The 57671-nt window shown below is 64.7% G+C and carries 50 protein-coding genes and 3 pseudogenes (1 of these 53 running past the window's edge); 34 read left to right on the forward strand and 19 right to left on the reverse strand.

Translation table 11 applies throughout. The features are described 5' to 3' along the window. Nucleotides 1–1113: 1113 nt before the first annotated feature. The 3 genes from PV772_RS17170 to PV772_RS17180 all read right to left on the reverse strand — a co-directional run bounded on the left by PV772_RS17170 (nucleotide 1114) and on the right by PV772_RS17180 (nucleotide 4201). Nucleotides 1114–2199 (reverse strand): ATP-binding protein, encoded by a 1086-nt coding sequence (locus tag PV772_RS17170; RefSeq protein ID WP_321214885.1) that lies wholly within the window; start codon nucleotides 2197–2199, stop codon nucleotides 1114–1116. Between the two features lie 774 nt (nucleotides 2200–2973). Further along, nucleotides 2974–3264, reverse strand: a complete 291-nt coding sequence (locus tag PV772_RS17175) for a hypothetical protein (RefSeq protein ID WP_347886927.1) — start codon at nucleotides 3262–3264, stop codon at nucleotides 2974–2976. A 52-nt stretch (nucleotides 3265–3316) separates the two neighbouring features. After that, complete coding sequence (locus PV772_RS17180) at nucleotides 3317–4201, reverse strand: sugar phosphate isomerase/epimerase family protein (RefSeq protein ID WP_347886928.1); 885 nt, start codon at nucleotides 4199–4201, stop codon at nucleotides 3317–3319. 248 nt (nucleotides 4202–4449) lie between these two features. Here PV772_RS17180 and PV772_RS17185 point away from each other — a divergent pair, with 248 nt between their 5' ends. From PV772_RS17185 to PV772_RS17275, 19 genes are all read left to right on the forward strand, one after another. Continuing rightward, the gene (locus PV772_RS17185; RefSeq protein WP_347886929.1) at nucleotides 4450–5448 is read left to right on the forward strand and encodes a substrate-binding domain-containing protein; all 999 of its coding nucleotides are present in this window, start codon (nucleotides 4450–4452) and stop codon (nucleotides 5446–5448) included. Nucleotides 5449–5515: 67 nt separating this feature from the next. Next, nucleotides 5516–6565 (forward strand): ABC transporter permease, encoded by a 1050-nt coding sequence (locus PV772_RS17190; RefSeq protein WP_347886930.1) that lies wholly within the window; start codon nucleotides 5516–5518, stop codon nucleotides 6563–6565. Nucleotides 6566–6577: 12 nt separating this feature from the next. Further along, nucleotides 6578–7501 carry an ATP-binding cassette domain-containing protein gene (locus PV772_RS17195; RefSeq protein ID WP_347886931.1) on the forward strand — a complete coding sequence of 308 codons (924 nt, stop codon included), beginning with the start codon at nucleotides 6578–6580 and terminating at the stop codon, nucleotides 7499–7501. Nucleotides 7502–7614: 113 nt separating this feature from the next. Next, nucleotides 7615–9045 (forward strand): aldehyde dehydrogenase family protein, encoded by a 1431-nt coding sequence (locus PV772_RS17200; RefSeq protein WP_347886932.1) that lies wholly within the window; start codon nucleotides 7615–7617, stop codon nucleotides 9043–9045. A gap of 24 nt (nucleotides 9046–9069) precedes the next feature. Then, nucleotides 9070–11016, forward strand: a complete 1947-nt coding sequence (iolD, locus tag PV772_RS17205; protein WP_347886933.1) for a 3D-(3,5/4)-trihydroxycyclohexane-1,2-dione acylhydrolase (decyclizing) — start codon at nucleotides 9070–9072, stop codon at nucleotides 11014–11016. Beyond that, nucleotides 11013–11786: an aldolase/citrate lyase family protein gene (locus PV772_RS17210; RefSeq protein WP_347886934.1), complete on the forward strand. Its 774-nt coding sequence runs from the start codon at nucleotides 11013–11015 to the stop codon at nucleotides 11784–11786. The genes iolD and PV772_RS17210 overlap by 4 nt, the downstream gene beginning before the upstream one ends. Before the next feature lie 26 nt (nucleotides 11787–11812). Next, nucleotides 11813–13024 (forward strand): Gfo/Idh/MocA family oxidoreductase, encoded by a 1212-nt coding sequence (locus PV772_RS17215; RefSeq protein WP_347886935.1) that lies wholly within the window; start codon nucleotides 11813–11815, stop codon nucleotides 13022–13024. 2 nt (nucleotides 13025–13026) lie between these two features. Then, entirely contained in the window at nucleotides 13027–14043 is a 1017-nt protein-coding gene (locus PV772_RS17220) for a LacI family DNA-binding transcriptional regulator (protein WP_347886936.1), read from the forward strand. Between the two features lie 76 nt (nucleotides 14044–14119). Further along, on the forward strand, nucleotides 14120–15052 hold the full coding sequence (locus tag PV772_RS17225; RefSeq protein ID WP_347886937.1) for an NAD(P)-dependent oxidoreductase: 933 nt from the start codon (nucleotides 14120–14122) through the stop codon (nucleotides 15050–15052). Next, complete coding sequence (locus PV772_RS17230; protein WP_347886938.1) at nucleotides 15049–16101, forward strand: Gfo/Idh/MocA family oxidoreductase; 1053 nt, start codon at nucleotides 15049–15051, stop codon at nucleotides 16099–16101. The genes PV772_RS17225 and PV772_RS17230 overlap by 4 nt, the downstream gene beginning before the upstream one ends. After that, a complete protein-coding gene (iolG, locus tag PV772_RS17235) occupies nucleotides 16091–17104 on the forward strand; it encodes an inositol 2-dehydrogenase (RefSeq protein ID WP_347886939.1) in 1014 nt (337 codons plus the stop codon). The genes PV772_RS17230 and iolG overlap by 11 nt, the downstream gene beginning before the upstream one ends. A gap of 2 nt (nucleotides 17105–17106) precedes the next feature. Then, nucleotides 17107–17892 carry an SDR family oxidoreductase gene (locus PV772_RS17240; RefSeq protein WP_347886940.1) on the forward strand — a complete coding sequence of 262 codons (786 nt, stop codon included), beginning with the start codon at nucleotides 17107–17109 and terminating at the stop codon, nucleotides 17890–17892. After that, on the forward strand, nucleotides 17889–18776 hold the full coding sequence (locus PV772_RS17245) for a sugar phosphate isomerase/epimerase (protein ID WP_347886941.1): 888 nt from the start codon (nucleotides 17889–17891) through the stop codon (nucleotides 18774–18776). The genes PV772_RS17240 and PV772_RS17245 overlap by 4 nt, the downstream gene beginning before the upstream one ends. Continuing rightward, on the forward strand, nucleotides 18773–19801 hold the full coding sequence (locus tag PV772_RS17250; protein WP_347886942.1) for a Gfo/Idh/MocA family oxidoreductase: 1029 nt from the start codon (nucleotides 18773–18775) through the stop codon (nucleotides 19799–19801). Before PV772_RS17245 ends, PV772_RS17250 begins: the two co-directional genes overlap by 4 nt. A gap of 2 nt (nucleotides 19802–19803) precedes the next feature. Continuing rightward, complete coding sequence (locus PV772_RS17255) at nucleotides 19804–21297, forward strand: CoA-acylating methylmalonate-semialdehyde dehydrogenase (RefSeq protein WP_347886943.1); 1494 nt, start codon at nucleotides 19804–19806, stop codon at nucleotides 21295–21297. 678 nt (nucleotides 21298–21975) lie between these two features. Beyond that, complete coding sequence (locus PV772_RS17260; RefSeq protein WP_347886944.1) at nucleotides 21976–23457, forward strand: sugar porter family MFS transporter; 1482 nt, start codon at nucleotides 21976–21978, stop codon at nucleotides 23455–23457. Between the two features lie 521 nt (nucleotides 23458–23978). Beyond that, nucleotides 23979–26366: a phosphoenolpyruvate synthase gene (ppsA, locus tag PV772_RS17265; protein ID WP_347886968.1), complete on the forward strand. Its 2388-nt coding sequence runs from the start codon at nucleotides 23979–23981 to the stop codon at nucleotides 26364–26366. 79 nt (nucleotides 26367–26445) lie between these two features. Beyond that, the gene (locus tag PV772_RS17270; protein ID WP_347886945.1) at nucleotides 26446–26625 is read left to right on the forward strand and encodes a hypothetical protein; all 180 of its coding nucleotides are present in this window, start codon (nucleotides 26446–26448) and stop codon (nucleotides 26623–26625) included. A gap of 78 nt (nucleotides 26626–26703) precedes the next feature. Continuing rightward, nucleotides 26704–27108, forward strand: coding sequence for a tautomerase family protein (locus tag PV772_RS17275; protein ID WP_347886946.1), 405 nt, complete (start codon nucleotides 26704–26706; stop codon nucleotides 27106–27108). A gap of 487 nt (nucleotides 27109–27595) precedes the next feature. On the opposite strand, the pseudogene PV772_RS17280 reads toward PV772_RS17275, so the two are convergent. The 5 genes and pseudogenes from PV772_RS17280 to PV772_RS17300 form a co-directional block, all read right to left on the reverse strand. Further along, nucleotides 27596–28339, reverse strand: a pseudogene (locus PV772_RS17280) (IS256 family transposase); the annotation flags it as partial. Between the two features lie 18 nt (nucleotides 28340–28357). Next, entirely contained in the window at nucleotides 28358–29527 is a 1170-nt protein-coding gene (locus PV772_RS17285; RefSeq protein WP_347886947.1) for an IS30 family transposase, read from the reverse strand. Between the two features lie 50 nt (nucleotides 29528–29577). Then, a pseudogene (locus PV772_RS17290) lies at nucleotides 29578–30090 on the reverse strand (transposase); the annotation flags it as partial. Between the two features lie 143 nt (nucleotides 30091–30233). Next, nucleotides 30234–30890 carry a flavin reductase family protein gene (locus PV772_RS17295; protein ID WP_141158698.1) on the reverse strand — a complete coding sequence of 219 codons (657 nt, stop codon included), beginning with the start codon at nucleotides 30888–30890 and terminating at the stop codon, nucleotides 30234–30236. After that, nucleotides 30887–32329, reverse strand: coding sequence for a cytosine permease (locus PV772_RS17300; protein ID WP_141158697.1), 1443 nt, complete (start codon nucleotides 32327–32329; stop codon nucleotides 30887–30889). Before PV772_RS17300 ends, PV772_RS17295 begins: the two co-directional genes overlap by 4 nt. A gap of 104 nt (nucleotides 32330–32433) precedes the next feature. On the opposite strand from PV772_RS17300, the gene PV772_RS17305 reads away from it, so the two are divergent. Then, nucleotides 32434–33087, forward strand: a complete 654-nt coding sequence (locus tag PV772_RS17305; RefSeq protein WP_141158696.1) for a GntR family transcriptional regulator — start codon at nucleotides 32434–32436, stop codon at nucleotides 33085–33087. Here the strand turns inward: PV772_RS17305 and PV772_RS17310 are convergent. Genes PV772_RS17310 through PV772_RS17325 form a run of 4 tightly spaced genes read right to left on the reverse strand, consistent with a single transcriptional unit; the run spans nucleotide 33026 to nucleotide 36796 of the window. Beyond that, nucleotides 33026–33595 (reverse strand): rhodanese-like domain-containing protein, encoded by a 570-nt coding sequence (locus PV772_RS17310; RefSeq protein ID WP_347886948.1) that lies wholly within the window; start codon nucleotides 33593–33595, stop codon nucleotides 33026–33028. The two genes, PV772_RS17305 and PV772_RS17310, sit on opposite strands and share 62 nt — an antisense overlap. Nucleotides 33596–33620: 25 nt before the next feature. Beyond that, nucleotides 33621–34598 (reverse strand): hypothetical protein, encoded by a 978-nt coding sequence (locus tag PV772_RS17315; RefSeq protein WP_246839883.1) that lies wholly within the window; start codon nucleotides 34596–34598, stop codon nucleotides 33621–33623. 7 nt (nucleotides 34599–34605) lie between these two features. Further along, nucleotides 34606–35712, reverse strand: a complete 1107-nt coding sequence (locus PV772_RS17320; RefSeq protein WP_141158694.1) for a RelA/SpoT domain-containing protein — start codon at nucleotides 35710–35712, stop codon at nucleotides 34606–34608. 34 nt (nucleotides 35713–35746) lie between these two features. After that, a complete protein-coding gene (locus PV772_RS17325) occupies nucleotides 35747–36796 on the reverse strand; it encodes a LacI family DNA-binding transcriptional regulator (RefSeq protein ID WP_347886949.1) in 1050 nt (349 codons plus the stop codon). A 209-nt stretch (nucleotides 36797–37005) separates the two neighbouring features. On the opposite strand from PV772_RS17325, the gene PV772_RS17330 reads away from it, so the two are divergent. The 3 genes from PV772_RS17330 to PV772_RS17340 are packed head-to-tail and all read left to right on the forward strand — an operon-like array spanning nucleotide 37006 to nucleotide 40526. Continuing rightward, nucleotides 37006–38127 (forward strand): nucleoside hydrolase, encoded by a 1122-nt coding sequence (locus tag PV772_RS17330; protein ID WP_347886950.1) that lies wholly within the window; start codon nucleotides 37006–37008, stop codon nucleotides 38125–38127. Between the two features lie 15 nt (nucleotides 38128–38142). Then, complete coding sequence (locus PV772_RS17335; RefSeq protein ID WP_307358478.1) at nucleotides 38143–39558, forward strand: MFS transporter; 1416 nt, start codon at nucleotides 38143–38145, stop codon at nucleotides 39556–39558. After that, a complete protein-coding gene (locus tag PV772_RS17340) occupies nucleotides 39555–40526 on the forward strand; it encodes a ribokinase (protein WP_141158691.1) in 972 nt (323 codons plus the stop codon). Before PV772_RS17335 ends, PV772_RS17340 begins: the two co-directional genes overlap by 4 nt. Nucleotides 40527–40586: 60 nt before the next feature. Here the strand turns inward: PV772_RS17340 and PV772_RS17345 are convergent, their stop codons facing one another. From PV772_RS17345 to PV772_RS17360, 4 genes and pseudogenes are all read right to left on the reverse strand, one after another. After that, nucleotides 40587–41669: a LacI family DNA-binding transcriptional regulator gene (locus PV772_RS17345; RefSeq protein WP_141182929.1), complete on the reverse strand. Its 1083-nt coding sequence runs from the start codon at nucleotides 41667–41669 to the stop codon at nucleotides 40587–40589. After that, nucleotides 41666–42402: pseudogene (locus tag PV772_RS17350) on the reverse strand (SDR family NAD(P)-dependent oxidoreductase). The gene PV772_RS17345 and the pseudogene PV772_RS17350 overlap by 4 nt, the downstream one beginning before the upstream one ends. A 49-nt stretch (nucleotides 42403–42451) precedes the next feature. Then, nucleotides 42452–42763: a hypothetical protein gene (locus tag PV772_RS17355; protein ID WP_347886951.1), complete on the reverse strand. Its 312-nt coding sequence runs from the start codon at nucleotides 42761–42763 to the stop codon at nucleotides 42452–42454. Between the two features lie 82 nt (nucleotides 42764–42845). Next, a complete protein-coding gene (locus PV772_RS17360) occupies nucleotides 42846–43442 on the reverse strand; it encodes a hypothetical protein (protein WP_347886973.1) in 597 nt (198 codons plus the stop codon). Here PV772_RS17360 and PV772_RS17365 point away from each other — a divergent pair. The 3 genes from PV772_RS17365 (at nucleotide 43364) to PV772_RS17375 (ending at nucleotide 46110) form a co-directional block, all read left to right on the forward strand. Then, on the forward strand, nucleotides 43364–44209 hold the full coding sequence (locus tag PV772_RS17365; protein WP_347886969.1) for an aldolase/citrate lyase family protein: 846 nt from the start codon (nucleotides 43364–43366) through the stop codon (nucleotides 44207–44209). The genes PV772_RS17360 and PV772_RS17365 overlap by 79 nt on opposite strands. 243 nt (nucleotides 44210–44452) lie before the next feature. Then, nucleotides 44453–44803, forward strand: a complete 351-nt coding sequence (locus tag PV772_RS17370) for a S24 family peptidase (protein WP_347886970.1) — start codon at nucleotides 44453–44455, stop codon at nucleotides 44801–44803. Nucleotides 44804–44829: 26 nt separating this feature from the next. Continuing rightward, a complete protein-coding gene (locus PV772_RS17375) occupies nucleotides 44830–46110 on the forward strand; it encodes a Y-family DNA polymerase (protein WP_347886971.1) in 1281 nt (426 codons plus the stop codon). Between the two features lie 52 nt (nucleotides 46111–46162). On the opposite strand, the gene PV772_RS17380 is transcribed toward PV772_RS17375, so the two are convergent. Continuing rightward, nucleotides 46163–46309 carry a lmo0937 family membrane protein gene (locus PV772_RS17380; RefSeq protein ID WP_141158652.1) on the reverse strand — a complete coding sequence of 49 codons (147 nt, stop codon included), beginning with the start codon at nucleotides 46307–46309 and terminating at the stop codon, nucleotides 46163–46165. 385 nt (nucleotides 46310–46694) lie between these two features. Between PV772_RS17380 and PV772_RS17385 the strand changes: the two genes are divergently transcribed. Together PV772_RS17385 and PV772_RS17390 are read left to right on the forward strand one after the other, a co-directional pair. Further along, nucleotides 46695–47873, forward strand: a complete 1179-nt coding sequence (locus PV772_RS17385; RefSeq protein WP_347886952.1) for an ABC transporter substrate-binding protein — start codon at nucleotides 46695–46697, stop codon at nucleotides 47871–47873. A gap of 389 nt (nucleotides 47874–48262) precedes the next feature. After that, nucleotides 48263–49045 carry a matrixin family metalloprotease gene (locus tag PV772_RS17390; RefSeq protein ID WP_347886953.1) on the forward strand — a complete coding sequence of 261 codons (783 nt, stop codon included), beginning with the start codon at nucleotides 48263–48265 and terminating at the stop codon, nucleotides 49043–49045. A gap of 5 nt (nucleotides 49046–49050) precedes the next feature. Here PV772_RS17390 and PV772_RS17395 read toward each other — a convergent pair whose 3' ends face one another. Then, nucleotides 49051–50001 carry a carbohydrate kinase gene (locus tag PV772_RS17395; protein ID WP_347886954.1) on the reverse strand — a complete coding sequence of 317 codons (951 nt, stop codon included), beginning with the start codon at nucleotides 49999–50001 and terminating at the stop codon, nucleotides 49051–49053. Nucleotides 50002–50037: 36 nt separating this feature from the next. Then, nucleotides 50038–50829, reverse strand: a complete 792-nt coding sequence (locus PV772_RS17400) for an alpha/beta hydrolase (protein WP_347886955.1) — start codon at nucleotides 50827–50829, stop codon at nucleotides 50038–50040. 135 nt (nucleotides 50830–50964) lie between these two features. Here PV772_RS17400 and PV772_RS17405 point away from each other — a divergent pair, with 135 nt between their 5' ends. The 6 genes from PV772_RS17405 to PV772_RS17430 form a co-directional block, all read left to right on the forward strand. Next, on the forward strand, nucleotides 50965–51618 hold the full coding sequence (locus tag PV772_RS17405; RefSeq protein WP_347886972.1) for a cyclodeaminase/cyclohydrolase family protein: 654 nt from the start codon (nucleotides 50965–50967) through the stop codon (nucleotides 51616–51618). A 78-nt stretch (nucleotides 51619–51696) separates the two neighbouring features. Further along, a complete protein-coding gene (locus PV772_RS17410) occupies nucleotides 51697–52077 on the forward strand; it encodes a hypothetical protein (RefSeq protein WP_347886956.1) in 381 nt (126 codons plus the stop codon). A gap of 156 nt (nucleotides 52078–52233) precedes the next feature. Continuing rightward, nucleotides 52234–53457 carry an ATP-grasp domain-containing protein gene (locus PV772_RS17415; RefSeq protein WP_347886957.1) on the forward strand — a complete coding sequence of 408 codons (1224 nt, stop codon included), beginning with the start codon at nucleotides 52234–52236 and terminating at the stop codon, nucleotides 53455–53457. Continuing rightward, entirely contained in the window at nucleotides 53454–55292 is a 1839-nt protein-coding gene (locus PV772_RS17420; protein WP_347886958.1) for an IucA/IucC family protein, read from the forward strand. Before PV772_RS17415 ends, PV772_RS17420 begins: the two co-directional genes overlap by 4 nt. Then, nucleotides 55289–56539 (forward strand): MFS transporter, encoded by a 1251-nt coding sequence (locus PV772_RS17425; protein WP_347886959.1) that lies wholly within the window; start codon nucleotides 55289–55291, stop codon nucleotides 56537–56539. Before PV772_RS17420 ends, PV772_RS17425 begins: the two co-directional genes overlap by 4 nt. Beyond that, a protein-coding gene (locus PV772_RS17430) for an IucA/IucC family protein (protein WP_347886960.1) crosses the window boundary here: on the forward strand, nucleotides 56536–57671 show its 5' portion. The gene runs 646 nt beyond the window's last position; only the first 1136 of its 1782 coding nucleotides appear in the window; it begins with the start codon at nucleotides 56536–56538; the stop codon falls past the right edge of the window. Before PV772_RS17425 ends, PV772_RS17430 begins: the two co-directional genes overlap by 4 nt.

Raw genomic sequence — 57671 nt, forward strand, 5'->3', positions numbered from 1 at the left:
GCCGTCATTAGGTTCGGCATGTCCGGCTGGTGGGTACCGTTCGGGCCGTCCTAGTGGGCTCCGATCAGACTGTCATATTCAGCCGGATCGCCGATATTCCTAAGGAGGCATGAGGCACACCCATGAACAGAGTGAAAAGCCTCGTCAACAGAGGGGAATGGAGTCAAGGAATTCAGCAAACAAGACGCCGAGCGGAGAAAACGCCTCTCACCCCGACCATAGCCAGGATGCGTCAAGTAGAAGCAGAACATCGCCACGGCATTGCTATACGAGCGCAGCGTCTTCAGACTGATCGGCTTCTCACCAGACCCAATTCGGCCAAGAAATCATCACTATCTACCGGACGCCATGGCCACGGAAACTCAGCTGTGAACTCCTGGAACCGTTCCAGCAGCTGCGTGCGCTGCCTGATTGTCTGCGTCGTGAGGCTACGGCCAGCATCTGCGAACGGCAGCCATCCAACATGGCCATAAAAACGGTTCGTCGGCCCTAAACAGCCCAGCATCCGGGGCCACCAGCATTATGGGGACGAAATCCGGGAAGCACAACATTGCAATCCATAACCATGGAAACATGCATTAGATGCAGGAAACCTACAGCGGCGGGGCGATGCAAGGCAAATTCGTGGCTCGGCCAACCGAATGCTGTCGGGCACCACAAAGGTTGTCTGAGCTGCGGAAAGCCGAATTCGTCGCGGGACGGGATGTGGCTTGTCAGGATAGATGGCGAAATTGCCAGTCAGATGGCGAGCTGAGGAGCTTGGCTAGCAGGGAAATCGCACTGTCCCTTGCTGGCAACGGTGCAGGCGAACGGACCGAAGTATGCGCCCGTACGAACAGAGCGCCGCCGGCTCGCGTTGCCATCGGAGTTGGCGAAAGGCTCGGCTTCAGGGTCGTTCGGGCTTGGTCTCCGGCGCCTATGCCAAGCGACGACCCGATCCAGAGCTGACAATGTGCAAGTTTTCGGGCGATCTCACCAGCGCTCCGCCAACTCGCTGCAAGGATTCGCCAGATCGTTTGGCAATTCGCCAACAAGGCTGGCAAGCCACGCGGGAGTTTCCGCATCCACCGCTCCTCCCACCGTTCAAACGCCGATAATGGCGATTCCGTCAACCTACTCGCGGAGGTATTGGCGGAGTCCCGGGATTGCGAAGTCCACTTTGCCGTAGCCGGCGGACTCGATCAGGCCCGCAGAGATGAGCCTGTTCCGGTATTTGGAAATGACGTTGGGCTTGGCTTTGAGGATGGCGCCGATCTGGCCGGCGGCAGAGGGTCCGTCTTGGGCGGCCATGGCGTCGAGGAACTCGCGGTCTCTGTCCGAGATGTCCGACAGTGCTGACTCGACGACTACTAAGGTGTTCCGTCGTTGGGCGGCAGCGATTCCACGCTGAACGTTGGTCTGGTCCAGTTTCCATCCTGCCTTGTCGGCTTCGAGCCAGAGGTAGTAGCCCACCAGTTGGATCAGGAAGGGATACCCCTCCGTGGCTTCGGCGGCCTTTTGGATGAGGTCGGGGGAGATGCTGATGCCTCCCTGGTTGAAGAGCTCGCTGTACGATGCGGTGACTTCGGCGATGGCTGCTTCGTGGAGATTGATCCTGTCGGCCCGCCGAAGGAAGGTGGCCACTCCTTCGTTAAGGAGGTCGGACACGGCTGATGGCAAGCCGGCGAAAATCAGGCCGATCGGCAGCCCGTCGCGGATGAAGTGCTGGACGTCGGCAGCCAGTTGGGCAATTTCTGTCCTGTCGACGGCATGGATCTCGTCGATGGTGATGATCAGTCCTGTGCCTTGGGCGTCCAGCAGGCGCAGCAGTTCGTTCCCGGTCCGGCGCCAGTCCACGGACCGTTCCGGAGGGAGCTGGGTTGTCAGTCCGAACCCGGCTGCGGAGAAGGCGGTGATCTTCCGGGACGGAGGCCCGTCCCCGAGTTCGTCAAGGAGGCGGAGCATGTCGTCGCCAACTCCGGCGAGGAAACCTGGGGTGGCTGTCCGGGAGATCACGGCCCACCCCTGATTTCGGGCGATACCTTCGGCTTCGCTCAACATGACCGTCTTGCCGATGCCTCTGGAGCCAGTGATGATGGTCAAGAGCCCAGGGGCTCCGGAACCCTGCTGCAGGCCATACTCGAACTCGTCGAGCAGCCCGGCCCGCCCGACCAGCTCGGGAGGCGTAGCTCCGGCCGTCGGCTTGAAGGGATTCTGCACCGCACCCTCCTCGGGTGAAACTGGGTGAAACTGGTGAAAGTGGTGAAACTCCTGCCACGATAACCAGCCTCTCGACCAGAAGCAAGACGGTCCAGGGGAGGCGGTAGTATCGGGGCCATTCAGGTCGTCCCACCGGCCGGGGAACCTGCCATCGGTTGCCCACTCCCAACCGCTCCATGCCTGAGGGGCGCACGGATTGGCGGCTGCTGGCCGCCAAGTCATGCATCAATCGCTCTGGCCCTACGTCCTCCGGTTTTCATCCCGGCACCGCCGCTCCGTGTGTGGCGTCAGAATAGTGCGAAATTCCGTTTTATTGACGGTGGCTCATGATGTTCTTAGATCCCACCCTGACAGTCGGAAGGGAAGGAAACGGGGTGGGGTAGTTCGAGAAGAGTCAAATAGTCCAAAGAATCTGGACTTGATGACGTCCCGTTTGGGGCAGGGGGTGGAGATGTCACATGTCGTGGCTGGACGGGCCCCTGAGAACAAGCAGGAACTCCGCCCACAGGCCTAACCCCTCCCTGCTCAGGCGGTTTTGACATCAGGTTGGGGTGTGATCCACTCCTACACGAAAAGGGGATTGGCTTCGGCTGAGCACTCGCTTCCCCATGGCCGATACACGCCACTGAGAAATCGAAATGGGCACAGAGTGTGCCTACGTCGGTGTCTCCGACAGCGTTTGTCCTGGGTTGTTCGAATGGAATCAGGGGTCCATGTGGGTGCCGACGGCACTAATGGGAGCGTGACCGGGAGCTCAGCGCTGCTGGACTTGCGTTAAGCAGAGCGTGGGAGCGTTTCCCACTTGTATTCGATCCAGACGGTGTAGCCCTGGGCTCGCTCATAGAGGGCCCGGCTTTCCCCTCCATTGGCGGCGATCCATAGGATTCCGTCGTCGGCAGTCACCGCCTCTACAACACCGGAACGGACGACACGCTCTCCCAGCCTGACTTGGACGTATTCTCCTACCACCTGATACCAGTCGTACTGAAGGTACAGTTTGTCTTTCACCGGCTCTCTTCCTTCCTTTCCCGGCATATCGAAGCCGCAAGCTGCTACCAGATTCACTCTTGCCGGCCTCGAAGTTTCGTGAGGTGCTGTTGTTTACGCTCGCGACCGCTCATACCGGCTGGGCATGGGCAACTTGCGCTGGAAAGCAAGCCAGAGCGGTCGAGTAGGCGGCTTTGAGGGCGTCACGTACGGGAAGCTTCCGGTGCTCGTTGGAAAGAATTTCCACACCCCAAGGACCCTCGTAACCGAGCTCCTGCAGTGTACGAATGAAGCCGGTCACGTCCTGGTCGCCCTCGCCACACAGCCGCCTGTTATCACGGGTATCTTCAAAAAGCGTTCCCCTGATCTCGTCATCGGCGTCGTTGAGCTCAACTCCGAAAATCTGGTCCGCGGTCACGCTGGCAGCAACCTCCTCCAGAGTCGTCCCGGCCCTGTAAACATGCCAGTAGTCAACAACCAGCCCACACTCAGGCATGCCCACTAACCGCATCAGGTCGGCAGCTGCAGGTATGGACGAAACAGCGGTGAAAGGAATGGGCTCGAGCGCGATCCGGGTGCCTCGTGCTTTTGCTTCCGCAGTCAGCCGCCTGAGTGGATCAACGAACACGCTCAGGTCCGCTGCCGGCTCCCCGAAAGCTGTGCCGACTTTAATGAAACGGGCCCCGAGTGTCTCGGCAGCATCAAGGAGCAAATCAAACCTTGGCCGCCAGTTGTAAAGAAGTTCCTCGTCCCACCAGTCACTGAGAAGTTCCACCTCGATGTACCGGAACCCTGCTTCATCGATAAGTTTGCGGAGCGCACGAAAACCCATGGTCGCCTTTGCTTCGACCAGGTCGTCGTACACGAGACCGAACCCGGCCCATCCTGTCGATGCCAGGGCCTCAAGCCGGTCGGCGATCGGAACAGGACTTGTTTCAGGTTTCCGCATGGGAGCAGCATCCCCTGCGCTGGTCCAGCAGGAAGCCACGAGCTCTGGGACAGAGGCGTCGTTCATCGTTCTCCTTTGAAGCAAATGTGGGGGGAGGGGGAGGCGCGAATGTGCGCTAAATCATGTAACCACAGATCGTTGGAACGGTCCATTGACAATTTTTTCTGCCCGACATACTGTTGGACCGTTCCACTTTGCGAGGTGGATCACACAACATCCGTTCACATCGAACCTACGGCTTCTATTCCCGCCATGCTGCGGCATCGTGCAGGAGTGCTAAGAGCAGCCGAAAGCACGAATCAAAGGAGATTTACGTGACGAAGTTCAGTTGGCGCCGGGGCCTTTCAGTCCTGGCCGTCGTCCCGTTGCTGGCATTGGGGGCATGCTCCAGCAACGGTGGTAAGGCCGAGACTTCGGGCGGGGGAGCAGCTGCGGCTGGTCAGGTCGCAAACACGCCCCACCTGAAAATTGCAATGATCACCCACGCGGAGGCGGGCGACACGTTCTGGGACATCGTCCGCAAGGGCGCCGAGGAAGCGGCGGCCAAGGACAACGTTGAGATCCTCTACACCAACGACTCCGACGCTGGCCGCCAGGCACAGCTTGTGCAGCAGGCCATCGACCAGAAGGTCGACGGCATTGCGGTCACCATCGCCAATCCAGGCGCCATGAAGGACGTAATGAAGAAGGCTGCTGACGCGGGCATCCCGTTGGTCAGCTTCAACGCCGGTGGGGACGTTTCCAAGCAGCTCGGAGCATTTACCCACTTTGGCTCCAACGAGACGCTGGCTGGCGAAGCTGTTGGTGCCAAGCTTGCCGCCGACGGTTACAAGCACCCCATCTGCGTCATCATGGCCCAGGGACAGGTCCAGCTCGAACAGCGCTGCGCCGGCGTCAAGGAAAAGGAACCTGCCACGGAGATTCTCTACGTGGACGGCAAGGACATGACCGCCGTGCAGTCCACGGCAACGGCCAAGCTGCAGGCCTCCAAGGACGCTGACGTCATCATCGGCCTCGGCGCCCCGTACACCGTCACCATCCTCAAGGCGGTAGCTGACGCCAACAGCTCGATCAAGGTCGCGAGCTTTGACCTCAACCCGGCTCTGGCCCAGGCAATCAACGACGACAAGGTTCTCTTCACCGTGGACCAGCAGCCCTACCTGCAGGGTTACCTCGCAGTAGATGCCGTGTGGCAGAACAAGCGTGGCGGCTTCAAGGTCGGCGGCGGCCAGGCCGTCCTGACCGGCCCGACCATCGTCGACAAGTCCACCATCGCTGACGTCCTGAAGAACGTCCAGCAGGGCATCCGCTAACCGAAGAGTTCGGGCTGCGCGACGCGCAGGCGTCGCGCAGCCCCGATCATCAAGGAGTTCATACCTCATGGCTACTACAACTGCCCCGGCATCGGCGCCGGTTATTGATGAGCGGATCGGACGCCGGAGCCCCCTCCAAAAGCTCCTGACCCGCCCCGAGGTCGGTGCCCTGGTGGGCGCGATCGTGCTGTTTGTATTCTTCTCTGTTGTCGCCCCCACGTTCCTGCAGCCCAACTCGTTCGCGACGGTGCTGTACGGTTCCTCGACCATCGGCATCATGGCCGTCGGTGTTTCACTGCTGATGATCGGCGGCGAGTTTGACCTCTCGGCCGGCGTGGCAGTGATCTCCTCGGCCCTCACAGCTTCCCTGTTTTCCTGGTTCTTCTCCACAAACATCTGGGTCGGCGTCCTTCTTGCCCTCCTTACCTCGCTCGCCATCGGCTTCGTCAACGGGTGGATCCTGGTTCGGACCAAGCTGCCGAGCTTTATCGTGACCCTCGCGACGTTCCTCATGCTCACCGGCCTGAACCTCGCCCTCACCCGCCTCATCGGTGGTTCCGTGTCCTCCCCGTCAATCGCAACCATGGACGGTTTCACCGCCGCGAAGGCAGTCTTCGCATCATCGGTGACCATCGCCGGGGTCGAAGTAAAAATCACCGTCTTTTACTGGATCGTCCTTGTGCTCATCGCCTCCTGGATCCTCCTGCGCACCCGGGTCGGCAACTGGATCTTCTCCGCAGGCGGCGACGCAAACGCCGCCCGCGCCGTCGGCGTCCCCGTCACCAAGACCAAGATCGGCCTCTTCATGGGCGTTGGATTCTGCGGCTGGATCCTGGGCATGCACAACCTGTTCGCATTCGACGCCGTTCAGTCCGGCGAAGGCGTGGGCAACGAATTCCTCTACATCATCGCTGCCGTTATCGGCGGCTGCCTCCTCACCGGCGGCTACGGGTCTGCCATCGGCGGTGCCATCGGCGCCTTCATCTTCGGCATGGCCAACAAGGGCATCGTCTACGCACAGTGGAACCCGGACTGGTTCAAGTTCTTCCTCGGCCTCATGCTGCTCCTGGCCACGATCGTGAACCTCATCGTCAAGCGCCGAGCAGAAAGCAGATAGAGGGCCGGAACAATGAATGCACAACAGATTGACCAGCAGCAGCTCCTGAAGGATGAAAAGGACCCGCTGACGCACACTCCCGTGCACCTGCTCTCGCTGGACGGCATCGGCAAGCACTACGGCAATGTCGTCGCCTTGCGGGATGTGACCATGGCGGTCGATAACGGCCGCGTCACCTGTGTCCTCGGGGACAACGGCGCGGGTAAGTCCACCCTGATCAAGATCATCGCCGGCCTGCACCAGCACGACCAGGGCACCCTGAAGGTTCAGGGCGCGGAGCGGAAGTTCTCGTCCCCGCGTGATGCTCTCGATGCCGGTATCGCCACCGTGTATCAGGACCTTGCAGTGGTGTCCCTGATGCCTATCTGGCGCAACTTCTTCCTCGGCTCCGAACTCACCGTCGGGTTCAGCCCCTTCAAGCGCCTCGACGTGGCAAAGATGAAGGAGATCACCAAGAAGGAACTCGCCGACATGGGCATCGACCTGCGGGACGTCGAACAGCCCATTGGCCAGCTCTCCGGTGGTGAACGTCAATGTGTGGCCATTGCCCGCGCCGTCTACTTCGGCGCCAAAGTCCTCATCCTGGACGAACCCACCGCCGCCCTGGGCGTGAAGCAGTCCGGCGTCGTGCTGCGCTACATCCTGCAGGCCCGCGACCGGGGGCTGGGAGTCATTTTCATCACCCACAACCCCCACCACGCGTACCCGGTAGGTGACCGCTTCCTGCTGCTCAAACGCGGCAAGTCCATCGGCTACTACAACAAAAAAGACATCACCCTTGATGAGCTGACGGCGCAGATGGCCGGCGGAGCCGAACTTGCTGAACTGGCCCACGAACTCGAACAGCTCGGTGGCCACGGCGACATCGTCAGGGAAGTCCAGGCCGAAGTCGCCGACGTGGCACAGGACGGCCACAGCCTGCGCCGGCCCCGCTAGGGCGCCACACCGAGCCCGCCCCGCGCATACAGATAAGACCGAATAAATCCGGGAAGCGACCGCCATTCCCCAAGGGAAAAGCGAACCGCTTCTCAACCCAGATGGAGCAACCAATGGAAATGTTAGTAGCCGGAAATTGGCGAGGTGCCGCAGACGGCCGGGTCGAGGAAGTCCGCTCGCCATTTGATGGCCGGGTCATCGACACCGTACCGGTGGCGACCGTAGAGGATGCCCAGGCTGCCCTGGACCGCGCGGAAATCGGTGCCCACCTGCAGCGAGTCACCCCCGCACACGCAAGGGTGGACATTCTCTTGCGGGCTGCTGCATTGGCCGACGAACGCGCAGAAGACATCGCACAGACGATCAGCGCCGAAACCGGGAAGCCCATCACGGAAGCGCGGGGCGAGGCCGGCCGGTCCGGCAACATCATCCGGCTGGCCGCATACGAAGGCAGCCAACTGTACGGGTCCACCCTTCCCCTGGACGCCAACGCAGGGACCGGCCTGGACAAGATCGGCTTCACCCTCCGCCAGCCGGTCGGCATCGTCGTGGCGATCACACCCTTCAACTACCCGGCACTGCTGGTACTGCACAAGATCGCACCGGCACTGGCAGCCGGCAACTCAGTCGTCCTGAAGCCGGCACGCTCAACCCCGCTGACGGCTCTGAAACTCGCCCAGTGCTTCGTCGACGCAGGCCTGGCACCCGAAGCCCTCTCCGTCCTGACCGGGCCGGGCAGCAGCCTCGGCGACGTGCTTGTCACCGACCCCCGCGTCCGCAAGGTCTCCTTCACCGGATCCACCGCCACCGGGACACGGATCAGCTCCATCGCCGGGGTCAAGAAGCTCTCCCTGGAGCTTGGCGCTTCCTGCCCCGTGATCATCCTGCCCGACGCCGACCTCGAGCTGGCCGCTTCGGCCGTGGCCGCAGGCGGATACATCAACGCCGGACAGGTCTGCATCTCCGTGCAGCGGGTCATCGTTGACAAACGGGTTGAAACGGACTTCCTGGATGCGCTCGTCCCCAAGGTCGAAGCCATCGCAATGGGCAACCCCAAGGAAGAAGACACACGCCTCGGCTCGCTGATCTCAGAAGCAGAGGCCACACGCGTCCAGGCATCAATCACCGAAGCCCGCCACGCAGGAGCCAAGGTTCTCACCGGTGGTGAGCGTGAGGGAGCAGTCGTGACTCCTGCCGTCGTTGCAGGTGTGGACCCCCGCTCAAACCTGAGCCGCAACGAGCTGTTCGGACCCGCCGTCGCAGTTTCCTCCGCCCAGGACATCGAATCTGCCATCGCCCTGGCCAACGACAACGACTACGGCCTCGGCGCAGGCATCTTCACCAACGATGTCGCCGGAACGGTCCAGGCCATGCGCCAGATCGACGCGGGCAACATCCACATCAACTGGTCCCCGCTCTGGCGCGCCGACCTGATGCCGTACGGCGGGCTCAAGGGCAGCGGAATCGGCAAAGAAGGCGTCCGATCCGCTGTCCAGGAAATGACCGAAGAAAAAACGGTAGTTCTCCACGGGCGTCCCTGGTAGACCACTCACTCTGGAAATAAGGCAATGACTAACACCGAAACCATCCGACTCACCACGGCCCAGGCCTTGATCAAGTACCTGTCCGTTCAGCACTCCGTCACTGACGGCGTCCGCCGCCGCCTCGTCCCCGCAGCACTGGGAATCTTTGGCCACGGCAACGTCGCCGGACTCAGCCAGGCCTTCGACGAGATGTCCGAGGACATGCCCTTCATCCAAGGCCGCCACGAGCAGTACATGGCCCACATCTCCACCGCATACGGCAAGGCAACCCGCCGCCAGTCGGTCCTGGCCGTCACCGCATCCATCGGCCCTGGAGCACTGAACCTCGTCACCGCCGCAGGGCTGGCAACGGTAAACCGACTGCCGCTGCTGCTGCTGCCCGGTGACACCTACGCCACCCGCCATCAGGGACCGGTCCTGCAGCAGCTGGAACACCCCACCGAAGCTGACGCCACGGTCAATGACGCATTCCGCCCGGTCTCCCGGTTCTTTGACCGGATCACCCGGCCCGAGCAGTTGCTGACCGCCCTGCCGCAGGCCATGCGGGTGCTGACCAGCCCCACCGACACCGGCGCAGTCGTCATCTCCCTGCCCCAGGACGTCCAGTCCCACGCCTACGACTTCCCGGCCGCGTTTTTTGAGCCCCGGGACTGGAAGATCCGACGGCCCCTGCCGGACCCTGCAGAGGTTGAAGAAGTCGCCGCACTCATCCGCGCAGCAAAGCAGCCGGTCATCATTGCAGGTGGCGGCATCCATTACTCCGACGCCCACGCCGCCCTCGAAGGGCTCGCCGGCCAGGCCGGCATCCCTGTTGTCGAAACCTTCGGCGGCAAGGGCGCCGTTACCAAGGACGAGTGGTGGCAGGTCGGAGGCGTCGGGCTCGAAGGAAACTTCGCTTCTAACACCCTGGTCAAGCAGGCCGACCTGGTCATCAGTGTCGGCACCCGCCTGACCGACTTCGCCACCGGCTCACAGTCCATCTTCGAAAACCCGGACGTCCGCTTCGCTTCACTGAACATCGTCGACGCGGACACCCGCAAGCAGGGCGCCACAGGCATCCTGGCCGACGCCCGCCTCGGCCTCGAAGCCCTGGCACAGTCGCTGGAAGGACACACCACCAGCGAAGCCTGGCAGGAGACCGTCCACGCCGAAAAGGCCAAATGGGCGCCCATCCGGGAGCAGTGGCTCGATGCTGATACTGCCTACAACCCGGAAGAGCACCCGCACGCCCCGGTCACCGAGGCCGTTCTCACCCAGCCCCAGCTGATCGGCCTCATGCAGGAACACGCCCGCTCTGGCGACACGATCATCGCCGCAGCAGGAGGACCCCCCGGCGACCTGCAGAAGGTATGGGACGCGACCGGGAACCGCAACTGCCACCTGGAATTCGGTTTCTCCTGCATGGGATACGAAATCGCCGCCGGTATGGGCGTACGCCTGGCCGAAGGAAACAACGACAACCGCGTCGTGACCTTCATCGGCGACGGAACATTCCTGATGGCGCCCACGGAGATCCTCACGGCAGCCCAGGAAGGCCTGAACGTCACCGTCATTGTTTCCGAAAACCACGGTTACCAGGTCATCCACCGCCTCCAGATGAACCGCGTGGGACAGGAGTTCGGTAACGAATTCCGCTACCGCACCACTCCCGGCAGTGTCGCAGCCGTGGATTCGCCCAAGGCCCGCCTTGAGGGCGACTACCTCAAAGTCGACCTGCGCCAGATCGCCGAAGGCCTCGGCGCCCTGGCCATCAGGGCAACGACAGCCGCCGAAGTCCGCGAAGCACTCACTTCGACCCGCGACACCGAAGGTCCGGTCGTGATCGTGGTCCCGACGGTTCCCCACGTTGACCTGCCCGGCGGTGACGTCTGGTGGGACGTGGCCCCTGCCGAAGTCTCCGGGCAGGAATGGGTACAGAACCTGCGCGCGGACTACGAGCAGGCCCGGGAACGCCAGCGGTGGTTCGGATGAGCAGGAGTCCCTTGGACGCCGGCGCCCTCCGCCGCCGCCTGGCCGCCGGAGAAGTAACCGTCGGCACCTTCGTTGGCCTGTCATCAGCCACCGCCGCTGAAGTCTGCGCGGCATCGGGTGCAGACTGGGTCCTGATCGACCTGGAACACGGCTCAGGGGGGGAGGATGCCGTCCGCGATGGCGTCCTCGCCGCGGGAAGCTACGGCGTCCCCACGGTCGTTCGCGTCGAGTCGGCGGACCGGATCCGCATCGGCCGGGTTCTGGACCTGGGCGCCGCGGGCATCATGGTGCCGCGCCTGGACACTGTTGAACAGGCCAAAACATCCGTTCGGCACATGCTTTACCCGCCACACGGCGACCGCGGGGTCGCGACCTACAACCGCGCGTGCCGCTGGGGCATGGACCGCCGTCCGCTCACCGAGACCGCCCAGGAAACCCTCGGGGTCATCCAGATCGAGACCCTCGATGCACTGAATGCGGTGGAGGACATTGCGGCGCAGGACGGAGTGGATGTCCTCTTCGTCGGCCCGCTGGACCTTTCCTACGCACTGGGTGTGCCGCTGCAACTCGATAGCGTTGTGTTCCAGGAAGCCCTCGCCCGTGTTGTCGCTGCTGCGACCGAACATAAAAAAGCGGCAGGCATCCTGGCAGTAGACGGCATGGGCGCGGCAAAGTACGTCCGCCAGGGCTTCCGCTTCGTTGCCGTCGGATCTGACTCGACGATCATGGCAGCTGCTCTCCGCGACGCCTTCGACACCGCCCGCAACTGACCACCACCAAAAGAAAGAAAATTACCGTGAGCACTGAATCTCGCACCGTCGGCGTCGGCCTCATCAGCGTCGGCTGGATGGGAAAGCTGCACTCCCGCGCCTACCAGTCCGTTCCCTACGTCTACCCGGAGCTGGGCATCACGACCAAGCTGGTCATCGCCGCCGATACCGAACCCAGTCGGGTCAAGTTCGCACAGGAGGTCCTCGGGTACGCCGAAGGTACGACCGATTACAACGACGTCCTCAACCACCCGGACGTCGATGTCGTGTCGATCTGTGCGCCGAACTTCCTGCACGCCGAAATCGGAATCGCGGCCGCTAAGGCCGGGAAGCACTTCTGGATCGAAAAGCCGGTCGGACGCGGTTACGAAGAAACAGCTGCCGTGCAGGAAGCGGCCGTTGATGCCGGAGTCGTCACCTCGATCGGTTACAACTATCGGCATGCACCGGCCGTTGAGCACGCACGTGAACTGGTCGCCGCGGGGCGCCTGGGCCGGATCACCAACGTCCGCGCCGTGTTTTTCTCCGGCTACGCCTCCGAGCCCAACGGTGCGCTGTCATGGCGCTTCGACCGCAAACTCGCCGGCACGGGTGTCCTTGCGGATTTGTTCAGCCACGCAACGGACCTGTGCCAGTATGTAGTTGGACCGATCGCCGAGGTCACCGCGTTGACCAGCACGGTCTACACGCAGCGGCCCAAGTTGGCGATGGGCTCGGCCACACACTTTGCAGTGATCGAAAACGGGGAAATGGGAGAGGTTGAGAATGAGGACTATGCCGCAGCGCTGGTCCGTTTCGGCCCCTCCGCCCGCGGTGCAGGCGCTGTCGGCACCATCGAATCCTCCCGCGTCGCTGTTGGTCCTGAGTGCGGTTACCAGATCGAGGTCTATGGCACCGAAGGTTCCCTCAAGTGGGACTTCGAACGCATGAACGAGCTCAAGGTATGCCTGGGGCGCAGCAATGACGAACAGGGTTACACGACCGTCAACGCCAGCCCCCGCTATGGCGACTACGCGCACTTCCAGCCGGGCCCCGGAAACAGCATGGGTTTTGACGACCTCAAGGTGATCGAGGCCAAGAAGTTCCTGGTTGCCGTTACCGGTGGCGTCCAGGAGAACTCGAACATCCACGACGCGGCCAGCGCGGCAGCGATTGTCAGCGCTGCCGAAGCATCCGCACAGTCCGGGCAGTGGCAGAAACTCGAAGACATCACCGGTACTACCGCGGCACGGGTGTAACCATGACAACCGCACCCGCCAGGCGGCCAACGATCAGGGACGTGGCCGAACGTGCCGGCGTATCTAAGTCCCTGGTCTCACTCGTGCTTCGGGATTCCCCCCGGGTCAGTGCTGAACGCCGTCAGCGGGTGCTGGACGTCGTGGAAGAGATGGGCTTCGAGCTCAACCTCGCCGCGCGTTCACTGGCCACCCGAACCAGCGGAACCATCGGTGTGCTGGTCAGCGACCTGCACAACCCCTGGGCCTTCGATGTCGTCGACGCCGCCCGGCCGGTTCTGGAAGACGCCGGCCACACCGTACTGTTCAGTGCGGTGACGGCGTCGGCCGGCGGCGTTGACCTGTCCATGCTCCAGGCGTTCCGCGACCTGCGGGTCGCGGGACTCCTGGTGATCGGGACCGTCCCGGACAAGCACCCGTTCAGCCGCGTCGTTGCAGGGGAATCCGTCGTGTTCGCCGGCGGCGGCCCGGACTACATCGATACCGCCGACGTAGTCCGCAGCGATGACGCCCAAGGCATCTTCATGGTCGTCGAACACCTGGTGGAACAGGGCCACGAGCGCATCGCCCACCTGGGCGGCCTGGGCGGCTCCGTCGGTGAAGCCCGCGCCGAGGGCTACAGGGCAGCCATGGAAGCCCACGGTCTGGAACGCAACATCCAGATCGTCGGGGCGGACTTTTCCCAGGAATCGGGATACGTGGCGGCGCAACGGGCCCTCGGGGACTCCGGCCGGACACGCCCCACAGCGCTGGCCTGCATCAACGACCTCGCAGCCCTCGGCGCCATGACCGCAGCAGACGAACGCGGCATCGAAATTGCCGTCACCGGCTACGACAACATTTCGATCGCCGCGATGCCGCGCCTGGGGCTGACCACAGTCGATCCAAACAGCTCCACCATCGGCGTTGCGGGTGCCAAAACCCTGCTGCAGCGCATCCACGGCCAGGACGAGGACGGTTTCGTCCACCAGCCGATCACGCCGGAACTGGTCATACGCAAGTCCAGCCTGCTCGGCCTCTGACAAACCACACTAAAAGTACTTCACCCCGCACGCCCCAACGGCAGAGCGGAGTGCACCCACATCTTCAAGGATGACGATGGCTCCCACAAGCACACCCCAAACAATCGTTGCCCTCGGCAGCGTTGAGACCGGACTGGTCGAACCTCTCCTGGCCCCGCACCAGCAGATGATTCACAACCCCACGGAGGACGACCTCGCCCGCGCGGACGCCGCAATCGTCCGCGCCGCCTACCGCGTGGACAAGGACCTCCTGGACCGTATGCCGGCCCTGAAGGTCATCGCCCGGACCGGAGTCGGCACCGACCTCGTTGATGTTGCTGAGGCCAGCCGCAGGGGAATTCCCGTGGTCATCACCCCCGGCAGCAACACCGCATCCGTAGCCGAAGGCGTCTTCGCCCACCTTCTGGCCTTGGTCAAGCGGCTCTCCACGCTGAAGGCCCTGATCAAGGACGACGCCTGGGAGAGCCGATCCTCCATCCCCGTCGGGGACCTTGACGGATTCACCCTGGGCATCATCGGCTACGGCCGGATTGGACGGCGGGTAGCGCACATCGCCGAAGCCTTCGACCTGAACGTCCTCGCCTTCGACCCCTACGCCGATGTCCCGACCGGCATCCGCTGCGAAACCGTGGAAGAACTGCTCGGCAAGAGCGACTTCGTCACCCTCCACGTTCCACTGACCCCCGAAAACCAGAACCTTCTCAACGCCAAACGCATCGCCCTGATGCGGCAGGGATCAATCCTGGTCAACTGCAGCCGCGGCGGCCTGGTGGACCTGGACGCAGCGCACGACGCCCTGCTCTCGGGGCAGCTGGGCGGGCTTGGCCTTGACGTCTTCGACCCGGAACCGCCGGCCCACCACGCCGTCTTTGACCAGGAAAACGTCGTCCTGACCCCGCACTTGATGGGCTTCACCCGCCAGGGCATGGTCAACACGGTCCGCGACGCGGCCAAGGGCGCCCTCGAGGTGCTGGCCGGACGCACCCCCGCAGCGGTGGCAGCGCCATGACCGTACGCATTGGCATCATCGGAGCGGGAGTCATGGGCGCGGACCACGCCCGGACCCTGCACGAAAGTGTCTCCGGAGTGGCGGTCACCGCAATAGCTGACCCGCTCATCGAACGGGCGCAGGCGGTCGCGGCAGCAACCGGGGCAAAGTGCTTCGCTTCGGCAGAGGAACTGATCGCATCCTCCTTCGTCGACGCCGTCCTGATCGCCTCGCATGACAGCGCCCACGCAGAGCAGGTCATCAACTGCCTCGAACACCGCAAACCGGTCCTGTGCGAAAAGCCCCTGGCACCGTCCATTAATGAATGCCAGGACCTGGTAGACCGCCAACGAGACATGGGCCGCAGCGTCCCGCTGATCTCCGTCGGCTTCATGCGCCGTTTCCACCCCGCCTACCAGGACCTCAAGGCCCGCGTCGAGGACGGCACCATCGGCCAGCCCTTGATGATGCTCAGCTCCCACCGCAATGTCCGGTCCTACCCGGATGCGACCTCAGCATCAACCATCACCAATTCGGCGATTCATGAAATCGACATCACCGCCTGGCTGCTCGATTCCGCCATCGAATCGGTCAGCTGGCACGCACCCAAAAGCACCAGCCAGGACCCGGGCAGACAGGACCCCCAGATCCTCCACCTGCGCACAGCCGATGGCGCCCTGACCGTCGTGGACGTCTTCCTCAACGCCAGGTACGGGTATGACGTGCGGTGTGAAGTCGTGGGTGAGTGGGGAACAGCAGAACTTGCCCGCCCCCGGCCGACCATCATCAACGGACAAATGACCGCATCAACCCAATACGCCGATGACTGGCGTCCTGTCTTCGCAGACGCCTACCGGCGCCAGTCACAGGCCTGGGTCGATTCGCTTATCTCGGGCCGCCGGTCACCGCTGGCCACCGCGGAAGACGCACTTCAGGCGATCCGTGCAGCCGAGGCACTCGTCGCTTCCATGGAAAGCGGCGGCGCCACCATCTCCATCAACCACAACCACACGGCAGCCACCATGTCTGCCACTGAACACAAGGAAAGGACCGTCACCAATGTGCGCTGACCGGCCACTCAAGGTTGCACTGTTCGGATCCGGCCGTATCGGACAGGTCCACGCCCGCAACATCGCGGCTCACCCCGACCTGGAGCTCGCCTGGATCGCTGACCCCTTCATCGAAGGAGCGAAGAAACTGGCCGCAGGCACGGGCGCCAAGGCCGTGCAAACGGCCGACGAGGTCTTCGAGAACAGCGACCTGGACCTCGTGATCATCGGATCACCGACTCCCACCCACGTGGACCTGATTACCAGGGCCATGGAAAGCGGCGTCGCCGCCCTGTGCGAAAAGCCCATCGATCTGGACATCGACCGGGTCCTTGCCTGCCGAGACAAAATCGCCGGCACTTCAGCTCCACTGATGCTGGGCTTCAACCGACGATTCGACCCGAACTTCGCTTCCATCCGCGCCCGCGTGGAAGCCGGAGAAATCGGCCGGTTGGAGCAGCTGACCATCATCAGCCGCGACCCCGCCCCCGCACCGGTGGACTACATCAAGAGCTCCGGCGGCATCTTCCGGGACATGAGCATTCACGACCTGGACATGGCCCGGTTCTTTGTTCCGGACATCATCGAAGTATCCGCCACAGGAGCCAATATCTTCTGCGACTACATCGAAGAAGCAGGCGACTTCGACTCCGTCGTCATCAGCCTGCGTGGCGCCGGCGGCGAACTGATCAGCATCACCAACTCCCGGCACAGCGCCTATGGCTACGACCAGCGGCTGGAGGCCTTCGGCAGCGAAGGCCTGCTCAACGCCGGCAACGTTGCCCCCACCACCGTGCGTAAGTACAGTGCGGCAGGTACCGAGGAATCGGACGCCTACCTGCCCTTCTTCCTCGAACGCTACGTCGATGCCTACCGCAACGAACTGGACAGCCTCGTCAAGGCGGTCCGCGGTGGAACCAGCTGCAGCCCGAACTTCGATGACGGCCTGCAGGCCCTCGTCCTGGCCAACGCCGCCGAAGAATCGGCACGGTCGGGACGGGCCGTGAAGGTAGGAAAGCAGTAGTCATGAACGCTCCACTGCTTGAAAACAAAGTCGTCCTCATCAGCGGCGGCACCCAGGGCCTGGGAGCAGGCATTGCCCGGCGGGCCGCTGCAGAAGGCGCAGCCGGCATCACCGTCACCGGCCGCAATGCCGAAGCCGGCGAAAAAATCGCAGCGGAACTGGAGGAATCCGGAACCCCCGCCCGCTTCATCAGGACCGACCTCGCTGACGTCGAACAGGCCAAGGCTTCCGTGCTGGAAACCATCTCCGCATTCGGAAGGATCGACTGCGCCGTTAACGCCGCAGGTCTAACCACCCGCGGAACCATGCTCGACACGACGCCCGAGTTGTTTGACGCCCACATCGCGATCAACCTCAAGTCGCCGTTCTTCATCATGTCCGAAACCATCAAGCACCTGCGCGAACGGGGTGCGCCCGGGAACATCGTCAACGTCATCTCCATCGCGGAACTGGGCGGACAACCGTACCTGGCACCCTATGTAGCGGCAAAGGCAGGACTGGCCGGCGCAACACGCAACGCCGCCCACGCCCACCGCTGGGACAAGATCCGGATCAACGGCCTGGACATCGGTTGGACCGCCACGGACGGTGAAGCCGAAACACAGCGGAAATTTCACGGAGCAGGCGAGGACTGGCTGGAGAAAGCCAACGCGTCCGTGCCCATGGGCAAGCTCGGTCAGGTCGACGAGATTGCCGAGTTTGTAGTTTTCCTCCTCTCCGACAGGAGCGGAGTAGTCACCGGCTCAGTCATCGACTGGGATCAAAACGTACTTGGAGGATCAGATTGAGCATCATCACCAGCCGCCTTGCCGCCGCCCCGATCTCCTGGGGTGTGTGCGAAGTCCCCGGATGGGGCTACCAGCTGGACGCCGACAAAGTGCTGTCCGAAATGACGGCGCTGGGCATCACTGCCACCGAATTCGGTCCCGCCGGTTTCCTTCCCGAGCAGCCGGCAGAACGGGCAGATGTTCTTAAGCGGCACAACCTTCAAGCGATCGGCGGCTTCTTCCCGATCCTGCTGCACGATCCCTCCAAGGACCCCCTCGCAGCAGTTTCAGCCGAACTTGACGCCTACGAGGCTGCCGGGGCAACCGTCATGGTGCTGGCAGCAGAGACCGGAGTCGACGGCTACGACCAGCGGCACGAACTCGACGCCGAAGGCTGGGAGCTGTTCGGACGCAACCTGGACGTCATCGTGAAAGCCGCAGCGGACAAAGGCATCCAGGCCGTTGTCCACCCCCACGTGGGCACCATGATCGAGACAACATCCGATGTCAACCGAGTCCTGAACGACACCCAGGCAAACCTCTGCCTCGACACCGGCCACCTCCTGATCGGCGGCACCGACCCTGGCCAGCTCGTCAGGGACTATGCAGCACGGGTCGGCCACACCCACCTCAAGGATGTCCGCAAGGCCGTCGCCAGCCGTGTCCAGGCAGGCGAAATCTCGTACACCGACGCGGTGAAGAACGGCATGTACGTTCCCCTGGGACAGGGCGATGTCGGCATCGACAGCATCGTCAAGAGTCTCCTCGACGGCGGTTACACCGGATGGTTCACCATGGAGCAGGACACCATCCTCGAAACGGAGCCCGCCGGGGACGGGCCGGTTGCTGATGTCCGCCAGTCGGTGGCGTTCCTGCGGGCTCTGGAAGCGGAGCTCACGCCATGAGCGCTGTCCGCTGGGGCATACTCACCACCGCAAGGATCGCCCAGGACAGGTTCCTGCCGGCCATGCGGAAGGCCCGCAACGCAGATGCATCAGCGATCAGCAGCCCCAATGGCAGGGCTGCCGAGGTCGCTGAGCGGTTTGGCATACCAGCGGTGTACACCTCCCACGAGGAGCTGCTGGCCGATCCCAATATTGAGGCTGTCTACCTACCCTTCCCCAACGGACTGCACGCCGAGTGGATCATTGCCGCTGCCGAAGCGGGCAAGGATGTCCTCTGCGAAAAGCCCTTGGTCGGAAGTCTGGAGGATTACACCCGCGCCGTCGATGCATGTGAGCGGAACAATGTCACGCTGATGGAAGCGTTCATGTACCGGTTCCACCCCCAGCACCAAAAGGTCCGCGAGTTCATCGACTCAGGGCGTATCGGGCAGATCGTATCCCTGCACACACGGTTCCACTTCGTCATGAACCGCACTCCTGGTGAGGTCCGCCTCCAAACGGGGCTTGAAGGCGGAGCCATCAACGACGTCGGATGCTACGCCATCGACATCATGAACATGGTCATGGGTCGGGCCCCCAGCACCGTCTACGCCAAAGGAACCAGCCCGACCGACCACGTGGAAACCACCGTCGCCGGCATCCTCGACTACGACGGCGTCATCGGCACCTTTGACTGCGGCTTCGAGGGGCCCCGCACCCACACGCTGCAGATCATTGGAACCGAGGGCCACATCACCTTGGACCGTGCCTTTGACCCCGACCCGGGAGAAACTGCGCGCGTCACCGTCTCATTCCGCGACGGACGCTCAGAAGTCTTCGACATCGTCGAAGACCAGTTCAAGGTCGAAATTGAAAGATTCAGCACCTGGGTGCGCAATTCCGGCCACGACGTAGTCCACCGCGAACTCACCGAACAAAACCTTGCCGTCAGGCTGGCGGCGCACGAATCGCTCGCCTCAGGCTTGCCCGCCCTCGTCCGGGCAGTAGAGCCCATCGAACACCACCGTTTACTACAGGAGCAGTAACAATGACCGTCATTAACCACTTCATCCGCGGAGAAGAGGCCGCAGGCACCGGCACCGCGACCAAGCCCGTCTACAACCCGGCTACCGGCGCCATCAGCGCTGAACTCCGTCTTGCCAGCCGCGAAGACCTGGACGCCACCGTCGCCATCGCCAAGGAAGCCGCGGCCACCTGGGGGGACATCTCCCTGGCCAAGCGCACCGCCGTCCTGTTCAAGTTCCGTGAACTGGTCGCCGCCCACGTCGACGAACTCGCGCAACTGATCACCGCCGAGCATGGCAAGGTCCTCTCCGACGCCAAGGGCGAGATCGGCCGGGGCCTGGAAGTTATTGAATACGCCTGCGGCATCCCCACCCTGCTCAAGGGCGACTACTCGGACCAGGTCTCCACCGGCATCGACGTCTTCTCCTTCCGTGAACCGATCGGCGTGGTCGCAGGCATCACCCCGTTCAACTTCCCCGTCATGGTGCCGCTGTGGATGGCCCCGATGGCCATCGCCACCGGCAACGCGTTCATCCTCAAGCCCTCCCACCGGGTGCCGTCCGCAGCCATGCTGCTCGCCAACCTCTTCAAGCAGGCCGGCTTGCCCGACGGCGTCTTCCAGGTCCTGCATGGAGACCGCGAAGTAGTCTCAGGTCTGCTCACCCACCCGGACATCGATGGAATCTCGTTCGTCGGCTCCACCCCGGTCGCCAAGCACATCAACGACGTCGCAACGGCACACGGCAAGCGTGTCCAGGCCCTCGGCGGGGCGAAGAACCACGCCATCGTGATGCCTGATGCCGACCTCGACAACGCGGCCGATCACCTCGCCGCCGCCGCGTTCGGTTCCGCCGGGCAGCGCTGCATGGCGATCTCCGTCGCCGTCGCCGTCGGCGACGCCGCCGACCTGCTCGTCAAGAAGGTTGAAGAGCGGGCACTGGACGTGCGCGTCAAGAACGGCACCGAACCTGACGCCGACATGGGACCCGTCATCAGCTCCGAGTCCAAGAACTTCATCGTCAAGACGATCACCGAAGCAGAGCAGGCAGGCGCTGCAATGGTCGTCGACGGTCGCGACCTTGTCGTGCCCGGCCATGAAGAAGGCTTCTGGGTCGGCCCCACCGTGATCGACCACGTCAAGACCGAAATGAGCGCCTACAAGGAGGAAATCTTCGGACCGGTGCTCGTTGTTGTCCGTGTCCAGGACCTGGAAGAGGGCATCAAGCTCATCAACGCCAACCCCTACGGCAACGGAACTGCGATCTTCACCTCCTCGGGTGCCGCGGCCCGCAAGTTCCAGCGTTCCGTAGATGTCGGCATGATCGGCATCAACGTCCCACTGCCCGTCCCGGTCGCCTACTACTCGTTCGGCGGTTGGAAAGCATCACTCTTCGGCGACAAGCACATCTACGGACCCGAAGGCGTCTCTTTCTACACCCGCGGAAAGGTCATCACCTCCCGCTGGCCCGAAGCAAGCCACGCCTCCGGCGCCTCCTACAACTTCCCATCCAACTAAAGGATAGGGATAGGCAGTCGTCCCGCCTCGCCGCCATGACGTGGGGAGGTTCTGCTGCTTCCAGCAGAACCTCCCGCGCTGCCCCAACACGTAGTCATGGACGCGGTCGGTAGGGCGAGTCCGACGGAGATTTCACGCATTCCTTCGGTCTTAGCCAGCGCCTCCTGCTTTCAGCCATGGAAGTCTTCGCAGGTGTATCGTCTCCCGTGATTTAACCGCTAACAGTGAAAATTCCGTGAGCCGGTGAATAGGTGCCGCCATGCCTGCAGAGTCGAAAAAGTGACTTCATGAGACAAGACGCACCTACGGCAGACAAGACAACTGGGGGCCGCTCCTGGCGGTTCGCGGGTAGACTCGCGGGCCGCTAGCCCGCGTGTTTGCGGCCACCCCTGTCCGTCGGCTGGCATGAGGAGCGGGAACGCCACCGCGGAAGGGCACGATTACAGCCCGGCCGCCCACTATGACGGAGTTCCTGGGAGCGCCAGGACATCCCCACATCCCCGAGGAAGGCTTGGGTTCTAAGCCTGCTTGCCAGCGGGGTCCTTTTCCAGACCACCACACCAGTAGCGGCCCACGCTCGCCGATCACAGTGCACCAAATTACCCACCGAGACGGTGAACCTCGTATCGAGACACCATTCGGCAGGGGGCAACCTGTTACACAGACAAAGGAGTCATCATGACCCAGACAGTGAGAGCAGCAGACGCCGCTCTGCCCGACCTCAAGCCCGGCCCGCATACGAGGCGCCTCGGGCTCATCTCGACCGTCGCTTGCCTGGGCGGCCTGCTTTTCGGTTACGACACGGGGGTAGCCAACGGCGCGGAGGGCCCCATGGCCCAAGACCTCGGCCTCGACCTTCTCCAGCTCGGACTCGTCATCGCATCGCTCTCGTTCGCCGCGGCGGCAGGCGCTTTAATCGGGGGCAAGGTTTCCGACGCGATCGGACGCCGCAGGACCATCATCGTCCTCGCCGTACTGTTCTTCATCGGCGTCGTCCTTGTCGTTTTCTCACCCGGCGGCGGCGGCAACTTCTCACCCATCGGATTCACCGCGCTACTTAGCGGGCGCATCGTGCTCGGCCTTGCGGTCGGTGGCGCTTCGACTGTGGTGCCCGTGTTCCTGGCCGAACTGGCCCCCTACGAGATCCGCGGTTCGATCACGGGTCGCAACGAGCTCGCAATTGTCTCCGGTCAACTCGCAGCCTTCGTCGTCAACGCCTCAATTGCAACGATCTTCGGCTCTGAAGGTCATGTATGGCGGGTCATGTTCGCCGTGTGTGCAATCCCCGCAGTGTTTCTTTTCTTCGGCATGCTGCGGATGCCCGAGTCACCACGCTGGCTCGTCGAAAACGGGCGCCGGCAAGAAGCACTGACAGTGCTCGAGGCAGTGCGGCCGCAGGACCGGGCCAGGGCCGAGCTCGAACAAGTCGAAATCCTCGCCCAGGAGGAGAGTGAAGGAAAGGTAGGCTTTCGCGCACTGGTAAGCAACAAATGGCTCGTACGCATTGTCGCCGTTGGCGCCGGCCTCAGCGTGATCCAGCAGCTCACGGGCATCAACTCGATCATGTACTTTGGTGCGCGCGTGCTCGAACAATCGGGAATGACACCCGAGCAGGCTGTCCTTGCAAACATTTCCTTCGGAGTCGTGGCAGTGGTCGGCGGCATCATCGCACTGCGGAACATGGACCGTATCGACAGGCGCAAGACGTTCCTCATCGGTCTCTCGCTTACGACAGCCTTCCACCTTCTCGTCGGAGCTGCGTCGATCATGCTTCCCGAGGGAAACCCGGCTCGTCCTTTCGTCGTGCTCGTGCTCGTGGTCGGTTTCGTGTTCTCCATGCAGAGCTTCCTGAACATCGCCGTGTGGGTCTGGCTTGCGGAGATCTTCCCTCTGCACATGCGCGGACTCGGGTTCGGCATTGCAGCCTTCTGCGGCTGGGCCATGGGCGGAGTTCTCGCACTGTTCGTGCCGACACTGATCTCCTCAGTAGGGATCACCGGAACATTCACCATGTTCTTCTTCATCGGCGTGGGAGCCATCCTGTTCGTGTGGCGACTAGTCCCAGAGACCCGTGGCCGCTCCCTAGAAGCTCTCGAGGAAGACGTTATCACCGGTGCAATCAACACCATCACGAAGAGCCAACGTAGCCACAGGCCCTAAAATCGACAACGGCCGCCCAGCGCGTCAAGGCGTCTGGTTGCTGCCACTCGGATGATGCCGACGTCCTAGCGGGAAAGACCGTCAAGACTCCCCGACTTCACCCGGACCGACATGCGCAGCCTCTGATGTGCCTCCTGGCTGCCCTCCCTTGCAGCGTCAGACTTGTCACCGGTCTTCGCCGCAGGAAAAGTTCGTTGCCGGACGGGGATATCGCGCAGTCAGTCGGGTCAAGCAGCTGTTGTCCTGTTTTTCTGCCTTCCTTCGCTCAAAGCGATGCGCGAGTGTCACGTTGGACCGTTCCATTGACTAATCGAACGGCCACGCTTTACTGTTGGACCGTTCCACCAGCTCTTTTCCGTGCCGTGCATTTGGTGGCCGGGCGTGCGGTACACCGCCGCTGCGTGGACACCTCGACGAGACGCTTTCGCCGCGAAATGTTCTCGGAACGCCAAGGGACACGGCCTGTAGCTACAGGCACCAGAGAATTTAGGGGCCTACACCCCCTGCAAGGGAGCAGAACTATGACGAATGAGATCCTGTGGTTTTCAGAGATCACCCTCAAAGACCTCGACAGCGTCGGCGGCAAGAACGCATCGCTGGGAGAGATGCTGAAAAACCTCGCGTCCTCTGGCGTCCGTGTTCCCGACGGCTTTGCAACGACCGCCGACGCCTACGGAAGGTTTCTTAGCGGCTCCGGGCTGGAAAAACGCATCGCGGACTGCCTTGCAGGCCTGGACGTTGAAGAGGTCACGGCGTTGGCCGCGGCAGGAAAAGCAATCCGTCAAATGATCCGTGAGACACCCTTCCCGGCGGACCTGGAAAACGCCATTCGTGGCGCCTATGATTCGCTTGTCGAGAAGCACGCCGCCTACCAGGGCCTGTCATGGGCAGTCCGTTCCAGCGCGACAGCCGAAGACCTTCCCGACGCCTCGTTCGCCGGGCAGCAGGAGACCTTTCTCAACGTCAGTGGCATCGAGAACATCCTTAAGGCCATCAAGGATGTCTTTGCCTCCCTGTTCAATGACCGTGCCATCGCATACCGCGTGCACCACCAGTTCCAACACGCAGACGTCGCCATCTCCGCCGGCGTTCAGCGAATGGTGCGTTCCGATGTCGGCGCCTCAGGCGTCATGTTCACGATGGACACCGAAACCGGCTTCAGTGACGCTGTGCTCATCACGTCCTCCTACGGCCTGGGCGAAGCAGTGGTCCAAGGTGCAGTGAACCCGGATGAGTTCTACGTTTACAAGCCCTCACTGCGCACCAGGCGGCCCGCCATTCTCAAGCGCGGACTGGGGGAGAAGGCCCTGAAGATGGTTTACACCGACCAGTCCAACGACGGCCAAACCATCAACCTGGTGCCCGTCTCTTCCGAGAAGCAAAGCCGGTTCAGCATCAGCGATGCTGACGTTGAACGCCTTGCCGTCTTTGCCTTGGCAATCGAGACCCACTACGGACGGCCCATGGACATCGAATGGGGCAAGGACGGCATTGATGGGCAGCTCTACATCCTGCAGGCCCGGCCCGAGACAGTGGAATCCCGAAAGTCTTCAGGACGTTTGAGCCGATACCGCCTCAACGAGTCCGGACCTGTCCTCTGCGAGGGTCGCGCCATCGGGCAGAGAATCGGTTCGGGCCCTGTCCGGATACTCGAGACGCTCGATCAAATGGAGCAGTTCAAACCGGGTGAGGTACTAGTCGCCGACATGACAGACCCCGACTGGGAACCGATCATGAAGCGCGCCAGCGCGATCGTGACCAATCGAGGCGGACGCACCTGCCATGCAGCGATCATCGCCCGGGAACTCGGAATACCCGCCGTCGTTGGCACAGGCGACGGCACGACAGCGCTGAAGGACGGCGTGGACGTCACTGTTTCCTGCGCGCAGGGAGAAGCCGGCTTCATCTACCAGGGCCTGCTCGATTTCGCAGTGCAAGAAACCGAGCTGACCAGGATGCCTGAGGTCCCGGTCAAGGTGATGATGAATGTCGGAACACCTGAACAGGCATTCAGTTTTGCTGCGCTACCTCACCACGGGGTCGGTCTTGCCCGTCTTGAGTTCATCATCAACCGCCAAATCGGTGTCCACCCCAAGGCCCTGCTCAACGTTGAAGAGCAGCCTGAATCCGTCCAACGGGAAATCTTCAAGCGCACGAGTGCCTACGACACCCCCAAGGATTTCTACGTTAAGCGCCTTGCAGAGGGTATCGCGACAATTGCCGCAGCCTTTGCCCCAGCTCCCGTCATCGTGCGCATGTCAGACTTCAAGTCCAACGAGTACGCCAACCTGATTGGTGGACGAGCCTTCGAGCCGCACGAGGAAAACCCGATGCTCGGCTTCCGAGGAGCCTCCAGGTACCTCGCGCCCTCTTTCCGGGACTGCTTCGATCTCGAATGCGAAGCCCTGAAGTACGTCCGCGACGAAATGGGTCTAAGGAACGTCAAGCTGATGGTGCCGTTTGTTCGCACCCTGACCGAAGCAGAAGGCGTCATCGGGCTGCTTGCCGAGAATGGGCTGCGGCGCGGGGAAAACGGGCTGGAAATCATCATGATGTGCGAACTGCCAGCCAACGCACTTCTGGCTCATGAATTCCTGGACCACTTTGATGGGTTCTCCATCGGTTCCAACGACATGACGCAACTGACTCTCGGACTGGACCGCGATTCAGCGATCATCGCCGGCAGCTTTGACGAGCGCGATGACGCTGTGAAGCGCTTGCTGACGATGGCCATAACCGCGTGCAAGGAACGCGGCAAGTACGTGGGGATCTGCGGTCAGGGGCCCAGCGACCACAGCGACTTCGCGGAATGGCTGGTCTCCGAGGGTATCGATTCTGTATCCCTAAACCCGGACACTGTCGTAGACACCTGGATCCGGTTGGCGCAAGGCATTCCTGCTTCGGCATAGCCAGCCCCGTCCCTGACAGTCCAGCGACAGCCTTCCCATCTTCCGCCCGGATAACCACTCACCTTAGAGGAGAGCCGGCATGAGCCACGATTCACCCAACGCCATCACCCAGAAAATCTGGGATCCCACTTCAGTCGAACAAACCCTTGATGCTTTGGTTCAACAAATTGCCACCCAAGCTGGGGTTCGGAAATCTGATGTCCTGGTCACCCTCAGCGGACCCCGGACCTTCACCATCTTCCACGAGGAGGCCCGGTAAGGAACCCGAAACAGCTGAGCGAACAGAGGCCGTAAAGCCTTAGTAAAAGGTCAATTCAAGACATGAAAGCGAGACGACATGCCCCTTGTTCGAATCGACGTCAATGAAGGACGCACGAAGGAGGAATTGCAGAACCTAAGCAAAGGCATACATGATGCCATCCTGGACGAATACGGCATCCCCGAGCGCGACTACTTCCACATCCTTACGGAACATCCAGCAGGTCAGATCTTTGCCCAGGATGCGGGGCTGGGCTTCGTACGTACAAGCGACGTAGTCATGATCCAGATATTCACACAGGGTGGACGAAGTCGAGAAGCTAAACAAGCACTTTTTGCGGCTGTAGCGGCGAAGCTGGGTCAGCTCGGCGTAGGCGGCGAAAACGTCTTCATCGGATACGTCGAGAACACCCCTGAAGACTGGTCCTTCGGCTTCGGCCGCGCGCAGTATGTAACAGGGGAACTCGACGTACCCAAAAAATAACCTCTCACGAAGCATTTCGACACTGCAGTACCCACAACCTGCGAAGGGCAAGGGGGTACTCATTCGAACCGGCTAAATAATGCACCCAGCACCCTGACCACCACGACACTCCAAGGCATAAATTGTCCACCAACATGCCCATCGCAGACTTTGTGGTGACGACACCCCAAGAACGCGATTATGAACTTTCCAGAGCCCTTACAACTGCGAGATTTAAGGCAGACATGAGCAGGACTCTCGGCATTCTGGTCACCCGGCACGACTTTTCGCGATTCTCGGTTTCACTCACGTCAGCGGTCCCATACGGCGCCATTCACGAACGCGATAATGCGCGGCGTCAGCCCGAACTTTAGCGACGCTTCCCCATAGAAATTAAAGCGCCGATAATGGATATTCTGTAAATCTGTACCGGCTGGGCCGAGCCGGGAGTAGTTTGTCCGATTGGGTGACGGGACTGTCCGATTTTCGGTGGATCCACGGTTGGCATTTAGTTGATTCTTCCGTCGAAAGTGATGGCGAAGGCGTTGAGCGCCGGCTTCCATCGTGTGGCCCATCGTGCCCTGCCTTTGCCTGTGGGGTCTAGTGCCCGGGTGGCGAGGCAGAGGCATTTCAGGGCCGCCTGCTCGGTGGGGAAATGGCCCCTGGCCCTGACCGCGCGCCGGTAGCGGGCGTTGACGGATTCGATGGCGTTGGTGCTGCAGATGACCCGCCGGATTTCGACGTCGTAGTCCAGGAACGGCACGAACTCGCTCCAGGCGTTCTCCCACAGCCGGGTGATCGCGGGGTACTGGCGGCCCCACTTGCCCGAGAACTCGACGAAGCGGTCCTTAGCCCCAGCCTCGGACGGGGCCGTGTAGACCGGGCGCAGGTCGCGTGACATTTCGTCCCAGTACTGCCGGGCGGCATAGCGGAAGGTGTTGCGGATCAGGTGCACGATGCAGGTCTGAACGACGGCCCGCTCCCAGACCGTGTTGATGGCCTCGGGCAGGCCCTTGAGCCCGTCGCAGACAGTGATGCAGACATCCTCGACGCCGCGGTTCTTGATCTCGGTCAGCACGGAGAGCCAGAACTTAGCCCCTTCGCCGCCGTCCCCGGCCCACAACCCGAGAATGTCGCGTTCGCCGCTGACGCTGACACCGATGGCGACGTAGACTGGCCGGTTCGTGACCTGCCCGTCGCGGACCTTGACGTGAATCGCGTCGATGAACATCACCGGGTAGACCGGGCGGTTTCCAGCCATCGTTGCGAATTAGGTGGTTTGGAGCTGGTGTTTCCATCGTGCCATGAGTTGATATGGGGTGCGGTCATTTAGGCATTCCCGTGGCCGGCTGTTTAGTTCGATGCTGACTTTGCGTAGCCGTTCATCGGTTATCAGACCCAGATCGGTTCCCTTGGGAAAGTACTGGCGCAGCAGGCCGTTTGTGTTTTCGTTCGTCCCTCGTTGCCACGGGGAGTGCGGATCGGCGAAGTAGATACGCAGTCCCGTCTCGCGCTCTATTCGTTCATGATGGAACATCTCGTTGCCCTGATCCCAGGTCAGTGTGCCCCGGAGAGCTTTCGGAAGCATCGTGAACGCCTGGATGAGAGCATCACCGACAATCTGGGCTGTCCGCCCGCCCCGGATCGGGACGAGGAGAGTGAGCCTGGACTTGCGTTCGACGAGCGTGGCAATGGCTGAACGCTGACCGGTGCCTATGATGAGGTCGCCTTCCCAGTGCCCTACTCGGGTGCGAGTCTCTACGACTGTTGGGCGGTGGCTAATCGGCTTCATGTTGGTGGACTGTTTCAGTGCCCCTTCACGGGTCCTGCCGCGCCCACGTTTATGCCGGTACGTCCGGCCAGTGCGAAGGGTGAGGCTGTCCTGCGCGGTGATGAGGCCACGGTAGACGGCTTCGTAGATGGTCTCGGCGCAGACATGCCAGGAGCGGCGCTTAGGCCAGCGGCGTTTGAGCCAGCGGCTGATCTGGGCTGGTGACCAATGCTGATCAAGTTTACCGGCCACGACGTCCCTGAGCGCCTCATTGAGGGCGAGGCGGCGTTCTCTGGCCCTGAGCCGGCGTTGATGGGCTTGGCCGTGGGCGTACCAGGGCTGGTAGCGGCCATTGGGCTTTCGGTTGCGTGCGATCTCCCGGTAAATGCTTTGATAGCTTTTTCCGATGCGGGCAGCGATCGCTTTTACTGGCTCGCCGCCGGCAAGACCGTCTGCAATTTCGATCCGGTCATCCTGAGTCAAGTATCGGCGACTAATCGGCTTGTCTACAAAGTCCACGCTGCCAGCGTCGATGAACCACAGCGAGCCACAGCTCAGCGACACGCCGACCTGAGACGAGGCAGCAGAGCCACTGAGCCCCTGCCGGATCAACTCAAAATATTGACGCTTGACTTCAGGTGGCATCTTGTTCGCGGCGTACCTGGGCATTGGAATCCTTCAAAATCAGGATTCGCAACGACCGTTAGACACTGCCCCGGGTCCAGGGGCCGGTTCTGCCACTCGGTCATCTCCCCGATGACCTTTTCCGTGATGCGCGAGATGGTGTCTTTGGAGACCCTAGCGCCGAACACCTCTGCGAAGTGGGCCGCGATTTCCCCGGTTGTGAGCCCCTTAGCGCTCAACGACAACACGATCTCGTCAACACCGGTCAGCCGGCGTTGCCGCTTGCGCACGATCTGCGGATCGAAGGTCGAGCCGGTGTCCCGCGGCACATCGATCTCCACAGGCCCGATCTCGGTCAGCACGGTTTTGGTGCGGGTGCCGTTGCGGGAGTTCCCGCTCCCGCGTCCGGACACGTCGTGTTTTTCGTATCCGAGGTGTTCGTCCATTTCCGCTTCTAGCGCGGTCTCCAGGACGTTCTTTGTGAGCCGGTTCAACAGGCCGCCCGGGCCGACGAGGTCGATGCCCTGTTCCTTGGCCTGGGCCAGGAGCTGCTGCGCTAACTCTTGCTGATCCACATCAGTCGCCATGGGATCCATGGTGTCGCTCATGATCAGTCCTCCCCGCCAGGCAACGCCCGGCGTGTCAGGCCAACTGTGGATCCACCGTTATTCAGACAGTCCCTGGGTGACTTCCGCTGTGTAGCCGAAGACCCTGCAGGGGGAGTGCAGGGTCTTCGGGATCGCGGGGTTTGTTAGGCGGGTTGGCCGGCGAGGCCGTATGCCTCGTCGTCGGACGCTTGGGGGATTTTCATCTCGAAGGTCTCTGTGATGGAGGTGTAGTCGTGGTATCCCATTCGGGCCAGGGGCCGGATTTTCGGGATGTCGAGTCGGCCGTCGGGGGTGAGGACTTCGTCGTTGATGTGGATCCGTTCGACCTGTGCGAAGACGATGTCGATGGTCCCGACGTTGGAGTTGCCAGTCATTCTGTGTGTTGAGAGGTACTTGCATTCGAAATGAACGGGGCTCTCGGCAACCATGGGTGTGGGGGAGAGCTCGGCGTATCGCTTGCTGATGCCGGCGCGGTCGAACTCGTTTTCCTCGAAAGGCAGTGCCATGGCACTGATGTTGACGGCCTCACGGAGGTCGTAGGTGGCCATGTTCCAGACGAACCAGCCGGTCTGCTCCGCGTTGAGGACGGTGTCTTTCCGCCGCCCGTCCGGGTATTGGTTGGCGGAGAACATGACCATGGGCGGGTCGAAGGTCAGGTTCTGCCACTGGCTGTAAGGGGCCAGGTTTTCCACGCCGTCCGGGCTGATGCTGGAGAGCCAGCCGATGGGTCGGGGAACGGTGCAGCTCTTGAAGGGCGAGTAGGGGAGGGGGCTGCGCTCGAGCGCGGGGTCGTATTTCACAAGGTCTCCTCAGAGGTGATGGTTGCCGTTGCGGGGACAGCGGTCCCATGCGGCTTTCCTGAAATTGATTCAAAGGTCCTGGCGCGGTTTCGGACGGCGCGGGAGGTGGCGTAGTACAGGCCGCCTGCGACGACGAGGCCAATGAGCCAGGCTACTTCTGCGCCTCCGAGCAGGTTGGCGATGGGGCCGACGTAGAGCGAGCTGTTCATGAACGGGATTTGGATGAGCACTCCGACGGCGTATGCCAGGAAGGCGCCTTTGTTGAAACGGCCGTATTCGCCGTTTCGGAGGAAGAGTTGGGCGATGCTGTAGCGCTCCTTGCGGACCCAGTAGTAGTCGACGAGATTGATGGCCGACCAGGGGGTCATGAAGTAGAGCAGGAACAACAGAAAGTTAGTGAAGTTGGTCAGGAAGTTGTTGGTGGCCGCCAACGCGATGGCCAGTGAAACGACCGAGATCGCTATGACGTAGAGCGAGCGTTGACGGGGGCTGACCCGGTCTTGGCCGGTGAGGCTGGTGATGATCGTGGCGAGTGACATGTAGCCGCCGTAGGAGCTGAGGGTGTTGCCGGTGAGCTTGCCCAGGATCACGGCGAGCAGGACCAGCGGCCAGATGGCGCCGCCGAGCCCGGCGAGGTAGCCGACCTGGTCGTGACCGAAGGCTTTGCCGCCCAGGGCCGCGGCGAGAGCGCCCAGGGTCATGGCCAGGGAGCCGCCCAGGACGCTGCCCAGGAAGGTCCAGCCGATCGTGGCGCGCTTGGGGGTGTCCTCGGGTAGATACCTCGAGTAGTCCGCAATATACGGTCCGAAGGTCAGCTGCCATGAGGCCGAGAGGGAGATGCCCAGGACGAACGCGGCCCCATCGAACGCGTTGGTCTCCACGACTGGGCCGATGTTCCCGTCGGCGATGATGCGGACGAGGAGGATGACGAACACGACGGCACTCAGGACGGCGGCAATGTGCGAAAACTTGTGGATGTAGCGGTAGCCGATGATGGCCAGTGTCGCCGACATGAGTGCGAAGACCATGGCGCCCACCTGCGGCGGGACGTGGAGCAGGGTGCCGATCGCCTGGCCGCCAAGGACCAGGCCCGTGGCGTAGAAGCCGACGTAAATCATCAGGGCCAGGACCAGCGGCAGGATCGCCCCGAAGTAGCCGAATTGCGCCCGGCTCTGGATCATCTGTGGCACACCGAGTTTGGGGCCCTGGGCGGAGTGCAGGGCGGTGAAAAACCCGCCTACCGCGTTGCCCAGGATGATGGCCGGGATCGACCAGAGAGCGCTGTTGCCCAAGATGACAAACAGGGCACCTGTTACGACTGCGGTGATGGATGTGTTGGCAGCGAACCATACGAAGAGCAGGCTCCTGGGCTTGCCGTGGCGCTCTTCAGGTGGGATGTAGTCGATGGAACGCCGTTCGACGGTAAGGGTCTTCGCCATTGCAGACCTCAATTCTGTTGAAAGTGGGAAGGGGGGGTGAAGCCAGTCACACCAGTATGCGACCGATATACCGGTTGTGCAAGGGGTTCGGCTAGAGTGGGAGCATGATGCAGCAGGGAAAAGCCGCCCAAGCCTACGAGGAGATTGAACGCCTCATCGTCTTCCAGGAACTTACTCCCGGCTCACTTGTCTCCGAGGCGGTCCTGATGGAGAAGACCGGCCTGGGCCGGACCCCGGTGCGGGAGGCCCTGCAGCAGTTGGCCCGGAACCGGCTCGTGGAGATCCACCCCAACAAAGGCGTACTCGTCCCACCCGCCTCAGTAGAAGCCCAGTTAAGGATGCTCGAACTCCGGCGGGTACTCGAAGCCCTGGCGGTGCGTCTGGCCTGTGAAGCCGCAACCAACCTTGAGCGCAACGCAATGCAGGAAATGGTTCAGCTGCTCGAGGCAGACCGCTTCACGCTCAGGCAGTACCTGGACACAGTCAAGGAAACCCACCAGATGATCGTCGCCGCGAGCCATAACGAATACCTCGCCGACGCCATGGCCCCCCTCCAAGGACTCTCGCGCCGATTCTGGATCACCCACGTCCGGGACGAACAAGCCGAAATCAGCCAGGGATCACGCCTACACGCCCAAATCCTCCGCGCCATCCTCAACCGCGAAACAGAGGACGCCGAAAAAGCAAGCCATGCCCTCAACGACTACCTCGTAGAGTTCGCCTACCGAACTGTGCGCGCACGCGTGGAAAGCCGCTAGCCAGCACCAGCCAGTTCGGGAGCCAGAGGAAAACGCCCACTACCGACACTGGGAAAACAACCCCTTTTGCTGTCACTCCCTCGACTCTTTTAGAGAGCCGATAATTGACGTTTCGTAAAGCTGCGGAACTAGTCGGACTTCCGCAGCGCCGCCCAGGCCTGGAAGCCGCCGATGAGGTCTGTCGCCGGGTCAGGCCCAGCCGTTGCAGGGTGGGCGCAGCGAGGCTGGAACTGTAGCCCTCTTTGCACACCACCACGATCCGACGGTCAGGGTCGCCTGCGATTGGGAGCCGGTGGGGACTTGACGGATCCAGCCGCCATTCAAGAACGTTTCGGTCAATGACCACTGCTCCCTGAAGGTCACCGTCGCGCTCCCGCTGATCGACCGGCCTAGTTTCCATAACAAGGGCACCGTCGGCCATCTCCCGCCCCAGATCAGAAGCGTGGACACGGTCAAGCCCGACGCGGCTCTCCGCCAGCATCCGGTCAATGGCAGGCATCTCGTTCATGTCGTTCCCTTCCAACAGATGCCCTTCACTGAAACCCGACGCCACTTAGCCCAAGCAGGTTAAGTACATCTTTCAGCATCGCCAGTGCGGCCCCGGCAGGGCTGGAGCGGCCGCCCTGCACCGTGAGGTCGCCAGCCTCGGGGCAGCTGAAGACCATTGCCTTCTCCGGGCCGGCGACGTGGAAAAGCGGATCCGTGGGCGCCACGGCTTCCAAGCGAACGGTAACTACCATCGGCCGCTCAAGGGACGCGCGCGCCACGGCGCGGAGGCGGAGTCCCTGCCGGGCGGCGGCCAGAGCCAGGGCCGGCGCCCGCTGATCGATCGGTTCCGCCTCTACCGCAATCCGGGCAACGTCCCAGTCCCACAGCAGCCCAGCAATAAGCCGAACCTTCGTGGCCGCGTCCTTCCCGGACAGATCCGCGGACGGGTCCGCCTCTGCAATACCGCGCCGCTGGGCCTCCAGCACCGCAGCGTCAAGCCCAATACCTGCGGCCAGCTGGTCCAAAACGAACATTGACGTCCCGTTCGGGCAGGCCCGCACCGCAGTGCAGCCCATCCCGTTCAGCGCCACGCGGGCAAGGTCCGCCGTGGGCAGCGCCGCCCCGGTTGCTCCCGAAATCCGGATCCGGCTGTCGCCTTCAGCAGCGGCCTGCTCAAGCTCGCGCCAGTTGCTGAGGACGTGGCTCTTCGTCGCCGTGACCACATCCACGCCGCTCCGCAGGGCAGCCAGCGTCTCCTGCAACGCCCGGCCGTGAGCTTCGGGCGAAGACGGCAGAGCTTGGACCAGAACAGCGGCACCAGTGCTGGCCAGCGTCTCCCCAAGAGGACGGAGAGGCCCCCAGGAAGAACGTTCGGGCACCCCGGAGCCGGGCGAAAGGACCACCTGAGAAGCATGCCCCCTGATGGCAGCGATCCGCAGCCCGGAATCCTGGCCCAAAACGGCATCCCCGAAGGCACGGCCCACGGCACCGAAGCCGGACAGTACCAGCCGCACGCGTTCCACCAACGCCCTACTTCTTCGTCATCCTGTACCGCTCAATCTGCCGCAGCCGCCGCAGGAGGCTGTCCCGCCGCGGGTGCGGGACGGCGTCGGGCTCTTCCGCCGTGAGGTCGATGTGCTTGGTGCCGTACTGCCAGAGGAGGAGGTCGTCCAGGAGCCGGTCCGGGCCGGGGGAGTAGCGGTGGTCCAGGGCCCTGCGGACCTCCGTGATCTGGTTGGCGCTGAGCAGCCCGGCCAGCTGCATGGTCTGGTTGAGCCCGTGCGCGGCGAGGAGCTCGGCAGCCCAGCCCCAGTCATCGTCCACCTTGCGGTCCACGTGCGGAAGCAGGGTCCGCCATACATCCCGGATACGGTTCGGCGTCAGCGGGGCCGCGCCCTCACCGTCCATGTCCCAGTAACCGCGGACCTCCTCGTAGTTTTCGTGAAGGTCAGAGAAGGCGGTTTCCACTGTTTCCAGCATGGCGGCGGTGGCGGTGAACTGCCGGTCGAAGTGCGGCGTCCAGGCGCGGGGGTCCTCGGCCTTGAACCGGATATCGTGCTCAATCTCGCTCCACGCGTGCGCGAAGATGGTGCGGATCTGGCACTCGAAGAAGTAGCTGCCGTTGGGCTGCAGATCCGGGTTGAAAACCTGCTGGTACTCCTTGACGGCTTCATTCTGGATGGTGCGCAGGATCAGGTGCCGGCTGGAGTACCCGTAGGTTCCTGACTCGATGGAACCGATGTCCTTTTCCCGGTCGCCGCGGCAGTCGAAAAGCTGCCGCTGGCGCTTGATGATGTTGGCCACCGCAGCATTCTCCGCCGGCAGCTTGGTGATCACCCGGATGCCCACCATGTCATTGAGCGTCCGGAAGGGGTCCGGAAATTTCAGGAGCCTCCGCCCACCCGGTTCCAGTGGCTCCTCGGTGCGCGAGATTTTCTCCTTGAAGGACTCTACGGTCTTGGTGCGGCCGGTAACGAACAGCGGCGTGACCTCGCTGCCCTTCAGCATGTCACGCAAAACCAGCAGGACATCGCGGGTAACCAGCTTCAGGGCAGGCCGGACGCGCTCATAGATCTCCACGTTGTGCTGCACCGACTCACGCAGCGGTGCGTCCAGACTTTCCCAGTTACTCGGCATGGTCCCAGCTTACGGCCGGGGTATGACAGGAAGCCTACGTTGCGGCGGCCGACGTGGAGCCGCGCACCACCAGCGAGGTCTCCAGCGTGACGCCGCCGTGGCCCAGCGACTTTCCCTCCATGAGGCTGCGCAGCTGTTCCCCGGCCTTCTGGCCCAGGGCGGTGGCCGGCAGGTGCACACTGGTCAGGCCCGGATTGCTGGTGGCCGAATAGGGCAGGTCGTCGAACCCGGCCACGGCCAGCTCCTCCGGTATCCGGATCCCCGCCACGCGCGCTTCCTGCAGCACCCCGTACGCGTGGGTGTCGGTGGCGCAGGCGACGGCGGTAACCCCCGCACGCTTCCAGTCCGGCCACGCTTCGGCGAACGCGCCCGCCCCCGCGCCGACGTCGATGGTGGTGCTGATAATGCGTTCCGGGCTGACGCTGATGCCGCGCGAGGCGGCCTCCTCCAGGAACGCCGCGCGCCGGACGGCGAACGTCTCGGTGCCGGTCACGCTGTCCACATAGGCAGCTTCCCTGTGCCCGGCGTCGGCCAGGTGCGCCGCCAGCTGGCGTGCCCCGCTGGCCACATCCAGGTTCACGGAGGGTGCGTAGGACTCGAGGCCCGGCGCATCAAGCAGGACAAGGGGCGACGGCGACGCGAGGTCTTCGAGGAACCCGGCGTTGGGTGCGTCCACGAGCAGCCCCGCCGGCCGCAGGGACATCAGCCGCCGGACATCGGCGGCCGCCGGAAACTCGCCGGCCTCGGTAACGGACAGCAGCAGCTGGTACTGCGGCCCCAGCGATTCGCGCACCCCGGCAATCACTTTGGCGAAGAACGGGTTGGAGATGTCCGGCGCCACCAGGATCACAATCGAGCTGACCCCCTTGGCCAGGGAACTGCCGATCCCGTCCACCACGTACCCCAGCTCCGCAATGGCCTCCCGCACCCGGGAAATGTTGTCCTCGGCCACGCGGCCGGCCGTCTTGCCGTTGGCCACCAGCGACACCGTGGCCACCGAAACGCCGGCCCGCGCGGCGACCATCGCCGCCGTCACGCGCCGCGGCCGTGGCCGTTGCTGCTGCACCTGTTCCCCGGAATCCATACTTTGATCGTAGTAGGCGCGGCCGGGCACCGGTCACGCCTTAAAAGGCTGGGCGCGGTGGGAGTGCTGACCTTCCATGCCCCACAAGGCATCAAGCGTTTGACGTGCGCCAATGCTGCCACCCACGTTAAGCGCTTGACGTGAGCCACGAAACCCTGTCATGATCACTCCCGGAATACTCAAGACCCCTGCCCGCAAGGCAGGCCCCAATGACGTGGAGCACCATCGTGGAACCAAATCCCCAAGCGAGCCAGTACCGGACGGGTTCAACAGAACCCCGGAAGATCATCCTGGACTGCGATCCCGGCCACGATGATGCCGTGGCCCTGCTGCTGGCACACGGCAACCCCAACATCGAACTGCTGGCCGTCACCACGGTGGTAGGCAACCAGACCCTCGAAAAAGTCACCCGCAACGCCCTCGCCGTCGGCACCATCGCCGGCATCACCGGCGTCCCCTTCGCCGCCGGCTGCCCCCGCCCGCTGGTCCGCAGCATCGAAACCGCACCGGACATCCACGGCGAGTCCGGCATGGACGGCCCCGCCCTGCCGGAGTCCACCATCGAGCTGGACCCGCGCCACGCCGTCGACCTCATCATCGACACCGTCATGGCGCACGAACCCGGCACCGTCACCCTGGTCCCCACCGCCGGCCTGACCAACATCGCCATGGCTGCCCGCAAGGAACCGCGGATCGTGGAACGGGTCAAGGAAGTGGTCCTGATGGGCGGCGGCTACCACGTGGGCAACTGGAGCGCCGTGGCCGAGTTCAACATCATCATCGACCCCGAGGCCGCCCACATCGTCTTCAACGAGAAGTGGCCTGTCGTGATGGTGGGCCTGGACCTCACCCACCAGGCACTGGCAACCCCGGACGTCGTGGAAAAGATCGCCGCCATCGGCACCACCCCGGCAAGGTTCGTCACCGAGCTGATGGACTTCTTCGCGCACACCTACAAGGACGCGCAGGGCTTTGACTACCCGCCGGTCCACGATCCCTGTGCCGTCGCGTACGTGATCGACCCCAGCATCGTCAGCACCCGCAAGGTCCCCGTGAACATCGAACTTCAGGGCAGCCTCACGCTCGGCATGACCGTGGCGGACTTCCGCGCCCCGGCCCCCAATGACTGCCACACCAGCGTGGCCGTGGACCTGGACCACGCACGGTTCTGGGACCTCGTCACCGACGCGCTGGTCCGCATCGGCGAGCCCGGCGCCAATGCCAAGGCGGACGACGGCGTCAGGCACCAAGGTGCAGACCGCGCCCAAGGCAACGCGTCCGACGTCGAATCCGGCCACAGTGCCCAGCTCACCGCCGGAGGGGTCAAGTAGATGGCCACCGCAACCATGACTGAAACCAAAACCGGACGCGGCAACATCGCCGCCCTCATGACCGCCCTGTTGGCCGCCTGCGTGGCGTTCCAGCTCAACGCCTCCATGCTCAGCCCCGCCCTGGTGACCATGGGCCAGGAACTCAAGGCGGACCAGGCCCTGATCGGGCTCTCCCAGACCTGGTTCTTCACCGCCGCCGCCCTGTTCTCCCTGTTCCTGCCGCGCCTGAGCGACATCATCGGCCGCAAGAAGGTCCTGGTGGGCATGATGCTGCTCATGGCCGTGGGCTCCGTCATTGCGGCGCTCGCCCCGGACATCACCTGGCTCTTCGTGGGCCGCATCATCCAGGGCGTCAGCGGCCCCACCGTCCCGCTCTGCCTCATCATGCTGCGCTCCGCCGTCAGCAACCCCCGCAAGTACGGCACCCTCATGGGCCTGATCACCGCGGTCAACGGCGGCGTGGCCGGCGTGGACTCCTTCGTGGGCGGCTACTTCGCCGAGCACTTCGGCTTCCGCAGCATATTCTGGCTGATGGTGGTCCTGGCCCTCGCGGCCACCGCCCTCATCGTGTTCCTCGCCAACGAGAGCAAGCCCGGCGCCGGCACCCGGATGGACTGGCTCGGCGTGTTCTTCATTGTGGTGGCCGTCGGCGCCCTGCTCACCGCGCTCAACGAAGCAGCCAAGCTCGTGGGCGGCTTCAACTCCGGCACGCTGCTGCTGAGCCTGGCGCTGGTGCTGGTGTCCGCCGCCGCCTTCTTCGCCTTCTGGCGCACCGAACAGCGCGCCGCCCAGCCCATGGTGGAAACGGTGCACCTGCGCCAGCGCGCCACCTGGGCACCGCTGCTCACCACCACCCTGACCATGACCGGCATCTTCGCCGTCATCAACGGCATCGTGCCCGCCTACGTCCAGGCCGCCAGCCCGGGCTTTGGTGTGGGCCCCACCGAAATGTCACTGATGATCCTCACCCCGTACGCCCTGCTGGGCTGGCTGGTGGGCCCGCTCAGCGGCAAGCTCGCCCCTGTCCTTGGCTACACCAAGGTGCTGCGGATCGGGCTCCTGGGCAGCATCGCCGCGCTCGCCGTCATCGCCTTCCTGGGCCTGCACAGCCTGCCCATGATGATTGCCGGAACGGTCTTGCTGGGCATCATGTACGCCGGTACGGTCAACATCATGCTCAACGGACTCGGCGTTGTCCTCTCGCCCGCCGGCAACCCCGGCTTCCTCCCCGGCATGAACGCCGGCGCCTTCAACCTGGGCGCGGGCCTGAGCTTCCTCATCCTGCCCGCCGTGCTGGTGGCGACCTCCGCGCTCGGGGATGCGGCCACGTCGTACCTGACCGTCGTCGTGGTTGGCCTGGCCCTGACCATTGCCGCCTTCGCTGCTTCACTGCTGATTCCCAAGCCGGTTGAGGCCGAGGTGGCCGCATGACCAGCGCGGGCGTTGGGCACCCGGGCCGGATCGTCGTTGTCGGCTCGCTGAACGCCGACCTCACCATCTACTGCGAGCGGCTCCCGCAGCCCGGCGAAACGGTCCAAGGCAACGGCTTCGCCGTGAACCCGGGCGGCAAGAGCGCCAACCAGGCCGTGGCCGCAGCCCGGCTGGGCGGCCATGTCAGCCTGGTAGGCGCCGTGGGGGAGGACGCCAACGGCAACATGCTCGAGGCCTCGGTGGCGGGGGCAGGCGTGGACGTCAGCCACGTGCGCAACTCCAGCGAGCCCACGGGTGTCGCCGTCATTGCCGTTGACGCCCGCGGCGAAAACAACATCATCATCTCCGCCGGCGCCAACGGCACCTTGTCCCCGGCGGACGTGGCCGGCGCCGCGGACGTCCTGGACGGTGCCGCCGTCGTCAGCCTCTGCCTGGAGGTGGCCATGCCCACCGTGCTGGCCGCAGCCCAGGCAGGGCACGACGCCGGCGCAACAGTTCTGCTGAATCTCTCGCCGTACGCGGACATTCCGGCGGAGCTGGCGGAACTGACAGACGTCCTGCTGGTCAACGCGCACGAGGCGGCGCTGTTCCTTGGCCCCGGCGCCTCCGTTCCGGGGGCGGACGCCCACGCGTCGCAATGGGATACGGTCCGGGAGCGGTTTGCCGGGCGCGGGATCCGGCAGGTCCTGGTGACCCTCGGCGCGCACGGATCCGTGGTGCTGGATTCGGAGGCGGCTCCCGGCGCCCAGGTGACCTTCGTGGCGCCCACCCGCGTGGCCGCCGTGGACACCACCGGAGCCGGGGACGCCTTCACCGGAGCGGTGGCGGTGCGGCTGGCCGCGGGCGATGCGCTCGCCGATGCCGCAACTTTCGCCTCCGTGGCCGCCGCCCTGGCAACCACCCGGAAGGGGACGCAGGCGGCGTATCCGGAAGCGGCCGACGTCGAACGCCGCCTCGGTACCGCCTAAACCGGTCGTCTGCTGTCGTTTACGCGCCCCAAAAACGACCGGGACGGAGCAATCGATGGGCTATGCGTGGGCCTGGACCTGCACCGACGCGCGTTCCACGGCAGGGCAGTGGATCTTTGCCGGCCCGCCCGGGGCGGGGTCGATTCCCAGCAGCACCCGGACCCCGGCGGCGCCAAGTTCATAGTGCGGCAGGGCCACGGTGGACAGCGGCGGCCGGAGGTGCGCGGCGATGACTTCCTGGTTGTCGAAGCCCACCACGGCGACGTCCCCAGGGATGGCCAGGCCGTGTTCCCGCAGGCCGTCGTAGAGGCCCATGGCCATGCGGTCGTTGTAGCAGAACACGGCAGGGGCGCCTCGCTGAAGCAGCCCGGCCGTGGCCCGGTAGCCGCCTTCCTGGTCCGGATAGGCCTCCATCACGAGGTCCGGATCGAACGGAATTCCGGCGTTCCCCAGGGCCTGGCGGTAACCTGCCAGCCGCCCGTCCTTGGCCGGTGCCGGAATGGTGGCGTTGATGAACGCAATCCGCCGGTGGCCGTGCGCCAACAGGAGTTCCGTCGCGGAGCGGCCGCCCTGGACCTCGTCCGGAACTACGGCGCGGGCGCCCTGTTCGTTGGAGAAGCAGTTCACCAGGACGAAGTCCGCTTCCCGCAGCGGCGGCGGGATATCCGTCTGGCGGTGGAACCAGGTGGAGTAGAGGATGCCGCGCACCTTGTACTCCAGCATCATGGCGATGGCGTCCTGCTCCAGCTCGCCGTTGCCCTCGGTATTGGCGATGAGCAGCGCGTAGCCGTGCTTCCAGGCCTCATCCTGCGCCCCGTGGATGATCTGGCCGGCAAATGGCGTGGTGGCTACGCCGTCGGCCACCAGCCCAATGAACTTGGACGTCCCGCTGACGAGTGTTTTGGCCATGGCGTTGGGCCGGTAGCCCAGGGTGCGGATGGCGTCCGTGACGCGCCTGCGGGTTTCCTCGGCAATGCGGGCGTCCTTTTTCTTATTGACCACCAGCGATACCGTGGCGGTGGAAACGCCGGCCGCTTCTGCCACCTCGCGAAGGGTCACGGGATGCGGCCGCTCAGGCACCTTTGGCGAGGGGCGCCCTGTTTCCCGCGCGGATGCCTCCGCGCCATTCTCCGTTGAACTCATCTGCCCTCCAGGGTGACGCCTGTGTGTTCCGCGAGCCGGGCCAGCAGGCGGTCCTGGAATTGCGGATCATTGGCGGCCGGGTGCGGGGCCTGCCGGTGCTGGTGGTACCAATAGCAGCCGCTGGACAAGGCTGCCGGGTCGTCACTGGTAGCGAGCCATTCCTGGGTGCGGTGGCCCAGTTCCAGGCTGTCCGGTGCTGAGCGGCCGCCCATCCGGGTGGGCACCCAGCCGGAATCCACCGCGTTGCTGGCGATGTCCGGCGCCAGCCTGGCCACTGCTGCCGACAGTGCCGTGACGTGCAGCTTGGTGGTGGAGTAGGAGGCCGTCGTCGTGCGTCCTGCCCAGTCCAGGCCGTTCAGGCCGGTGTCGCCGCCGCGGTGCATGCCGCTGCTCAGGTAGATAAGGCGGCGGGGTCCGGGGATCAGCGCCGTCAGGAGGTACGGGGCCACAACGTTCACCGGCAGCAGCGCCGCGCCGCTGAGGACGCCGGCGTTGTGGATGACGGCGTCCAGCCGGCCGATTCGGTTGGCGTCGGCCGCGATCTGCCGGACTCGGCCTGGGCCGCGAGGTCCCCGACAATGCACTGTGCCCCGCGGTCCAGCAGGTGCTGTACCGCGGGGATCCGCTGCGGGGACCGCGCGTGCACGATCACGTCGTGTCCGTCCCGCAGCAGCGTGTCCGCTGTTGCCAGGCCGAGCCCTACGGTGGATCCGGTAATGAAGACGCGTGCCATGCGGGGGCCTTCCTGATAAGTGGTGGTTCCCTACGCTACCCGCGCCGGGTCAGCCGCGCTTTCGGCCCAGGATCAGGGCCAGCACGCCGCCAAAGACCACAAGCACCACGCCCACGCCCAGCAGTCCGGAGTTGACGCCAGTGTTCGGCGCGGTTCCCGGTTCTGGGGCGCTGGGTGCTGCGTTGGCAGCTGCCTCCCCAACGTGCGCGCGGCCCGTTGCGGCTGCGGCGTGGTCAATGGAAAGGGAGATCGGTGCTGGCGCCGGGGTGGCGGCGGCGTTGGCGGCTGCGCCGTTGGCGCCCAGCAGGCCGCCTGCGATTACGGCGCTGAGCAGGCATCCTCGGATAGTGCGGTGCATCATTTGGGGTTCTCCTGAAAGTTGGATCGGGCCTACTGCTTAGCCCGGGACTGGCTCGTTAGCGCTGGGACGCTGAAGGCCTCAACTAGTCAGGGGATGATCCGGGATCGAAGGACACCGGTGGCATGGCCAGGGGCGAACCGCCTTGGACGCTGGACGGGCCGGCCTCGGGGATCTGCAGGGTATGGGGCGCGAGCCATGCGGGCAGGCCCGAACCATTGCCGCTGGTTGAACCGCTTCCGCCGGCAGCGGTGCCGGGCGGCGCGTCAAGGGGCCCTTGCATCGGCGTGTTGTGCGGTTCCGCCCCCGGCAGTTGGGGCGCGCCGGCGGCGTGCACGGGCTGCAGGGTGAGCGGCGGGCCGTTGCCGGGCAGCCGTTCGTGGAGGGGCAGGAGTTTAGGGCCGGCCAGGGCTGAACCCGGCGCAATGCCCGTGGGCGCAGCCACCGATGCGGCTGCCCCAGCGGGTGCTCCCCCTCCGGGCGGCGGGGCGTCGGCAGCCGGCGGGAGGGTCGCTGCGGCCGGCTGTTCTCCGGCCGCCACGGGCGCAGGCAAGGGGACGGCGCTGAGAACAGGGTCAAGGACCGGGGCCAGTGGTTTGGCCAGTGGTTCGAGGACCGCGCCGGCCACCGGAACCACGGTCCCGCCAACAACACGGTCCACGGTGCCCAGGGCCGGATCCACTACCGCGGCTATGGATCCTTCCGGCGCGACAGTGCGAGACCGGCGCCGTCGGGCTCTACTGTTCCGTGCCGTCACCCGCAATCGTCGAAATGATCGGCCACGCCGCCTTCGATTTCGTCATCCTTGATACGGAGCATGCGCTTGTGGGGGACTCCGAGCTCGCCGCGCTCCTGCGGGCCGCCGAGGCGGCAGGCCTCGATGCGCTCGTGCGCGTGCCCGAGGGGGACCATGGGGCCATCCTCCGTGCGCTCGACGCCGGCGCGGCGGGCGTCGTCGTGCCTCACGTCCGGCGCCGGGCCGACGTCGACGCGGCGATCCGTGCGGCGCGGTACTTCCCGGACGGCATGCGCTCGCTCGGCGGCGGGCGGGCGGCAGACTACGGGGTGGGCGATCCCCGCGACGTCATCCGCCGGGCCAACGCCGAGGTGGTCCTGGCCGTGCTCATCGAGGATCGCGACGGCGTTGAGGCGATCGAGGAGATCCTCACCGGCGGAGGGGTCGACGTCGTCCTGCCGGGACCCGGGGACCTGTCCCAGTCCTACGGGGTTCCGTGGGAGACACGGCACCCGCTTGTCCGCGCGGCCGTCGAGGCGATCCACGAGGCGTGCCGGCTGCACGCCGTCCCGTTCATCCCCATGACCACCAACCCCGAGGCACACGCACGCTGGCGCGCAGCCGGGGCCAAATCGTTCGTCCTCGGCGACGCCCAGGACCTGGCTGCCCGGTCCATCCTCGACCAACGCGCCATGGCGGAGCAGCCGAAGTAAGCGGCTTCCGACTGTTCTGAATCAGCTGCGTCCCGGCAGCATTATTGGTAGCGTGGGGACTGGACCGGCTCGGCCGGTCAATACACCTAGGACGCCCCGGTTTCGCGGACAAGCGACATCTCAAAGCACTGCTGGAAGCGCACGAGGCCGACGGCCAGAAAACGTCCCGTTCAAGGTTCATCAAACAGACGCGCCGGGCCAGCGACTCATGCCACCCCATCAATCGGAACAGCTGATCGATTGCTGACACTTTGGCGGGCAGCTCAACGACAAACCGGTCAGAACAGGCACTTTCTACAGAGAATGATCAAGGACATCACCAGCACCTTCGTGGTCCGCGTGACCGGGGATTCCATGGAAGGAGCAGGCATCAGCGATGGCGACGAGCTGATCGTCAACCGCGCTCTTGAACCCAAGGACGGGTCCGTGGTGATCGCGGTGCTGGACGGGGAACTGACGGTCAAACGCCTGCGCATCACCGCCACCGGCGCGGTGCTGCAGGCAGAGAACCCAAAGTACCCGGACATCCGCGTACCCGCACTGTCCGAGCTCACCATCTGGGGCGTGGCCACCCGGTGCCTGCATCATGTCTAGGGGGAGCGGTGCCTAAGCCAGTCCCCATGCGGCAGATGCCGCAAATCGCGCACGTGGACGTCAACTGCTTCTACGCCTCCGCCGAGCGCGCCTTCGACCCCTCGCTGGAAGGCCGCCCCCTGGTGGTGCTGTCCAACAACGACGGCTGTGCGGTGACACGCTCCCCCGAGGCGAAGGCCCTTGGCATCGCTACCGGCGAACCGTGGTTCAAGCTCGCACCGAGGGCCAAGGAGTGGGGCCTGGTGGCCAAGTCCAGCAATTACGAGCTGTACGGGGACATCAGCTCACGGGTCATGGAACTGCTGGGCAGGTATTCGGCATGGTTGGAGGTATACAGCATCGACGAGGCCTTCCTGGGCGTGAAGGGCGGCCCGGACGACCTCCTGGTCCTGGGCCGCCGGATGAAAGAGGCGGTGCGGCGGCATGTCGGGGTGCCGGTCTGCGTGGGCATCGCCCCCACCAAGACCCTGGCCAAACTCTGCAACAAATGGGCCAAGAACAATCCCGCTTTCGGCGGCGTCTGCCTCTGGGAGGCGGTACCGGCTGACGTCCGGGAACTCCTGATGACCCGGTTGCCTGTGGACGAGATCTGGGGCATTGCCGGCCGGTTGACCAGACGGCTCAACGTGCTGGGAATCTTCACGGTCCAGGACCTTGTCAGTGCGGATCCGGTCATGATCAGGGACAAGTTCTCGGTGGTGCTGATGCGCACCGTCCTGGAACTGCGGGGCACGCCCTGCATCCCCATGGAGGAAGAGCGCATCGGCCGGGACCAGCTGATTTTTTCCCGCTCCTTCGCCACTCCGGTAACAACAGCCGCCGGGCTCCGGGAGGTGTTCAGCGTTTACGGGCAGCAGGCCAGCGCCAGGCTGTCCAAGCACGGCCTGCAGGCAAAGGTCCTGACGGCCTTCGCTGCCACCTCGCCCTTCCGGGACAACGAGCAGGCCTATCCGTCGGTGTGCGTCCCGCTGCCCATGCCCACCGCGGACCCGCTCCTGCTCACCCGGGCGGCGCACGCACTGCTGCCAAACATCAGGGAAGGGCTGAAGTACGCCAAGGCGGGCCTGATGCTCACCGACCTTCGGCCCACCGGCAACCAGCCACCGCTGGAGCCGTTCGAGAACCGGCACGAGGAGCGCGGCATCGGATCCCTGCTGGAACATGTGAGCCATCGCTTCGGGCGCGGCTCAATCGGGCTGGGACATGCGGGAATCAAATCGGGCCTGGACTGGTCCATGAAGCGTGGCATGCGCTCGCCCCGGTACACCACGCATTGGGACGAGCTCCCCGTGGTCAAGGCGGCATGAGGCCCGGTTTTCCGCCGCCGGCCGGGGGCGGGCGGCGGAACCTGTTCGCGCACTAGGCCCGGGACCTGTTTTGAATGAAGTGGAAGATGAGGACGACCACTGCGATGACCAAAAGGATGTGGATGAGGCCGCCGCCGATATTTGCGAGCAGGCCGAGGAGCCAGAGAACGGCGATGATAATAGCGATCCAAAGCAACATGAGAATCTCCTACATTGTTTTTCGTTCGAATTGCTGATTGTTCAAGCCGGCGCTGCACCAAAAGCCGGCCGTAAGGAATCCACCCCTGCCTCTCGCTCCGGGCCCCCATGCCACATCTGTTCTTCACGCCCATATGACGTGATGGTTATCACCATATTTCAGGAAGGGCCAGCTGGAAACGGCATACCAAATGGAAATGGGAACGTGTCTCATCACCTCGCATCCGAGGGGCGGCGGATAAGACGTTCCGGGACGTTTCTTGACCCTCCGCGACGCTGCATTACGCATCCGGGTCGCCCCGTGAACCCCCGCTACGGGATTGATTGTGGGACGGCCGGGCCATTCGTAATCTCGTCTCAGCATCCGCCCCAGCAGAGGAGTCCCCATGGCCGACCAGCAGGACAAGAATTCGCAGAACCAGCAAAGTACAACCCGCATCGTTGCCGGGCAGGCAGCGGGATCCACACGCCCGTTCGGCCTGAAAATCGGCATCGCGGCAGCCGTCCTGGCCCTGATCGGCGGGGGTGCCGCCGTCGCGTCCGCCGTCAACAACGGCAGCACTGCACCAGCAGCCGACGTGGCGCCCACAGGCAACCCGGCGGCCGAGCTCAAGCTTGGCTACTTTGGCAACGTCACCCACGCCCCGGCCCTGGTGGGGGTCAGCAAGGGATTCATCGCCGATGAACTGGGCAGCACCAAACTCAGCACCCAGGTGTTCAACGCCGGACCCGCCGCCATCGAAGCGCTGAACGCCGGCGCCATCGACGCCACCTACATCGGGCCGAACCCGGCCATCAACTCCTACGTGAAGAGCCAGGGCGAATCCGTCAACATCATCGCCGGCGCCGCCGCCGGTGGAGCGCAGCTGGTGGTCAAGCCGGAAATCACCTCCCCCGCAGACCTGTTGGGCAAGACCCTCGCGTCGCCGCAGCTCGGCGGGACCCAGGACGTGGCCCTGCGTGCGTGGCTTGCCACCCAGGGCTACAAGACCAACGTGGACGGCAGCGGGGACGTGGCCATCAACCCCACCGAGAACGCCCAGACCCTGAAGCTGTTCCAGGACGGCAAGCTCGACGGCGCGTGGTTGCCTGAACCATGGGCGTCACGGCTGGTGCTGACCGCCGGAGCGAAGGTCCTGGTCGATGAAAAGGACCTGTGGGATGGCAAACTGTCGGGCAAGCCGGGCGAGTTCCCCACCACCATCCTGATCGTGAACCGGAAGTTCGCCGCCGACCACCCGGACACCGTCAAGGCACTCCTGAAGGGGCATGTGAAGTCGGTCGATTGGCTGAACAGCGCTTCAGCCTCCGACAAGGCCACCGTCATCAATGCAGCACTGAAGGAAGCCGCCGGCGCCGAACTGAAGGCTGACGTCATCGACCGTTCACTGAAGAACATCGTGTTCACCGTGGACCCGCTCGCCGGAACCTACCAGAAGCTCCTGGCCGACGGCGTGACTGCCGGAACCACCAAGCAGGCGGACATCAACGGCATCTTCGACCTGCGGGCCCTCAACAGCGTCTCGGACGGGAAGACCTCCGCCGCCGGGCTCGGCAAGGAATAACCATCGTCGGCCGCTCCGTACCTGCCGTTTTGGGCCGTCAGAACGACAGGCACGGAGCAATCGATTCCTGCGGAAATCCTGTGCATTTCCGGCCCTGAGGCTCGGGAGCACGCCACTAGGCTATGGAGGTTGGCCCGTGGGGGGCCGCGGGAGCCGGGGGGATGCCAATGCATGGTTACGGGAAGAGCAGCAGGTCAAGGCCGGACATCCCCGGCGAACTTGCCCCACCCAATGTTCGGCGTTCCCCCAGCGGACGGATCCCGCAATGGGCCATCGATGAGGCATTCGGCAAGGCGGAAACACCTCCTCCATGGCGCCCCGGGCCTCCCCGGCCTCAACGGAAGACGTTCTGGGCCTGGTCAAGGAAGCGAGGGCGGCCACAACGGTCGATGCAGTTCAAGACCCTGCTGGGGATCGTCCTGGTTGTCTGCTTGTACTTTTCACCGGCGCTCTTCGACCGCTTGGTTCTTCCGGTCGTGGCCCCCTATTTGCCGGGGGCGAAAATGCCGCCGCCGGGATACGAAGCCGCTTCGGCGCCCTTGGGCACGCCGCCGGCAAGCACAGGCTCCACGGCCTTTGTCCTCCAGGAGTCGCCGAGAGCAACCCAGCCCCTCATCGCCTACGACCCGTGCCGCCCGGTTCATTACGTTGTCCGTCCGGACAACGCGCTGCCAGGTGGCGACGTCCTGATCCGGGAGGCTGTGGCAGCAGTCTCCCGGGCCTCGGGGCTCCAGTTTGTCGACGACGGGCCGACGACGGAAGCGCCGTCGGATGACCGTTCGGCCTTCCAGCCGGACCGCTACGGAAAGCGGTGGGTGCCGCTTCTCATTGCCTGGTCGACGCCTGCTGAGACCCCCGGCCTTGCAGGGAATGTGGCCGGCCTCGGCGGGAGCGCCTACGTGGAGGTCGCCGGCCAGCCGCTGGTCCTCGAAGCAGGGCAGGTGCGCCTTGATGCCCCTGACCTTACCGGCATCATCGCCGGCAGGCCGGACGGGGCGGCTGAGGTGCGCGCCATCATCATGCACGAGCTCGGACACGTGCTGGGCCTGGACCACGTCAATGATCCCACCCAACTGATGTACGCCGAGAACATGGGCGTCAGGGACTTCGCTGCCGGTGACCGCGCGGGGCTTGCCCTGCTGGGCAGCGGACCGTGCGTCCCGCAGCTCTAGGACCTCTAACCCTCCGAGGCCTCTGCCGCGTGCAGCTCCTCCCGGGTGGGCGGGTTGGCGCCCGGGCGGGACACCGTGACTGCCGCGGCACGGGCGGCATGTTGCAGGAGTTCGGAGAGTCCCTCGACGGGAAGGTCACGCAGATCCTGCCGGTTCTGGGCGCCGTCCAGCTCCCGGTCCACCAGGCCGGACAGCAGCGCCGCCATGAAGGAATCCCCAGCCCCCACGGTGTCCGCCACCTCCACCCTGGGCGCAGGAATGGCGGCTTCGCCGGCACGGCACACGCCCCACGGGCCGTCCGCACCGCGGGTGACCACCACCATCGCCGGACCTTCCTCCCCGCCCAGCGCCAGCCACTTGCGTGCCGAATCCAGCACATCCTGTCCCGGGTAAAGCCAGGCCAGGTCCTCGTCCGAGGCCTTAACGACGTCGGACAACGTGACGAACTTTTCCGCCTGGCGCCGGGCAAAGTCCACGTCCGTGATGATGCTGGGGCGACAGTTGGGATCGAAACTGATGGTGGCGGACGGGTGCGCGTATTCGACGGCGGCGAGCACCTCGGTGGCACCGGGCGCCAGCATGGTGGCAATGGAGCCGGTGTGCAGCAGGGTGGTTCCCTGCAGCATGAAGCCAAGCCGGTCTGCCAGGTGCGGCAGCTCCCAGGCGAGGTCGAAGGTGTAGGTGGCGGCGCCGTCGTCGTCAATCAGTGCGGTGGCCACGCTGGTGGGCAGCTCGTCCGGGGGCATCGGCAGCATGACGGAGCTGGCGCGCAGGTGCGCCGCCACCGAGTCGCCGTACGCGTCCCGGCCGTAACGGCCGATGAACTGCACCGGGTGGTCCAGCCGGGCCAGGCCCACCGCGACATTCAGGGGGCTTCCGCCCACGTGGGCCTCGATTCCGGAAGCGCGCTGGACAACGTCAACAAGGCCTTCGCCGATCACTGTGAGCATGGTCATACTCTGCCAGAAAGAGGCCGGCGTCAGCAGTTCGTGTCAGCCGAGCAGCTTTCCAGCCAGTTCGCGGCACGTCACATAGGCCTCCGCGGCGGGATCGATGAGCGCGAAGTGGTCCCCCGGCACCGTGATCAGCCGTGCCGGGACGGGTCCGGAACGGCTGGCGTCCACGTACGTTGTGGACATGACCAGGGGAACATCATCGTCTTCCGCCGCGTGGGCGGCGAAGACGGGAACGTCCAGCGGCAGCGCTGTCATGGGGTCGGCCATGCGGTGGCGCCCGGGGAAGTCCGACGACGGTCCGCCCAGCAGGTTGCCCACGGCGCCGTTGCTCAGGCCCAGCCTCTCGGCTTCGGCAAGGTTCAGCACGCCGGACTGGCTGACCACCCCGGTGAGGCGGACGCCGTTGTTCGTGTCCTCCACTTGGCGGGCGTCCGCCCCGAGCCCCTCCAGCCGGTCCCTGCCCGCCGCCCACACTGCCAAGTGGCCGCCGGCGGAATGGCCCAGCGCCACCACTTTGCCCAGGTCCAGCGAGTGCGGTTCTGCGAGCGCGGCAAGCTTGTCGATGCCCGCGAGGATGTCCCGGAAGGTCCCCGGCCAGCCTCCGCCGTTCCCGGCACGGCGGTACTCCAGGTTCCAGGCGGCCATGCCATGCTCCGCCAGGTCCCTCGCCAGCGGCTCCCCCAGTTCGGCGCCGTACGTGGGGCGCCAGTAGCCGCCGTGGATCACCACCACAACGCCGCGGTGCTTTCTGCCCGCAGGAAGATCCGGCAGGAAAAGCTCGCCCCACTGGCTGGGGTCCTGGCCGTAGTCATAGCGGTGGCGTTGCACCCTGCCGAGACTACATCCGTCCTTGGGAAGCGGCCTCCTGTCACACTGGCCGCCCGGGCCTCGAAAACTGGGCCAGTCCGGGCGTCCTGCCGGGTTTCCGTTTAGCCAGCCACATTTATGGGCACCATTCCTGGCATGGAAGAGGCTGAAGCAACAACCCGGGGATCCACTGTCGAGGACTGGACGCGTGCACTGGCGGAGTCCACGGGTTCACCGGGTGGGGGCGCGGGTACCGGCCTGATGCTGGCGGTGGCAGCATCACTGACGTCGATGGTGGCCGGCTACAGCGCTGGCGAGGACGACGGCGGGAAGCCGGCGGAGATACGGACCCGCGCACAGGCGCTTCGCCGGGAAGCCCTGCAGCTGGCTGATGACGACGCGTCCGCCTCCAAAGCCTTCGGTGCTGCCTTCCGGCTGGAACCGGGGCCGGAACGGGACGGGGCAGTCCGCCGTGCGTCGCTGGAAGCTGCAGCCTCGTCGGCTGTCCTTGGCGAGCGGGCCATCGAAGCCATCGACGATCTCGCCTGGCTGGCGACCAAGGGCAACCGTTCATTGGTTGCGGACGTTGTTGTTGCGTTCGGCGCCCTCCGGGCCGCGGTGGCAGGCGCCCGCACGAATGTCAGCTTCGACCTTGGCTCCCTGCGCTCCACGGGAGACAGCCTGGATACGGTGCGTCGACAGCAGCCGGACCTGTGGGCCGCGGTCCAGAAACTCAACGGAGCCATGGACCGCATTGACACCCTAACCGCGGACATTGACCACCGGGCCGCCCCGACGGACTCAGCCTGAGCTGTTGGACTCTGCCGCAGGGCTGTGCTTATTGTGGGCAGCATTGTTTGCAGGTGAGTCCGGGGGGAGGCGTACGGCATGGAGCCAAAACTCAATGCGTGGACCTTCCTCCGCCCCCTTTTGCTCGCCGTGGCGGCAGCAGCTGCATGGATCGCACTGTCCGCTGCGGGCGCCTCCGCTGATTCCGCCGCCCACAATGACCCACTCCTGGCTGCTGCCCCGCCTGCCGTGGGAGGGATCGCTACCGCAGTTAGCCAGCAGGCCCGGGATGCCCTGGAACCCATACCGGCCGGGACTGCCAGCAAGCCTGCCCCAGCGCCTGAAACAGTGCCATCCCTTCAAGCGGCCGCCAAGGACGCCACCGCTCTGGCCGACCACGTGAAAGATGCTGTTCCGGTGGTCGACGAGGAGTCGAGCGAGCGGGCGGGGGCGGGGCATGGCGCCTCCTGGGGCGGCTAGAGGTCTGTACAGACTCAAGTTGTAATACGGCAAACTTTTATGCGCAAATTACGTAGGCGTGATGAAGGACACGCTCCTGCGGGTTTGACAGGGTGGCTTCGGGGCAATTTAGCTTAGCCTTACCTAAGCTTTCTTCCTGCCCCCTATGGAGCCTCTGTGTGCCTCTACCTGACAGCCCTCAACCCGACCGACGCGCTCACGCATGGCTTCCTGCCCGCGGCGGCCCGATTCGGCCACGACGTTGTGGTCCTCACCGACGATCCTGAAGCTCACCGTGCTGCCTATGCGGATGCACCCTTTTCGCCTGCCGCCGTCGAACTTGCCGAAGTGAAGGACCCTGGCGCTCTCGCGGCGACGGTCCTTGGACTGCAGGCGCGGTTCGGCCGGGCCGCAGGTCTCCTGAGCAACAGCGACCACCTCCAGGCGGCGACTTCCCTCGCGGCCGAGTTGCTCGGCCTTCCCGCCAAGGACTGGCGTGCCGCGCTGCGTTGCAAGAACAAATTCCTCACGCGCCAGAGACTCGCGGAGGCAGGCCTCGACACGGTCGCTTCGGCTCAGCTGTTCCCAGGTGAGGACGTTGAAAAGGTCGCCGCACACTTGCCGTTCCCCGCCGTCGTCAAGCCCCGCGAGGGCGTTGCAAGCGAAGACGTAGTCCTTGTCAAGGACCTCGCCGCCCTCGCGGCCACGGTTAGCAGCATCCGTTCGCGCCGGCCGGCCACGACCCTCATCGTCGAGGAGTACCTCCCGGGCGAACTCCATACCTTCGAGACGCTCGGCGACGGCCAATCCATGCACGTCCTCGGTTCCTGGCACACCTCGCTCGGGCCACCGCCGTTCTTCACCGAGTCGCGGCGCGACTGGGAGCCGGAGCTTCCGGAACCGGTGGTGCAAAATCTCCTCGACCAGCTCTCGGCGCTCGGGGTTGGTTTTGGCGCCTGCCACACCGAATTCGTCCTGCAGGGCAACCGGGCGCGCATCATCGAGGTCAACTACCGCCTCATCGGTGACACGATGGACCTCATCTACTCGGAGGTGCTCGGCGTGGACCTCTTCGAGCAGGTCATCCGGATCCACACGGGCGAAGCGCTCCCGGAGGGCCTGCCCGAGCCGGCAGCCCTGGACCGTCGCGCGCACCTCCGGTACGTGACCGCAGACCGGCCCGGCATTCTCCTCGACGCACCTGGCGAAAGGAGCGAGGAACTGCCGCACGGCGTACGGCTCCGGCACCGACGCCTGCGCGGACTCGGCGTTACGGCCCCACTCCACGGCACCAATCGCGACTATCTCTCAGTGATCCACGCGATCGGCCCCCGATCCGCGCCGGTGCACGAGGCTGTCGAGCGTTTCATCGCAGACAACACCTGGGAAGTCCGGGCATGAGCGCAACTGCCCTGTCCCGCGTTGATGCGGCGCCTGCACCCACGGAAGAAGCCGCACCCATGGGAGAAGTCTCGGCCCTGGTCTGCCGTGTGGTTGATGCTCTCCTGCGCGAAGACCACCTCGGAATCCAGTCCGCGGGCCGGCTCGTTCACGAGCCGAAAAACGACCGCCGCGGGTGGCCGTGGTGGACCGCGCCGCTGCCGGGCGAGCGTGTCCTGCACCTTCCCGTCCGGCCCGACGGCTTCCTTGCCGAGTATCGCCTCGCGGAGCCGTTCGTGCTCGTCGAGGATGCCACCGGCTCGGTGGCCGCCGCCGAAACCATCGACGCCATCCTCACAGTGCTCGCTCCGCTCAACGACGCCGAGGCCGAGGCCGGATGGGCAGACTTCACCGAGGAATGCCTCCAGAGCGCTGACATCGTCTCGCTCCACGAGGCAGAGTTTGCCCGCCTCACCGCCCAGGCGCAGGACAGTGGCATTGACGACGGCGGACGGCGCGGCTTCCCCGGACTCCTCCGCCACGAGGCCGCAGCCGCTCTCCGGGACCACCCCGTGCACCCGACCGGCCGCTGCCGCTGGGGTCTCAGCGAGGACGAGGTCCGCGCCTACGCGCCCGAGTTCCAGCCGGAGTTCCGCCTCGCCTGGACACTCGTCCCCCGAAGCGAGCTGAATTTCTCGACCTCCCTTGGAGCAGGCCTCCCCGCATGGTGGCCTTCGCCAGCCGAACTCGGGGTGCCCGAACAGGAAGGGCGGGACCTCGTGGCGCTTCCCGTGCACCCGCTGACCGTCTCCCGGGGTGAGGTGACCGTCGTCGATCATCCCGGCCCGCTCGTGGTTCCGACGCTCTCGACCCGCACTGTGGCCCTCGTCAACGAGCCGGCAACGCATCTCAAGCTGCCCCTGCCGACGGCGTCGCTCGGACGCCGCAACCGGCGGACCATCAAGCCCGGGACCCTCGCGGGCGGGGAGATCATGCAGGGCGTCCTCGCGGAGGTCCTCGAGCGCGAGCCCCAACTCGCGCAGCGCATCCTCCTCGCGGACGAATCGCGCTGGGCCGACAGCGGCAGCGATCTGCATGCGGTGCTCATCCGGCGCTACCCTCTCTCCGTGGCCGGCGACGTCCTGGCCCCCGTCGCCGCGCTCCTGGCGCCGGCCCCCGGCGATCCGGGCAGGCGCGTCCTGGACCAGCTTGCCGCCGAGGCCGGCCAGTCTGCCGAGGAATGGCTCGACGCCTACACAACCCTCCTGTTCGACTGGCACGTGGCCCTGTGGCTCCGCTACGGGATCGCCCTCGAGGCCCACCAGCAAAACATCACGGTCGCGCAGGGGCCGGACGGCCTGCGACTCGTCTACAAAGACAACGACACTGCCCGCATCGACTGCGCGCGGGCATCCGCCGCGCTCGGCCGCCCTGTTCGGCCCGAGGACTTCAGCGACGCCCGGATTGCCGTGCAGGACGGCGCCGAGCTCGCGGACATGTTCACCACGATCACGCTGCACCTGTGCACCGCAGCCCTCATCGTCGAGGCCGCCGGCGGCGACGAGGCCGCCCGGGCCGCGATGTTCAAGCGCGCCCGGGCCCGGCTCTTGGAGGCCTGCGAACGCTGGACCGACCCCTCCCAGGCCTCGTCCCTGGCCGCCGCGGACCTCCTCCGCGCGCGGATCCTCAATGCCGAGCGACTGCCCATCAAGGGCATGCTGACAGCGGGGACACTCCTGCCCAAGGAACGCCTCGGGTGTGCAGACATCAACAAGTTCTACCTCCGCACCGGACCGAACTATCTGGCAGCCCCGGACTTCACGGCCGCTCCGGGCCGTGCGGCGGCAAGCACGTGAACACCATCCACCGCCGCCACGTGCTAGGGATCGCCGCCGCCCACTGCGCCTCGGCTTTCGCAGCCCTTGGCCTGCCGCCGTACCTCGGTGTCCTGCTCCCGCAGCTCGGCGACCCTTCGGCCCGCTGGGCCGGTGTCCTTTACGTGGTCCCGACACTCTTCGCGGCGCTCTCGGCAAGCATGTGGGGGAAGCTTGCGGACCGCTTCGGACCCAAGCCGCTTCTCGTTCGGGCCCAGCTGGGCCTCGCCGCCGCGTTCGGCCTCGCCGCGGTGGCGCAGGACCTGCCGACGCTCGTCCTCGCCCTTGTCGCCCAAGGTGTTCTCGGCGGGACATACTCGGCAAGCACCGCCTACCTCGCTTCAGGCCTCACTGGCGAGCCGCTCACCCGTGCGCTGGCCCTCATGCAAGGTTCAGCGCGAACGGCGCTGGTCGCGGCCCCGGTTCTTGCGGGCCTGCTCGCCGGCGTCCTGGACGTGCGGCAGATGTACGGCCTCGCAGCCCTCCTGCCGCTCGGCGCGGCGCTGGGGATGCTGCGCATGCCGGCCCCTGTGCGCTCCGACGCCGTCCGGCCCCACAGAGCCGGACCGGCGACGACGGACGGCGACGGCGCCCCCCGGCGCACCATCACCCTTGCCGGTCTGTGCATGGCAGAAGCAGGGTTCGTCCTGGTGACGGTATCGACCTACCCCTACTTCGTGCCCTTAATGCACCTCGTGGCCCCGTGGCTTCCGGCATGGGCACCTGGGGTCCTGTTCGCGGCCCCGCACGTCCTGTACCTCGCCTTCGCGGCCCTGGCCCTCCGCGTCATGCAGAGGCGGGCACGAACCGGCCTCACGATCGCCTACGCGGCAGCGGCGGCGTCTGCCATCATACACGTGGTTCCGGTCTTCGTTCCCGGCCCGGGAACCCTCGCGTGGCTCGTTGCCGGGAGGCTGCTCCTGGGCGTCGCGCTTGCCGTGGGCCTTCCCGCCCTGTCCCTGCTCGCCGCGGAGGCTGCGCCCCACCATCCTCCCGGCCGGCTGTTCGGGCGTGTCGAGACAAGTTCCAAGTCCGGAGCCGTCCTCGCCGGCGGTGCGGCCTCGGCGCTGGCCACACTTGCACCAGCTGCCCTCGGGCCCGCAGCCCCGCTCGCCGTACCCCTGGCCGCCGGCGTCGTCCTCGCTTGCGCCGCGCGCCGCCTGACCACACCCCGCACCATCCTTTCCCACAAAGTCCCCGTCCCCGTTCCCGATCGGAGCTTCACGTGAGCCCTGCAGTCCTCAGCCCATCCCGTCTCCACTCGGACGCCGACCTGGCCTCAGCGCATGGCCTCCTCGGCTGCCTGGTCCGCGAAGTTGCAGGCCCAGACAGTCAGACCGTCCTTAGCGATGGCTACCTCCTGGTTCACCTCGCCCACATCAGCGTCCACCTCCGGGCCCGCGTGGCCCGCGTCTCCGCCGTGGCCATGCACCGCTTCGAAGGCCCGGTGGAGCTCCTCGCCAACGGAAAATGGGCCCCCATCGACCTTGAAGTGCTCGCCTCGCTCACCACCGACGAGCTGACGGCGCGGACCGGGACCCCCAACCCGGAGTTCAAGGACCAGGTATGCGCGAGCCGGGACTCGCTTGCCGACATCCTCGCATGGCGGCCGCTGGAGCCCACCCGCGCCGTAGCCTCGGGCGCCGCCGAATTCCTCGACTCCGAGCAGGCCCTGATCGGGGGCCACCCGCGGCACCCGTCCCCGAAGTGGCGTTCCGGAGAACCCGCCAAGTGGCGGAATTTCTCTCCCGAAACCCGCACCGCGTTCCGGCTGCGGTGGCTCGCAGTCCCGGATGCCTTCGTGGTGGAGCACGCGGAAGGAGGCAGCTTTGACGAGCACTCGATGAGCGGACGGTTGCTTGACGGCAGCGCAGTGCCCGCGGGCCACCGCGCGGTCCCCGTCCACCCGTGGCAGTTCCAGATGCTCTCAGAGGACCCGGAACTGGGCCCCGTGATCGCGCGGGCCCTCGCCGAGGGCGCCCTCGTGGACCTCGGAGAGGTCGGCCTGCCGTTCCACCCGACGGCCAGCGTGCGTACGCTCTACCAGCCGGAAACGGATGTCTTCCTCAAGACCAGCCTCAACGTGCGCATCACGAACTGCCTGCGCAAGAACGCGGCCTACGAGCTCGCCGGCGCCGTCGCCCTCACCGGGCTCCTCGCGGACACCATGGCCGCAGTGCAGACCGCCAGCCCCGGCTTCGGACTCCTCCTCGAGCCCGCCGCGCGCAGCGTACAGCTCCCCGAACACCTCGGCACCAACGACCAGCGGCTGGCCGTGCTGGAGGGTTTCGGGAGCATCGTCAGAAGCGGTCTTCGGAGCGCGGCGGGAGGAAGCTCCAGGGTGCACGTCATGGGCAGCCT

The organism is Pseudarthrobacter sp. CC12 (genome assembly GCF_039907755.1).
GTDB lineage: Bacteria > Actinomycetota > Actinomycetes > Actinomycetales > Micrococcaceae > Arthrobacter > Arthrobacter niigatensis.

What these genes read in the sequence shown, in the direction of transcription:
- PV772_RS17180 (WP_347886928.1), bottom strand. Translation starts at nt 4,201, where the DNA reads ATGAACGACGCCTCTGTCCCAGAGCTCGTGGCTTCCTGCTGGACCAGC.
- PV772_RS17190 (WP_347886930.1), top strand. Translation starts at nt 5,516, where the DNA reads ATGGCTACTACAACTGCCCCGGCATCGGCGCCGGTTATTGATGAGCGG.
- PV772_RS17195 (WP_347886931.1), top strand. Translation starts at nt 6,578, where the DNA reads ATGAATGCACAACAGATTGACCAGCAGCAGCTCCTGAAGGATGAAAAG.
- PV772_RS17200 (WP_347886932.1), top strand. Translation starts at nt 7,615, where the DNA reads ATGGAAATGTTAGTAGCCGGAAATTGGCGAGGTGCCGCAGACGGCCGG.
- iolD (WP_347886933.1), top strand. Translation starts at nt 9,070, where the DNA reads ATGACTAACACCGAAACCATCCGACTCACCACGGCCCAGGCCTTGATC.
- PV772_RS17210 (WP_347886934.1), top strand. Translation starts at nt 11,013, where the DNA reads ATGAGCAGGAGTCCCTTGGACGCCGGCGCCCTCCGCCGCCGCCTGGCC.
- PV772_RS17220 (WP_347886936.1), top strand. Translation starts at nt 13,027, where the DNA reads ATGACAACCGCACCCGCCAGGCGGCCAACGATCAGGGACGTGGCCGAA.
- PV772_RS17225 (WP_347886937.1), top strand. Translation starts at nt 14,120, where the DNA reads ATGGCTCCCACAAGCACACCCCAAACAATCGTTGCCCTCGGCAGCGTT.
- PV772_RS17230 (WP_347886938.1), top strand. Translation starts at nt 15,049, where the DNA reads ATGACCGTACGCATTGGCATCATCGGAGCGGGAGTCATGGGCGCGGAC.
- iolG (WP_347886939.1), top strand. Translation starts at nt 16,091, where the DNA reads ATGTGCGCTGACCGGCCACTCAAGGTTGCACTGTTCGGATCCGGCCGT.
- PV772_RS17240 (WP_347886940.1), top strand. Translation starts at nt 17,107, where the DNA reads ATGAACGCTCCACTGCTTGAAAACAAAGTCGTCCTCATCAGCGGCGGC.
- PV772_RS17250 (WP_347886942.1), top strand. Translation starts at nt 18,773, where the DNA reads ATGAGCGCTGTCCGCTGGGGCATACTCACCACCGCAAGGATCGCCCAG.
- PV772_RS17255 (WP_347886943.1), top strand. Translation starts at nt 19,804, where the DNA reads ATGACCGTCATTAACCACTTCATCCGCGGAGAAGAGGCCGCAGGCACC.
- PV772_RS17260 (WP_347886944.1), top strand. Translation starts at nt 21,976, where the DNA reads ATGACCCAGACAGTGAGAGCAGCAGACGCCGCTCTGCCCGACCTCAAG.
- ppsA (WP_347886968.1), top strand. Translation starts at nt 23,979, where the DNA reads ATGACGAATGAGATCCTGTGGTTTTCAGAGATCACCCTCAAAGACCTC.
- PV772_RS17270 (WP_347886945.1), top strand. Translation starts at nt 26,446, where the DNA reads ATGAGCCACGATTCACCCAACGCCATCACCCAGAAAATCTGGGATCCC.
- PV772_RS17275 (WP_347886946.1), top strand. Translation starts at nt 26,704, where the DNA reads ATGCCCCTTGTTCGAATCGACGTCAATGAAGGACGCACGAAGGAGGAA.
- PV772_RS17285 (WP_347886947.1), bottom strand. Translation starts at nt 29,527, where the DNA reads ATGCCCAGGTACGCCGCGAACAAGATGCCACCTGAAGTCAAGCGTCAA.
- PV772_RS17300 (WP_141158697.1), bottom strand. Translation starts at nt 32,329, where the DNA reads ATGGCGAAGACCCTTACCGTCGAACGGCGTTCCATCGACTACATCCCA.
- PV772_RS17305 (WP_141158696.1), top strand. Translation starts at nt 32,434, where the DNA reads ATGATGCAGCAGGGAAAAGCCGCCCAAGCCTACGAGGAGATTGAACGC.
- PV772_RS17310 (WP_347886948.1), bottom strand. Translation starts at nt 33,595, where the DNA reads ATGAACGAGATGCCTGCCATTGACCGGATGCTGGCGGAGAGCCGCGTC.
- PV772_RS17320 (WP_141158694.1), bottom strand. Translation starts at nt 35,712, where the DNA reads ATGCCGAGTAACTGGGAAAGTCTGGACGCACCGCTGCGTGAGTCGGTG.
- PV772_RS17325 (WP_347886949.1), bottom strand. Translation starts at nt 36,796, where the DNA reads ATGGATTCCGGGGAACAGGTGCAGCAGCAACGGCCACGGCCGCGGCGC.
- PV772_RS17330 (WP_347886950.1), top strand. Translation starts at nt 37,006, where the DNA reads ATGACGTGGAGCACCATCGTGGAACCAAATCCCCAAGCGAGCCAGTAC.
- PV772_RS17335 (WP_307358478.1), top strand. Translation starts at nt 38,143, where the DNA reads ATGACTGAAACCAAAACCGGACGCGGCAACATCGCCGCCCTCATGACC.
- PV772_RS17340 (WP_141158691.1), top strand. Translation starts at nt 39,555, where the DNA reads ATGACCAGCGCGGGCGTTGGGCACCCGGGCCGGATCGTCGTTGTCGGC.
- PV772_RS17345 (WP_141182929.1), bottom strand. Translation starts at nt 41,669, where the DNA reads ATGAGTTCAACGGAGAATGGCGCGGAGGCATCCGCGCGGGAAACAGGG.
- PV772_RS17355 (WP_347886951.1), bottom strand. Translation starts at nt 42,763, where the DNA reads ATGATGCACCGCACTATCCGAGGATGCCTGCTCAGCGCCGTAATCGCA.
- PV772_RS17375 (WP_347886971.1), top strand. Translation starts at nt 44,830, where the DNA reads ATGCGGCAGATGCCGCAAATCGCGCACGTGGACGTCAACTGCTTCTAC.
- PV772_RS17380 (WP_141158652.1), bottom strand. Translation starts at nt 46,309, where the DNA reads ATGTTGCTTTGGATCGCTATTATCATCGCCGTTCTCTGGCTCCTCGGC.
- PV772_RS17385 (WP_347886952.1), top strand. Translation starts at nt 46,695, where the DNA reads ATGGCCGACCAGCAGGACAAGAATTCGCAGAACCAGCAAAGTACAACC.
- PV772_RS17390 (WP_347886953.1), top strand. Translation starts at nt 48,263, where the DNA reads ATGCAGTTCAAGACCCTGCTGGGGATCGTCCTGGTTGTCTGCTTGTAC.
- PV772_RS17395 (WP_347886954.1), bottom strand. Translation starts at nt 50,001, where the DNA reads ATGACCATGCTCACAGTGATCGGCGAAGGCCTTGTTGACGTTGTCCAG.
- PV772_RS17405 (WP_347886972.1), top strand. Translation starts at nt 50,965, where the DNA reads ATGGAAGAGGCTGAAGCAACAACCCGGGGATCCACTGTCGAGGACTGG.
- PV772_RS17410 (WP_347886956.1), top strand. Translation starts at nt 51,697, where the DNA reads ATGGAGCCAAAACTCAATGCGTGGACCTTCCTCCGCCCCCTTTTGCTC.
- PV772_RS17420 (WP_347886958.1), top strand. Translation starts at nt 53,454, where the DNA reads ATGAGCGCAACTGCCCTGTCCCGCGTTGATGCGGCGCCTGCACCCACG.